The sequence below is a fragment of the Bacillus cereus group sp. RP37 genome, assembly GCF_040459695.1.
Classification (GTDB): Bacteria; Bacillota; Bacilli; order Bacillales; family Bacillaceae_G; genus Bacillus_A.
This window is the reverse complement of sequence record NZ_JARVHP010000001.1, coordinates 4815515-4865000: the sequence shown is the minus strand read 5'-3', so window position 1 is coordinate 4865000 and position 49486 is coordinate 4815515. Positions and strand designations below refer to the sequence as shown.

The window sequence follows — 49486 nt, the reverse complement described above, 5'->3', positions numbered from 1 at the left end:
GCAATGGAGGGACGCAGAAGGATAGAAGAAGCGTGCGATTGGTTGTGCACGTCCAAGCAGTTAGGCTGATAAGTAGGCAAATCCGCTTATCGTGAAGGCTGAGCTGTGATGGGGAAGCTCCTTATGGAGCGAAGTCTTTGATTCCCCGCTGCCAAGAAAAGCTTCTAGCGAGATAAAAGGTGCCTGTACCGCAAACCGACACAGGTAGGCGAGGAGAGAATCCTAAGGTGTGCGAGAGAACTCTGGTTAAGGAACTCGGCAAAATGACCCCGTAACTTCGGGAGAAGGGGTGCTTTCTTAACGGAAAGCCGCAGTGAATAGGCCCAAGCGACTGTTTAGCAAAAACACAGGTCTCTGCGAAGCCGTAAGGCGAAGTATAGGGGCTGACACCTGCCCGGTGCTGGAAGGTTAAGGAGAGGGGTTAGCGTAAGCGAAGCTCTGAACTGAAGCCCCAGTAAACGGCGGCCGTAACTATAACGGTCCTAAGGTAGCGAAATTCCTTGTCGGGTAAGTTCCGACCCGCACGAAAGGTGTAACGATTTGGGCACTGTCTCAACCAGAGACTCGGTGAAATTATAGTACCTGTGAAGATGCAGGTTACCCGCGACAGGACGGAAAGACCCCGTGGAGCTTTACTGTAGCCTGATATTGAATTTTGGTACAGTTTGTACAGGATAGGCGGGAGCCATTGAAACCGGAGCGCTAGCTTCGGTGGAGGCGCTGGTGGGATACCGCCCTGACTGTATTGAAATTCTAACCTACGGGTCTTATCGACCCGGGAGACAGTGTCAGGTGGGCAGTTTGACTGGGGCGGTCGCCTCCTAAAGTGTAACGGAGGCGCCCAAAGGTTCCCTCAGAATGGTTGGAAATCATTCGTAGAGTGCAAAGGCATAAGGGAGCTTGACTGCGAGACCTACAAGTCGAGCAGGGACGAAAGTCGGGCTTAGTGATCCGGTGGTTCCGCATGGAAGGGCCATCGCTCAACGGATAAAAGCTACCCCGGGGATAACAGGCTTATCTCCCCCAAGAGTCCACATCGACGGGGAGGTTTGGCACCTCGATGTCGGCTCATCGCATCCTGGGGCTGTAGTCGGTCCCAAGGGTTGGGCTGTTCGCCCATTAAAGCGGTACGCGAGCTGGGTTCAGAACGTCGTGAGACAGTTCGGTCCCTATCCGTCGTGGGCGTAGGAAATTTGAGAGGAGCTGTCCTTAGTACGAGAGGACCGGGATGGACGCACCGCTGGTGTACCAGTTGTTCTGCCAAGGGCATAGCTGGGTAGCTATGTGCGGAAGGGATAAGTGCTGAAAGCATCTAAGCATGAAGCCCCCCTCAAGATGAGATTTCCCATAGCGTAAGCTAGTAAGATCCCTGAAAGATGATCAGGTTGATAGGTTCGAGGTGGAAGCATGGTGACATGTGGAGCTGACGAATACTAATAGATCGAGGACTTAACCATATAATATGAAGCAAATGTTATCTAGTTTTGAGAGAACATAAAAAACTTATTGACTTTTAAAGTGAATAAGTTATAATAATGATTGTCTCAAAAGAATAATGTCTGGTAATGATGGCAGAGAGGTCACACCCGTTCCCATACCGAACACGGAAGTTAAGCTCTCTAGCGCCGATGGTAGTTGGGACCTTGTCCCTGTGAGAGTAGGACGTTGCCAGGCAATATTATTCCGCAGTAGCTCAGCGGTAGAGCTATCGGCTGTTAACCGATCGGTCGTAGGTTCGATTCCTACCTGCGGAGCCATTGGAGAGCTGTCCGAGTTGGCCGAAGGAGCACGATTGGAAATCGTGTATACGTCACAAGCGTATCAAGGGTTCGAATCCCTTGCTCTCCGCCATAGGATTTATAATATTTGGCCCGTTGGTCAAGTGGTTAAGACACCGCCCTTTCACGGCGGTAACACGGGTTCGAATCCCGTACGGGTCACCACTTTTGGAGGATTAGCTCAGCTGGGAGAGCACCTGCCTTACAAGCAGGGGGTCGGCGGTTCGATCCCGTCATCCTCCACCATATAAATTATATGAATAATATTGTCGCGGGGTGGAGCAGCACGGTAGCTCGTCGGGCTCATAACCCGAAGGTCGCAGGTTCAAATCCTGTCCCCGCAACCAAATGGTCCCGTGGTGTAGTGGTTAACATGCCTGCCTGTCACGCAGGAGATCGCCGGTTCGACCCCGGTCGGGACCGCCATTTTAATAAGGCTCGGTAGCTCAGTCGGTAGAGCAGAGGACTGAAAATCCTCGTGTCGGCGGTTCGATTCCGTCCCGAGCCACCATTTATTTTAATAAAATACGCCGGCTTAGCTCAATTGGTAGAGCAACTGACTTGTAATCAGTAGGTTGGGGGTTCAAGTCCTCTAGCCGGCACCATGTAAGTTTCGGAGGGGTAGCGAAGTGGCTAAACGCGGCGGACTGTAAATCCGCTCCTTCGGGTTCGGCAGTTCGAATCTGCCCCCCTCCACCATTTACATAGGGGCATAGTTTAAAGGTAGAACTGAGGTCTCCAAAACCTCCAGTGTGGGTTCGATTCCTACTGCCCCTGCCAAATATATTTACACAACATGGCGGTTGTGGCGAAGTGGTTAACGCACCGGATTGTGGCTCCGGCATTCGTGGGTTCGATTCCCATCAGTCGCCCCATTTTTATTTTTAAAATTACAAATAATCTAATGGATACTTACATATAATTAAGTAAGAAATCGATGGGCTATAGCCAAGCGGTAAGGCAACGGACTTTGACTCCGTCATGCGCTGGTTCGAATCCAGCTAGCCCAGCCATTTTTGCGGAAGTAGTTCAGTGGTAGAATACAACCTTGCCAAGGTTGGGGTCGCGGGTTCGAATCCCGTCTTCCGCTCCAATGAAATTTAATATGGCGGCATAGCCAAGTGGTAAGGCAGAGGTCTGCAAAACCTTTATCACCGGTTCAAATCCGGTTGCCGCCTTTTCTTTTGTGCCGATGTGGCGGAATTGGCAGACGCGCACGACTCAAAATCGTGTTCCTTCGGGAGTGTCGGTTCGACCCCGACCATCGGTATCGGTTAAAAGACGAGTGATCGTCTTTTTTTATTTGTTTTTATCTTCAATTAATCGTGAGTATACAGTAATATCAAGCGTTCCTACTTTGTGGGGACGCTTTTTTTGTGTGTTCAAATTAATGTTAATGTATCGCCTATTACGTTAATTCTTATAGGTTAACGTAATGCTGATGAACGTTATAATGGTAATTTAGTTGATGGAAATTTATCAGATGATAATATCGAAAAAGGTGCGAATCTAACAAAATTATCAGAAGGTATCTCGTCCGTTTCAAATCAATTACCATTGAAAGAACGATTTGCATTTGCAGGTACTAGTGGCTTTGGTAACAATCATATAAAGGCTTTTGAAGCTTTACAAGAAGCTCGTGATACATTTATGTTTTCCGAAACTGGTGGAAGAAGTAGAATTAAGGGTGTACAAGAAGTAATAAAAGATTATGTGGATAAAGTTCTTGATAGAGTAAATGTAAAAAAATGAGTATCCCGATTCGTATATAGCATCTAAAGTATTACGTGAAGAACTTAAGGCTGCAGGAATTGAAGCAATCCCATATTCTAATGCAGCACATCACATTGTAGCTTGAAATGATAGCAGGACAGTGGAAGTACAGGAATTATTAAAAGAGATTGAGATACATCATGCTTCTGCTGCTAATGGGGTATTTTTACCGTATAAAGTGAATGAATATGTGACTACTGAAGCATTACATATAGGTGATCATGGTCCAGAGTATATAAGAGAAGTATACAGAGTATTAGGCGAAGTTAAACGCTTTGGGGGTAATCGAGCAGTTGCAGCTTTGCAGAATATAAGAGAAAGATTATTGGACGGTAGTTTAAAATTAAATCAACCTGAATAATCTTAATTGTTTTACTAATTAAATTATAAAGGAGTAAAAGGTATGAAAATTTGGCAATTAAAAAGCTTATTTGATAACTATAAATCTTTTCAACTATTAAATTTGAAAGAAGACCGTAAAAAATATTTTGATGAAAAAATTGATTTGGCAATAAAGTTATCTGATTCATGGGGAGAAATTCTTGTTGAATGTGTAGAAGGAGATAACCATAGTGATTGTCCTATGTTCTGGGGGGAACTTGGCACGCCAATGGTTAGTAGAAAAGCAAAAGAGGTATTAGAGCCTTTAATTTGCAATAATGTTGAGTTTCTTCCGCTAACTCATAATGTTACAGGTGAATTTTATTACCTAATAAACGTTTTAAATACAATTGATGCAATTGACTACAATAAAGCAGTTTTTGAAAAACTAAGTACAGGATTAATAATAGGTTTCGAAAAATACGCATTTTTGCCTAATATAGTTGAAGGGCAGATAATATTTAAAACCTATTTAAATCAAAGATTACACTTCTCTACTGTTTTAGTGTCTGACGAATTAAGAAATGCAATTTTAGAAAGTGATTTAAAAGGTTTTGAATTTATAGAGATATGGGATTCAGAAGCAAACATGTAAAAGAAAGTCCTAAAATAACTGATAGAAGTTCAAACAATGGTTTACATTAACTAGACACTTACAAGATGGAGATAGTGCAGATATAACTTGATCTATACCCAAATATAATAGTTATCCTAAAGGAGAATAAATACTCTTAGAAAGAAGTTTTTTTTATGTGGAAAAATCTGATTTTAGAAATTGGAGATATACTGAAAAGTGTTAACTTTAATTTGAACACACCAGCAACAGATACTGAAGTTCATAGATTAAGAAAACACGTAAAAGAGAAATTTAATGTTGACTTACCGAGTGAATACGAAGAGTTTCTTAAAACTGTAAATGGTTTAGACTTTGATGGATTGGTCCTTTACGGAGTCGATTCTCCTTTACTAGAAACAGAAAAAGATGAACATATTTGCGGCTTTATAGATACGAATGAGATTTGGTATGAAAATGAATTTCAAAAAGAGTATCTTTTCTTTGGGGATTCAAATATTGCGTGGTTTTGCAAAAACTTATCAGACGGTACTTATCTAGAACTTGATAAACCATCTGGCACAGTGATGAAAATATATAATGATTTCGATACAATGCTTGAGGAAGCGTTAAAAATAACCCTTCTGTAATAGGGGGATTAAGAAGAACAAAAAATCCATTTGAAAGAACAGTTTATTTATCTAATACGACTAAAGATCGAAGAGTATTTCTTTTTAACGAGTAAAACTTTGGAAGAAGGAACAGCTCTGTTATATAAACAACAATTAAAAGCTATTAAGGAATTAGAGCAAACTGCGAAACAATAAAGGGATAAAAACGAACATTCATTTTTATCCCTTTATATAATTCCATTACTATATAAAATGTCAGTAGATTCTTGTATATACAAGAATCGTTTCCAGCACTCTAGAGAGAATCTCCCCATCCTGGTGACATGAAGTTAAATCCGACACCACCAGTAGATATTAGCACATGATCAGCTGTTAATTTCGTAATTTCTAAAAACTTCTTTTCAAATTCTTCTCTGTTGTACTTGTACATAGTTGAGTGGCACGATCACATTTGCGTTGAAGTACTCAACCAGTCCCCTAATTCCTTTAATTCAGGAAACGACTCAAATTGAATTGGTTCATCTAATTTCATGAATCTCACTTGATAGATAGTTGGGTTTAGTTTTTCTCCTATCCCTTTAAGACCATATGCTTTTTTCTCATTTGAATGTGTCATAATAACTCTCCCCCATCCTTCTTTTAAATTTTTAGATTTCAAAAAATTTCCTATTTTAATTATATAGCGATAGAAAGTAATTAGGGGAATGTTGTGGTAATTTTTTACTTTTCCTTATTGTTTAGCGAGAGATAATAAAATAAATCATCACAGTAATAAATGAAATAGGATAAACTTAATTAAGGGAGAAAAATGAAAGTAAAAGGTGTCAGTTATTTTATTGTGATTCCATTTTGGCTCCGTCCCATTTTAATTTATCATGTTGAAAGAAGCTCAAAATTTTTGAAATGCTTTAAAATAAAGGATTTTAAGGGTAACACTCTATATAAATGTCACCTAAAAGACTCAAAATCGTGTTCCTTCGGGAGTGTCAGTATCGGTATCGGCGATGTAAAAAGACTCTAACAGAAATGTTAGAGTCTCTTTTGTTAAATTATGTTATGTAATTCTAAAATTCGTGATAAATGTAGGAATTCATGTATAATATAACTTGTCGAAAGAACAAAATGATAGTAATTTATATTATGTCTGTAATATGAATCAAAAATGAACTTTTTATATTTCTTTTAAAAATGTGTTGAATACACATTATATTTCATATTAATATTTTTATGTAGATTTAAAACGGGAAAGAGAGTGGAAAGTATGGGTCGTAAATGGAATAATATTAAAGATAAAAAAGCATCAAAAGATGCAAATACAAGCCGTATATACGCGAAATTTGGACGTGAAATTTATGTGGCAGCAAAACAAGGCGAGCCAGATCCAGAATCAAACCAGGCGTTAAGAGTCGTATTAGAGCGTGCGAAAACATATAATGTACCAAGAACAATTATTGATCGTGCAGTGGAAAAAGCAAAAGGCGGTTCAGAGGAAAATTATGATGAGCTTCGTTATGAAGGATTTGGGCCAAATGGAGCTATGGTTATTGTAGATACACTTACAAATAACGTAAACCGTACTGCAGCAGATGTACGAGCTGCATTTAGCAAAAACAGTGGTAACATGGGTGTAAACGGCTCTGTAGCTTACATGTTTGATGCGACAGCTGTTATCGGCCTTGAAGGGAAAACATCAGATGAAGTACTTGAAATTTTAATGGAAGCAGATGTAGATGCACGTGACATTCTAGAAGAAGAAGATGCTGTTATCGTATATGCTGAACCAGATCAATTCCATTCAGTACAATCTGCACTTAAAGATGCGGGTGTTGAAGAATTTACAGTTGCTGAATTAACAATGCTTGCACAAAGTGATGTAACACTTCCTGAAGATGCTCAAGTACAATTTGAGAAAATGGTTGATGCATTAGAAGATTTAGAAGATGTGCAACAAGTTTACCACAACGTAGACTTAGGAGAATAATATGATAGAAGCCCCTGTTCGTTTATCGAATAGGGGCTTTTTTATAAAGGTAATTAAGGTGCTGAATTAGTAAAGGTATTTTGTTGTAGACAGGGAATATGCTTATAGGGATATATGAAACATTCATTACTGCTAGGAGGCGTAATATGGAACATAAAACACCAAAGCATATCGTTGCTGTAGCAGGTTATTTAACAAATGAAAAAGACGAAGTGTTATTAGCTAAAGTACATTGGCGATCGGATACGTGGGAGTTTCCAGGAGGACAGGTAGAAGAAGGAGAAGCGCTGGATCAAGCTGTTTGTAGGGAAATAAAAGAGGAAACAGGATTAACGGTGAAGCCTATCGGTATTACAGGAGTTTATTATAATGCTTCCATGCACATTCTAGCTGTTGTTTTTAAAGTGGCATACGTGAGCGGTGAAATACAAATTCAGCCTGAAGAAATACAAGAGGCTAAATTTGTTGCTTTAAATGAAGAGAACATAGATGAGTATATAACGCGTCCTCATATGAAATCTAGAACGCTTGATGCGATGAGAGCAACACATTTTATTCCGTATGAAACGTGGGAAGTGCAGCCGTATAATTTAATAGGAAGATTGTAAAGAAAGGAGTAGCCGATTTGAGGTACAATCAAATCACTACTCTTTTTTGTATACTGTTTAAGAAAAAGGTCAAAATAATAATGGTGCTAGTATTGATTTCAAGAACGTTTGTTCTGTATAATGTATGGTATGTTATGTTATGTACATTTAGATTAATATATACTTAAAAGTATATATATTTGTAGATGATATAATGAAAATAGGGTGCTTTAATAGAGAAAGTATAATAGCCTTAAGGTTTAATCTGTTATTAGTTTAGCATAATCTATATTCAATATTTCAGATGAATAGTAGATAAAAAAGGACTGTGATACAATACTTTTTTATCCCGCTATTTGCCGGGCAGCCAGATTGGTGCGGGCTGATTAAAGTTTCACTTTATACCTTACAATGATGTAAGGTACGTGTAAGAGAAATCGATGGGATATTTTTTTACAACAAGGTATTCTTAAAGTAAGAGTTATACGCTGTGTGGAAAAGAGGTGTTTAAGATGAAAGAACGAGTATTATCTAGGGTGAACTATCATCAAAAAGTTGCATTAAATCCAATGACTAAATTTTTTTATAAAGCCATTATTTTATTATTATTGTTAAGTTTTACGTTATTATTCATTGGAAATGTAATGATCGAGCAAAGTGATATTAGTAAATTACATGTACCGGCTAAGTTAGAGGTGCCAGAATCATTAACACATGCATTCATTGCAACAGAAGATAAAAGGTTTTATCATCATAACGGTTTAGATTATATAGCGATTATCCGGGCGTCTGTTGAGAATATAAAAGCTGGTGGTGTTGTGCAGGGAGGAAGCACAATTACACAGCAATTATCCAAAAATGCTTTTTTAACGAATGAGCGTACATTTTCTCGTAAGTGGAAAGAAATTTTTTACACGAAAAAAATTGAACGCACATTTACGAAGGATGAAATTTTAAAATTATATGTAAGTAATATTTATTACGGAGAAGGAGCATGGGGAATTGAAAAGGCAGCAAACCTTTACTTCGGTAAAAAGGTGAGCCAATTAACGTTGGCTGAAAGTGCAATGATGGCTGCTGTAGTAAAGGCACCCGCTTATTACTCACCAGCACAAAATTACGATAAAGCAGTTGAGAGACGGAATGTAGTTTTGAGATTAATGGAGAAAGAAGGCTATATCAATCATGATGAGTATGTGCAAGCTGTTAGTGAGAAATTAGTAATTCGTCATGATATAAAAACAGAGCAATCGATGTTAAATAATGCGCGTGAAAAAGCAGTAAGCTAAGGGAAGTTCCTACATAGGAGCTTCTTTTTTTTGAATAAATTGTGACAAATTGTGACACAATATCGTCACAATTGTTGTATTTTTGTAATTTATGTGAGCGTGTTCATTGCGTGGTATATGTAAGTATTGATATTATGTGTATTGTGTACAATGCTGTATACAGAATATGAATTTAAAGAGGAATGTATATGAAATCATCGAACAAACTCATGGCTCTTGGTATAGTTTTTTCCATTGCAGTATTGATTGTAATCGGAACGATTGCGTATAGCATCATAAATGACAAAAAAGATAAAGGGAATGAGATGTTTGCTTATTCCACACAACAATCTTTAGGGAAAGATGATGCTCCAGTTAAGGTAGTTGAATTTGGAGACTTCAAATGTCCTGCTTGTCGTACTTGGGATGTAACAGTATTACCACGCTTAAAAGAAGAGTATATCGATAAAGGTAAAGTGCAGTTATATTTTATTAACTTCCCATTTATCGGAAAAGACTCTGATTTAGGTGCAGCAGCTGGTGAAGCAATTTATAAACAAGATAAAGATTCATTCTGGATTTTCTATGATGAGATTTATCAAAGTCAAAAGAAAGACACAGAAGAATGGATTACAGAAGAATTACTTCTTAACATTGTGAAAGAAAAGCTTCCGAAAGTTAATGTAGAACAATTTAAGAAGGATTTACACAGTAAAGAAATGAAAGAAAAAGTACGTAAAGATTCAGATCGTGCTCAAAAATTAAAAGTTCAAGGTGCTCCTTCAGTATATGTAAATGGAAATCTTGCAAACCCTGATTTCGATAGTATGAAGAAGGCAATTGATAAAGAATTGAAAAAGTGATGAGATACTCATCACTTTTTCGACTTTTTTCGATAAAATTCTTGCTTCCGATTTTTTTACATGCTATACTACTTTACATAAGTTATTCTAATATCTTTTATGTATTTCATATTTGCGGGTGTAGTTTAGTGGTAAAACAAGAGCCTTCCAAGCTCTGGTCGAGAGTTCGATTCTCTTCACCCGCTCCAAATTTTATTAAAAGTTTTTCTATAAATTGTGATCAACGCAGTGTTTCGTTTCCGAGATAAACGAGGCATTGCGTTTTTTAATGTTTGAAAAGCATGATTGTATGCGAAAATAGAAGTAAAGAATAGTATTCCAAAAGTGAATTGCTAACCAATATAGTCGTTACATAAGGGATGGATTCATCTGAGGAGGCGATTAGGAATGAATTTTGAACAATTAAAGCAAGATGTCATTGCGTATAGTAAAACAATTGGTATAGATAAAATAGGCTTTGCTAGTGCTTCACCATTTGAAGAATTAAAGCAGCGTTTAATCCAGCAGCAACAATTAAATTATCAATCTGGATTTGAAGAGCCTGATATAGAAAAGAGAACGAACCCACAGCTTCTATTACCTGGTGCGAAATCAATTATTGCGATTGCATTAGCGTATCCTTCAAAATTAAAAAATGCACCATTAAGTAAGCGTGGAGAACGCCGCGGGATTTTTTGTCGTGCCTCTTGGGGACAAGATTATCATCTTGTTTTACGAGATCGTTTGCAAAAATTAGAAGCATATTTAATCGAGAAACTTCCCGATATAGAAGTTAAGTCAATGGTTGATACGGGTGAATTAAGTGATCGAGCTGTTTCGGAGCGTGCCGGTATTGGATGGAGCGGTAAGAATTGCGCTATTATTACACCTGAATTTGGTTCGTATGTATATTTAGGAGAAATGATTACAAACGTTCCATTCCCACCAGACCAACCGATAGAAGATCAATGTGGAAGCTGTACAAAATGTATTGATATTTGTCCTACAGGTGCTTTAATACAAGGAGGACAGTTAGATTCGAAGAAATGTATAGCATTTTTAACACAGACGAAAGGGTTCCTACCGGAAGAATATCGCGACAAAATAGGAAATCGTATTTATGGATGTGATACATGTCAGACTGTTTGTCCGAAAAATAAAGGAATGGATTTTCATAATCACCCTGAGATGGAACCAGATCCTGAGTTAGTTAAGCCGTTATTAACACCACTTTTAACAATTAGTAATCGTGATTTTAAAGAGAAATATGGGATTATGTCTGGTTCATGGAGAGGTAAAAAGCCGTTGCAACGAAATGCGATTTTGGCACTTGCGCATTTTAAAGAAGCATCAGCAATTCCTGATTTAATAGGTGTTATGAAAGATGATCCAAGACCGGTACTTCGCGGAACGGCAGCATGGGCACTTGGGAAAATTGGTGGAGATGGCGTGGGCGAAGCCATTGAAAAAGCGATGCAACGTGAGAAAGACGAAGAGGTTCTTCATGAAATGAATCGCGGACTTGAATTGTTAGCGCAGAAAAAACAGTAGATAATATCTCCCTTTTTCATATTGTAATATGGGAGGGAGACGAAATGGTTGTAAAAGTAAATATTGAAAAGCAAGTACAACAATTTTTAGCGTATATAACAGAGAAACGAACAAATGTGGATGGTATTGCTGAAGATTTATTACAAATAGCACAGAGAAAGAAACAATTGTTTCAAAAACGTAGTGCACATATAGTGAAAGCAACTGCGGACGTTTCTTTTATGAGGCAATTAAATAATAGCAATCATCAAGAAATTGATTATCAAATACATTTTAAATATTTAATTAAGCATAAAGAATTATTTTATATCGAAGAGGAACAATTAAAAAGAAGAGTTTGTTTAAATAATAGCCGGATAATAGGTGATTATACTATTGAAGTGCCAGAAGCAGTTGGAATGAGTGAGACATTAGAAAGGGAAGTTACAAAGGAGAAGTATGGTTCTTATCAGTATAACCGTTTAGAGGCAGTTAAATATGCGGAGCGTTGGTGGGATGATCGAAACCCTATATATCGTAATTTCCCTGATAATTGTACGAATTTTATTTCTCAATGTCTTCATACTGGAGAAGTACCAATGAATGGATATCCTAATATTCGTAAAGGATGGTGGCAAAGGGAGAATCAGTGGAGTTGGAGCTGGGCTGTCGCACACTCTTTTTATTGGTATTTGTCAGGTGCTACAACAGGGCTTCGAGCAGAAGCAGTAGAAAGACCAGAGGACCTTATTCTTGGTGATGTTATCGCTTATGATTTTGAGGATGATGGTAGGTGGAATCATACGACAATTGTAGTAGCGAAAGACGCAGATGGTATGCCACTTGTAAATGCACATTCAGCGAATAGCCGCCGGCGTTATTGGAACTATGAAGATTCTAGTAAATATACACCACAAATGAAATATAAATTCTTTCATATTATTAATGGGTAGAGATTTTTCGCTCAAATGGTATAATACGTAGTAGACAAAAAACAGAGGTGAATATCGCGTGGGAGTACATGTTGTTTTATATCAACCAGAAATTCCAGCAAATACAGGGAATATTGCTCGTACTTGTGCAGCAACTGGAACAGAACTACATTTGATTAGACCGCTTGGATTTTCAACGGATGATAAAATGTTAAAGCGTGCAGGATTAGATTATTGGCAGCACGTAAAAATTACGTATTATGATTCAATTGAAGAGTTTTATGAGAAAAATAAAGACGGTGAATTCTTCTATTTAACAAAGTATGGCGAGAAAGCTCATACAGCGTTTGATTATAGTAAACGTGAGAAGGATTACTATTTTGTATTCGGAAGAGAAACAAACGGCTTACCAGCTAATGTAATCGAAGAAAACTTCGATCATTGTTTACGTATTCCAATGACTGATAAAGTGCGCTCATTAAATTTATCTAATACAGCAGCTATTTTAATTTATGAAGCGTTCCGTCAACAAAATTATCCAGGACTAGATTTAGAAATTGTTTATTAAAAGTCGCCATATGGCGACTTTTTTTCTAAAGATAAAAATAATATGTAATCATACATTTAAAAAAGGGTACATATTCATATAGAATGGGATATATGAATAAAAATAGATTAGACGGGTTGAGATAAATATGAAGGAACAATATAGTAATCAAAATACCTTTTTAAGTATGATAGATATGGATTTAATAAGAAGAGGGTTATTACATGCTATTCAAGATTTAGTATTTATTGTGAAAGTTATGGATGAAGAAACCTTTAAATATATTTATGTAAATAAGATAGGTATGGATTATGCGAAGCTAAGCGAAGAATGTTATGGAAAAACTTTTGCAGAAGTATTACCGGAAGATACGGCGGAAATATTGCAAGTGCAATATGCAAAAGTAGCGAGCGAAGCGAAAGCAAATACCTTTTGTGATGTAGTTAGTTTACCAAAAGGTGAGATACATTATGAATCTTCACTTAACCCTGTATTTGACGAAGAAGGAGTATGTCAGTTTATTATTTGTATTACGAGGAATATCACACCTCAAATTGAGGAGAAGATTGAGATAGAGGAAAAACAAATGTTATTTAAGTCATTACTAGAATATAATAATGACTCTATTATATCTATAGATTCTATAGGGAAAATTACATATGCAAATCCAGCAACGTATGAAATATTTGGATACCGATATGAAGAATTAAATAATAAATTTATTTTTGAATTTATTAATAAAGAATATGAAAAAGATTTTCATATTCTATTTAAAGAAGCCATGCAAGGAAGTGCAAAGCAAATTGTTTCAAAGAAATATGTTCATAAAGAAGGGTACGAGCTCTATATTTCTTTGAGAACTATTCCAATTATTGTGAATGGTGAAATTGTTGGGGTTTATATTGTTACGAGGGATGTTACAAGGCAAGTATTAAATGAGATGAGAACGGAATATTTAGCCTATTATGATCAGTTAACAGGATTAATGAATAGAATTTCATGTACAAATAAGTTAAATGATTTTTTAAATGAGAAGATAGATTTTGCGTTTATCTTTATAGATTTAGATGAATTTCACCTTATTAATGATACGTTTGGTCATAAAGAAGGAGATAAAGTATTACAAAAAGTTACAGAATGTTTAAGCAGTCTCCAAATAGACGATATGCATTTATTTAGAGAACACGATGATCAATTTGTTATGTTAATAGAAAATATAAAGAAAGAACGTGTAGAGTTAGTTGCAAAAAGCATACAAAAAAAGATTAGTGAACATTTTGTAATTGAAGAAGAGGACGTGTATTTAAGTGCGTCAATCGGAATTGTAATGGCTCCAACAGATGGAGAAGATGAAAAAATATTATTCCAAAGAGTTGATGCTGCTTTGGAAAAAGCAAAAGAAAAAGGAAAAGGACATTATCATTTTTATTGCAATGGATTAGATTGTGAGCGTGAACAAAGGTTTATAATAGAAAACCAATTACATCGTGCTATAGAAAAAAATGAATTCTTCTTATATTATCAGCCACAAATGAATATTGAAACGAAAAAAATAGCTAGTATGGAAGCCTTAATAAGGTGGGAGAATAAAGAATTAGGATTTGTCTTTCCCAATCAATTTATTCCGCTAGCAGAAAGAACAGGATTTATTATTAAGCTTGATGAATGGGTAGTAAATGAAGTGTGTCAGCAAATACGTGAATGGTTAAATAAAGGATATGAGGTTGTCCCGATTGCAGTTAATATTTCAGCCAGGCACTTTCGCTCTATTACATTAATAGAAATGATTACACGTGCTTTACATAAGTACAATGTACCAGCCCATCTATTAGCGATAGAGGTTACCGAAGGAGCCCTTATACATAAAGACATATCGAAAAGAGTATTGCTACAATTAAAAGAACAAAATTTAAAGATTCATTTAGATGATTTTGGGACGGGATATTCATCTTTAAGTTATTTAAAAACGTATCCAATTGATACTTTGAAAATCGATCGTTCTTTTATGGAAGGTATACATGTAGATGAACGTGATACGAATATTACGGCTGCAATTATTCATTTAGCTCATACTTTGGAATTGAATGTAATTGCAGAAGGAGTAGAAAAAGCGGAACAAATACAATTTTTGAAGGAAAAGAATGTGAAGTTTGTACAAGGTTATTATTATAGCCGACCTTTATCAAAATATGATGTGGAAAATGTGTATTATAAATAATTGATAAAAAAAGTGATGTGCTAAGAAGCACATCACTTTTTTAACCGCATTAACGGGCAGTTAAATTCCCACCTCAAAACTCGGCTAGGACAAGGAGGTTAGGTGGGAGATTAACTGCCCGTAAAAGCCCGACTGGTTCAACTAATAAAACCCCCACTCATTAAAGTTTCACTTTATGTGTACCAGGTTTATCGTTGTAACCAGATGTAAAAATAGCTGTAAGAAATGTGAGTGATACACCTAAAATTAATAATAATTTCATACTAATATCCCTCCTGTTTTTTCAGTTTACGAATCTTAAATATGAATCGAAATGTATGTAAGGTTCTCAGAAGAAAAGAATTTATTTAAAATGAATAGCGGTGTAAAAACTTTAATACCTATATTATACAGAATTTTCTTTGAATTTTGGAGAGAATTTTATAGCACTACTGTATATTTCATTTTGATTTAAAGAATGTTTAAGGACATCCTAGCATACCTTTTATAATAATCCGATTGAACAAGGAGATGGGGGAGGAGCTATAATGGATATTCTAAAAAAAATTGAACAGCATCGAGAAGCAGAAGAACGCTTACAATGGGAAGGTACGTTTGCGGAGTATTTGGAGCTTGTGAAGGAAAGACCATGGGTGGCTCAAACAGCACACTCTCGCATTTACAATATGATCAAAGATGCTGGAATCGAAGAAGTAGATGGTAGAAGAAAGTATAACTTCTTTAGTAATCAGCTATTTGGATTAGAGGAGGCTTTAGAACGTCTTGTAGAGGAATATTTTCATCCATCTGCAAAACGATTAGATGTTAGAAAACGTATTTTATTATTAATGGGTCCTGTTAGTGGAGGGAAATCAACATTAGTTACGATGTTGAAACGAGGATTAGAAACATATTCACGAACAGATCGAGGAGCAATTTTTGCAATTAAAGGCTGCCCAATGCATGAAGATCCACTTCATTTAATTCCGCATCATTTACGGGATGATTTCTTTGATGAGTATGGAGTTAGAATTGAAGGGAATTTATCGCCACTAAACGTAATGCGTCTAGAGCAAGAATATGGTTCAAGAATTGAGGATGTAGTTGTAGAGCGTATTTTCTTCTCGGAAGATCGCCGTACAGGGATTGGTACATTTAGCCCGTCTGATCCTAAATCACAAGATATCGCCGATTTAACAGGTAGTCTGGATTTTTCAACAATCGCAGAATATGGTTCAGAATCAGATCCACGAGCGTATCGCTTTGATGGAGAATTGAATAAGGCAAACCGTGGGATGATGGAATTCCAAGAGATGTTAAAGTGTGACGAGAAGTTTTTATGGCACTTATTATCGCTTACGCAAGAAGGGAATTTCAAAGCGGGCAGATTTGCGCTTATTTCAGCAGATGAATTAATTGTAGCGCATACGAATGAAACTGAGTATCGTTCCTTCATAGCAAACAAGAAAAATGAAGCATTGCACTCAAGAATCATTGTAATGCCAGTTCCCTACAATTTACGAGTGAGTGAAGAAGAACATATTTATGAAAAAATGATTCGTGAAAGTGATGTGTCCAATGTGCATATTGCACCGCACACGCTTCGAGTGGCAGCAATGTTTACGATTTTAACTCGTTTAAAAGATCCGAAGCGTCCGGATATTGATTTAATTAAAAAGATGCGTTTATATGATGGAGAAACGGTAGAAGGTTATAATGCGATTGATGTAGAGGAGCTGCAACGTGAATATCAAGATGAAGGTATGAAAGGTATTGATCCTCGTTATGTTATTAACCGAATTTCTTCTACAATTATTCGAAAAGAGGTACCATCTATTAACGCATTAGATGTACTTAGATCGCTAAAAGACGGGTTGGATCAGCATCCGTCAATTAGTAATGAAGATCGAGAGCGTTATATGAATTTCATCTCATTAGCGAGAAAAGAATATGATGAAATTGCGAAGAAAGAAGTACAAAAAGCATTCGTGTATTCATATGAAGAATCAGCGAAGACACTTATGGATAATTACTTAGATAACGTTGAAGCATATTGCAATAAATCGAAATTACGTGATCCATTAACAGGTGAAGAAATGAGTCCAGATGAAAAGCTAATGCGCTCAATTGAGGAGCAAATTGGAATTTCAGAAAATGCGAAGAAAGCATTCCGTGAAGAAATTTTAATTCGCATTTCTGCTTATGCGCGTAAAGGAAAACGCTTTGATTATAATTCACATGAGCGTCTTCGCGAAGCGATTCAGAAAAAACTATTTGCTGATTTAAAAGACATAGTGAAAATTACGACATCAACGAAAACACCAGACGAAAATCAGCTTAAGAAAATCAATGATGTTGTTGCACGCTTAATTGATGAGCATGGCTATAATTCTTCTTCAGCAAATGAATTATTACGTTATGTAGGTAGTCTGTTAAACCGATAGTTTGATAACAAAACGCTGTCTCTTGTATTTTGCGGGACAGCGTTTTATTATCCGTTCATATGTGTAAACTGTCATACCTTGTCCAAATGTAATAAATTAAGATGCAATTTCATGAATTTATTGTCAATTATTTTTACAATATGCATATGATAGAGTAACCAACCATTCATACGAAAAAAGCCAACACAATACAATATGTTGCAAAGTGAAAATGTGTGCAACTATGCATTGTGTTTCTTTCTTATCAACGGCTGAATGTTTTTCTAGTATGTGAGTGGCAAAATTTTGTTTAGGATGCTCGGAGTATTGTATGAAAACGTTATATATGTTTATGGGATGATTTTCGATGAGCAGTTACCTTTCATTCTAGCTTGCACAGTATAAAACAAAATTTCTAGCTTGCTGTTCATATAGGAAGACAATTACAGTAAGGAGGGAAAGAAATGGGTGAAGAAAACCAACCAAATTATACGATTTCACAGGAAAACTGGTCCCTCCATCGCAAAGGATATGACGACCAACAACGCCATCAAGAAAAAGTACAAGAGGCAATTAAAAATAATTTACCAGACCTTGTAACAGAGGAAAGTATAGTTATGTCTAATGGCAAGGATGTTGTAAAAATACCGATTCGTTCTTTAGATGAGTATAAGATTAGATACAATTATGATAAAAATAAACATGTTGGGCAAGGAAATGGTGATAGCAAAGTTGGTGATGTCGTTGCGAGAGATGGATCAGGTGGTCAAAAGCAAAAAGGACCAGGAAAAGGGCAAGGAGCAGGGGATGCGGCTGGAGAAGATTATTATGAAGCTGAAGTCTCTATTCTAGAATTAGAGCAAGCGTTTTTTAAAGAGTTAGAGCTGCCTAATTTAAAGAGAAAAGAGATGGATGAAAACAGGATTGAACATATTGAATTTAATGATATTAGAAAAACCGGATTATGGGGAAACATTGATAAGAAACGAACGATGATTTCCGCATATAAACGAAATGCGATGCGTGGTAAAGCATCTTTTCATCCGATTCACCAAGAAGACTTAAAGTTCCGCACTTGGAATGAAGTGTTAAAGCCAGATTCAAAAGCTGTTGTATTAGCGATGATGGATACGAGTGGATCGATGGGAATATGGGAGAAATATATGGCACGTAGCTTCTTTTTCTGGATGACGAGATTTCTACGAACGAAGTATGAAACAGTAGATATTGAGTTTATTGCCCATCATACGGAGGCAAAAGTAGTTACAGAGGAAGAGTTTTTCTCAAAAGGAGAAAGTGGCGGAACGATATGTTCTTCTGTATACAAAAAAGCACTCGAGCTAATTGATAATAAATACTCACCAGACCGCTATAATATTTATCCATTCCATTTTTCAGACGGTGATAATTTAACATCAGATAATGCTAGATGTGTAAAACTTGTTGAAGAGTTAATGAAGAAGTGTAACATGTTTGGGTATGGGGAAGTGAACCAGTACAACCGCCACAGTACACTTATGTCAGCCTATAAAAATATTAAAGATGAGAATTTCAGATATTATATTTTAAAGCAAAAAGCAGATGTATTCCATGCAATGAAAAGCTTTTTTAAAGAAGAATCAGGAGAGAAAATGGCATAACCCCTTTAAAAGGGGGTTATTTTTTTGTAAACTTTTTATTTTTCTAGTTGACATTGAAAATGAAAATCATTATCATTTATTCGAGATATGATTACATTTTGATTTATATATTTTGGAGGAGATGTAAGGTTGAGAAAAAATAAAAGAAAACATATAAATGCCATGATTATAGCGGCGACGCTATCGTTACCGTTTGCGGTGTATTCGACACCTGCGTTAGCAGCTGTCGCAATTGAGGCGAATAAAACTGGACAGGCTTTAGAAGATGGTACATATGATGCTGTTATTAAAGCATATAAAGATAAAACCAATGAAGAGTCTATGGCAGCTGTTTATATAAAAGATCCTAAATTAACAATCAAGAATGGGAAGAAAATTGTAACAGCAACGTTAAGTGATAGTGATTTCTTCCAATACTTGAAAACAGAAGATATTCATACTTCTGGTGTGTTTCATGATGTAAAAGTAATAGCAGAGGATAAAAAGAAAAATGGGACGAAGGTTATTCGATTTGAAGTTGGAGAATTAGGAAAAAGATATAATATGCAAATGCATATTTATATTCCGACAATGGGATATAATGAGAAATATCAAGTGCAATTTGAAGTAAATACTACAAACATAGAAAATCATGTTCAGGAAGAACAAAAAGAAAATAAAGAAGAACAAAAAGAAGAGACAAAAAATATAGTAGTGGATAAAAAATTACAACAATACATTAATCAAAATGCTTTAGGTCGAAAAGATATAAATGCACCAATAACGAAAGCCGATGCACTACAAATTAAAGAACTAGAGGTATATGTTGGGAAGGGTATTAATAATTTAGCTGGTTTAGAGCATATGGTAAATTTAGAAACCTTTAGATTGCATGAATCTGAAGTGAGTGATTTATCTCCAATTGCTAATTTGAATAATTTGAAGTCTTTAGATCTTTTCTCAAATCGAATTGGAAATATTGAGCCAATTGCTGGGCTGAATAAAATTCAATCTCTTTCTTTAAGAGATAATAACATTATTGATTTAAATCCATTAAGTAACTTGAAAAAAGTTAGAACATTAGATTTAGTCGGTAATAAGATTGAAGATATTAAACCGTTATTTACAATGGGGTCTCTAGGTAAGTTGTATTTAGCTAATAATAATATTAGTGATTTAACAGGAATTGAACAGTTAAATCATGTAAAGGAATTATGGATTGGAAATAATAACATTACTAATCTTGAATCCATTAGTAAAATGGAGAGCCTTACTCAGCTTGCAGTGAGAGATGCAGAAATTAGGGACATTACACCGTTAGCTAAACTGAAAAACTTACAATCACTTGATTTAGAAGAGAATTATATTTCTGATGTATCACCACTTAGTGAACTAACTCATTTATATGAACTTAATTTAAGTGCAAATGAAATTTCTGATGTAAGACCTATTCAAGAGTTTGGAAAGCGTTTTGTAGTTCAAGTTCATAGACAAAAAGTCTTTTTAAATGAAGGAGTAATAAATGAAGATATCAAGATTCCTGTATACGATTTAAGTGGCGAATCTCTTCAAAATATTAGATGGATAAGTGAGGGTGGAACACATAATAATGGTTTTGTAAAATGGAACAGTCTTGGAGAGAAAGTATACGAGTTCAATTTAGAAACAGGTTCTTCAAAGAATAAAGTACATTTCAATGGAACAGTCATTCAAAAAATAGTTGCTAAGCAAGCAGATTTAAGTGTTATTCCAGATAAAAAACTAAGAGAGTATATTAATAAACATAGTTTAGATAGAACAGACTTGAGTACTCCTATCACGAAAGAAGATTTATTAAAGGTTAAAACATTAAAAATAATTGATGGACAGAATAATGGAATAACAGATTTATCTGGATTAGAGTATATGGCAAATTTAGAAGATCTGACATTAGAAAAGTTTGAGTTGAAAAGTATAGATTTTATCTCGAATTTGAAAAACTTGAAGTCAGTGAATTTAGCGAATAATAAAATAGAAAATTTAGAGCCGTTAGCTAAGTTAGAAAAGCTTGCAGTATTAAATATAAGCAACAATAACAACCAAAATATAAAACCATTATTTACATTAAATTCATTGAAGAAGTTAAATGTTTCAGCCAATAAAATTAATAATGAATCTCTTCAAGGAATACAGGAATTCAAAAATTTAGGGATACTAATAATAAACAATAATGACATTAGTAGCTTGGAAGAAATTAGTGGAATAACTAAAATGGATGAATTAGAAATTAAAGGTAATAAAATAGTGGATGTAACGCCATTAACTAAAGCTAAAGAATTAAGATTTTTAGACTTATCAGATAATAAAATTAAAGATATAACAGTTTTTAGTTCTATGTTAGATCTTTTTAAATTAAAACTGGCTGGAAATGAAATTCGTGATATAAAACCAATTATTCAATTATCTCAGTGGGTTACAATTGATCTTAGCAGACAAAAAATTATGCTAGAAGATGCTCAAGTGAATCAAGAAGTGAAAATTCCTGTTCATGATGTGGAAGATAATCCTCTTGAGGATATTACACTGAAAAGTGAAGGCGGAACATTCAATGAAGAAGAGGGGACAATTGTGTGGAGTACTCCAGGAGAGAAAAAATATGAGTTTGCTTTTGATGGAACGAGTTATTATGGGCTTGGCATACGGTTCAGCGGTGAAGTAACTCAAAATATTGTAGAAAAAATTGAGTCGCCGGAAAAAGAAGAAGGAAGTAAACCAGAAACAGAAGTAGAAAAGCCGAAGGAAGAAACAAGTAAACCAGAGGCAGAAGTAGAAAAGCCAAAAGAAGAAGGAAGTAAACCAGAAACAGAAGTAGAAAAGCCGAAGGAAGAAGGAAGTAAACCAGAAACAGAAGTAGAAAAGCCGAAAGAAGAGACGAGTAAGCCAGAGGTGGAAGTAGAAAAGTCAAAAGAAGAGACAAGTAAACCAGAGGCAGAAGTAGAAAAGCCAAAAGAAGAGACAAGTAAACCAGAGGCAGAAGTAGAAAAGCCAAAAGAAGAGACGAGTAAGCCAGAGGCGGAAATAGAAAAGTCGAAAGAAGAGACAGGTAAGCCAGAGGCGGAAGTAGAAGCAAGTGAACCTGTAACAAAAGGTGAAAATGTAAACGAGTCAGGAGCAAACGTTGAGAAACAAACAGAAGGCTCAAATGAACTAGGAACAGCTACTGTTCAGAAAAATGAAGCGGTACAAGTACCTGTACAAGCAAAGGAAGTAGCGGATCAAGCAGCGAAAGAAAATGTATCAGGTAAACAAGTTAGCAAGAAGAAAGAAGAAAGTAAAAAATCTTTAGCAGCAACAGGCGGACAAGAAAATAATATATCTTTATTTGGTGGCCTAGCATTAGTTTTATCTGCACTTAGTATGTTTGTATTTAGAAGAAATATATTTAAAAAATAAACAACGTTTTATCTTATTATAAGATTATTCAAAAGACGTTATCATAGCAATTTCATTTTGAAATGTGCTTATGATAACGTCTTTTTTATATTAGAAAGGATATGGGTAGAAAAAGTGTAAATATATTAGAGAAGGAGGAGAGGGTATGTATATTAGTTCTACTTTAAAGATTGAAGAGGTTGCATCATTTATGGCAAGTATGAATAAAGATGCTACTCATCATGTTGGTTATTGTGGAGATGAGAAAGAGGAGGTGTTACATACAATTCTTCATGATTTTTCTGATATAGGTTGGGAGAAATCTTTTGTTGTTACTTATGAGGACAATAAAATAATTGGTGTATTAGGATTTGATGTGGATGAAGTAAAGAAATGTGCAGAAATATGGGGACCGTTTATTATTACGGAGAATTGGGGAGAAGTTGCTTTACATATGTGGAAGGAGCTTATAGAAAATGTGCCCTTTCATATTGAGAAATTTTATGGATTTTATCATGTAGAAAATAATAATTGCGCCCATTTGATGAAGGTTTTACATGCTAAAGAACAAGATCGACATAGTATTTTCAGGTTAAGTAATAGTGGTGTGAAACAACATACTATATGTAATGTGGAAGAAGCTTTACCACAAGTATTTGAGCAGTTTATCGCTTTACACAATAACGTTTTTCCTAATACATATTACGAAGGAAATGAAATTATCGAACGTGTAAATAATACGAATAAATTATTTGTAAGTGTGGAGAATGATAGGCTAGAAGGTTACGTATACGTTGAAGTAAATCCGGAGTTTCAAGAAGCGGATATCGAATTTATTGCAACAGCTGAAGAGAGTAGAGGAAAAGGTATTGGTGAGTGTTTATTACGAGCTGCAATTCAGCATGTTTTTTCTTTCCAAGGGATGAGAGAGATAGAACTATGTTTGAATACGAATAATGATGGTGCTATGAAGTTGTACAAGAAAGTAGGTTTTGAGGAGAAAGCATGTTTACAACACTATATAATAGAGTAAAAAACCCATTCGTATGAAAAGTATATTTCATACGAATGGGTTTTATTTAGTTTACTTTGCCGCCTTCCGTAATAACGGATTCAGGACTAATTTGAGGACCGAATTCTTCTTTAGGAGAGGTGCTAATCGTTACATAACCTTCTTTATTTTTTGCGGAACTTCTTTTGCTTGTAAATTAACATCTTCTTTTTGAAGCTCCTTAAAGAGCGAAATGACCATAAGAACGACTACGATAGAAAATGGTAGCGCAGCAATTATAGCTGCTATTTGTAGTGCATTTAGTCCTCCAGCTTGTAATAAAATGGCTGCAATTATCGCGATTGTTAATCCCCATATAAGTTTTAAACTATTTTTCGGTGATAAACTTCCGTTACTCGTTTGCATTGAAACAACAAATGTTGCCGAGTCGGCAGAAGTAACAAAAAATGTGGCTACTAAAATTAACCCGATAATTGTTAAAAATGTAGAGAATGGTAGGTGTGAAATAACAGCAAATAATCCAATCTCTGTACCATTTTTTGCAATTTCATCAGCTATTCCAAGCGATTGGAACATTTCCATATGGATAGCGGTGCCGCCAAATACTGCAAACCAAAATGTACAGATAAGAGTTGGGACTAATACAACTCCAAAAATAAATTCTTTTATTGTACGCCCTTTAGAAATACGGGCGATGAATGTACCGACGAATGGAGACCAAGAGATCCACCATCCCCAATAGAAAATAGTCCAGTTTTCAATCCAAGAAGAAGATTTTTCATTAAATGCTCCTAAATTTAATCCCATACTAGGTAAAGCTCCAATATAAGAACCGAGTGTAGATGTGAAATATTTCATAATAAATACAGTTGGTCCTAAAAGTAAAAAGGAGACGAGTAAAATACCTGCAAGAGAGAAATTCAAGTTACTCAAATATTTAATCCCACGATCTAAGCCAGTTTGTGCACTCGTTAAATATAAAACAGCGAAGATGGCGATAAGTACGAGCTGTGTAAGTAAAGTGTTATGAATAGAAGGGAATAAATAGCTTAATCCTCCGGCGATTTGTTGAGCACCAATCCCAACAGATGGCACAATACCGAATACTGTGGCTAAAACAGCTAAAATATCGACTGTTTTTCCGATAGGAGAATTTTTCGATCGATTAAATAATGGAGTAACTGTAGCACCAATTGTGCTACCTTTTTGTTTGCGGAATGTGAAATATGCAATTGTTAAAGCAACCATTGCGTATAGTGCCCATGGAAAGAGGCCCCAGTGGAAAAATGAATATTGCATAGCGAGCTTGGCGCTTTCTTCTGTACCTGCTTTTCCTGTTAATGGATCTGTAAAATGTGAAATCGGTTCAGTGATTCCATAAAAGAGGAGTCCAATTCCCATTCCTGCTCCAAACAACATGGATAGCCAAGATGGATAACTATACTGTGGTTTTTCTCCATCTTTACCAAGACGAATAGAACCGTACTTAGAAAATGCTAAATAAGTGGCTAAAATAATCATTGCGGTCATAAGTAGAGAGTAAAACCATCCAAATTTATTGAGGATAAATGAGTTTAAGGAAGATGTAACACTTTGTAAATCATAGCCTTGTATCCAACTTGCCGGGGTAATTCCCCATATGATGAATAATGTTGTTAGCAAGATGGAGATATAAAATACACTGTTTTCTTTTTTTATCATAGAATCCCACCCTTGTTTAATAAAGTTAACAATTATATTAACCATAACAATTAAAAGATTAATTGTCAAAAAATTCGATTTTTATTGTGTGTAAAAGGACAGTTTAATCGCTATAGATTCATAATTATTGGAGGTTAGATAAAGGTAAGGCTGTTCACGATATGTACAAAATATGGGGAGAAATAATATGAAATATTGCATTTTATATTGTTGTATCCAGATTTTATGTTAAATTCTTGAATGGAATATTTAAATAGGGGGCAAGGATATGAACAAGAAATCAAAGATCAATAAAGTTATGCTTAGTATTAGTACAATGGCTCTATCGTTAGGGGCGCTTCAAGCTTCTGTATCAGCAGAAGAAAAAGTACCATATAATGTGTTGAAAACGAAACCGGTTGGAATTGAAAAACCAGTAGATGAGATTGGACACGTTTCTAAAGCCGAGGAAACATTATCGTTTCAAGAACGTTTAAAAGTAGGAGACTTTTCACAGCGACCAGCATCTATTATGAAGAGCTCAGAAGTTAAGCAAATTAAAGAAAGCTATTCAATGGCTGATTTAAACAAAATGAATGATCAAGAATTAGTTGAAACGTTAGGAAGTATTAAGTGGAACCAAATTACAGACTTATTCCAGTTCAATGAAGATGCAAAGGCTTTTTATAAAGACAAAGGGAAAATGCAAGCAGTTATAGATGAATTAGCTCATCGAGGTAGTACATTTACGAAAGATGATTCAAAAGGAATTCAAACGTTTACGGAAGTGTTACGTTCAGCTTTTTATCTTGCATTTTACAATAGTGAATTAAGCGATTTAAATGAGAGAAGCTTCCAGGATAAATGTTTACCTGCTCTAAAGGCAATCGCAGCAAATCCAAACTTTAAGCTCGGTACAGATGAGCAAGATGCAGTCGTATCTGCATATGGTAAATTAATTAGTAATGCTTCAAGTGATGTGGAAACGGTTCAATATGCATCGAATATTTTAAAACAATATAATGATAATTTTCATACATACGTAGACGATCGTATGAAAGGACAAGCTGTATACGATATGATGCAAGGTATTGATTATGATATGCAGTCGTATTTATTTGAAACTCGTAAAGAAGCAAAAGATACAATGTGGTACGGAAAAGTAGATGGGTTTATTAATGAAATAAATCGTATTGCTCTTCTAAATGAAGTAACACCAGAAAATAAGTGGCTCGTTAATAATGGAATTTATTTTGCTAGTCGTTTAGGGAAGTTTCATAGTAATCCAAATAAAGGTTTAGAGGTTGTTACACAAGCAATGCATATGTACCCGCGTTTAAGTGAGCCGTATTTTGTTGCAGTAGAACAAATTACAACAAATTATAATGGGAAAGATTATAGCGGGAATACAATAGATTTAGAGAAAATACGTAAAGAAGGACAAGAACAGTACTTACCAAAAACGTACACATTCGACGATGGATCTATTGTGTTTAAAGCAGGAGATAAAGTATCAGAAGAAAAAATTAAGAGACTATATTGGGCTGCAAAGGAAGTAAAAGCGCAGTATCATCGTGTAATTGGGAATGACAAAGCGTTAGAGCCAGGCAATGCAGACGACGTATTAACGATAGTAATCTATAATACTCCAGACGAATATCAGTTAAACAGACAATTGTATGGGTATGAAACAAATAACGGTGGAATTTATATTGAAGAAACAGGAACATTCTTTACATATGAGCGTACGCCAGAGCAAAGTATTTATAGTTTAGAAGAGTTATTCCGTCATGAATTTACTCATTATCTTCAAGGGAGATATGAAGTGCCAGGTTTATTTGGAAGAGGAGATATGTATCAAAATGAAAGGTTAACTTGGTTCCAAGAAGGGAATGCAGAATTTTTCGCAGGATCTACTCGTACGAATAATGTAGTACCGAGAAAGAGCATCATTAGTGGATTATCATCTGATCCTGCAAGCCGTTATACAGCAGAGCGCACATTATTTGCTAAATATGGTTCTTGGGATTTCTATAACTACTCATTTGCGCTGCAGTCCTATTTATATACACATCAATTTGAAACGTTTGATAAAATTCAAGATTTAATTCGTGCGAATGACGTGAAAAATTATGATGCCTATCGTGAAACTTTAAGTAAAGATCCTAAACTAAATAAAGAGTATCAAGAGTATATGCAGCAGCTAATTGATAATCAAGATAAGTATAATGTACCGGAAGTAACAGATGATTATTTAGCTGAACATGCACCGAAATCATTAACAGAAGTGAAAAAAGAAATTAGTGATATGTTGCTTATGAAAGATGCAAAAATGACAAAACATGAGTCTCAATTCTTTAATACATTTACATTAGAAGGCACGTTTACAGGTAGTGTAACAAAAGGTGAATCAGAAGACTGGAACGCAATGGGTAAAAGAGTCAATGAAGCTTTAGAAAAATTGGCACAAAAAGAATGGAGTGGCTACAAAACAGTTACAGCATATTTCGTCAATTACCGTGTGAATAGTTCCAATCAATTTGAATATGATGTAGTTTTCCATGGTATCGCAAAAGATGACGGAGAAAATAAAGCTCCGACAGTTAATATAAACGGTCCTTATAATGGGCTTGTAGAAGAAGGAATTCAATTTAAAAGTGATGGTTCAAAAGATGAAGACGGAAAAATCGTTTCATATTTATGGGACTTTGGAGATGGAAGAACAAGTGCAGAGGTTAATCCAGTACATGCATATGAAAGAGAAGGTTTTTATAAAGTAGCGTTAATAGTAAAAGATGATAAAGGAAAAGAGAGCAGAAGCGAAACAACTGTTACGGTTAAAGATGGAAATTTAACAGAATCAGAACCAAATAATCGTCCAGAGGAAGCAAATCGTATTGGGCTAAATTCTACTATAAAAGGTAGCCTTATCGGCAGGGATCACACTGATGTTTATACATTTAATGTAGCATCAGCCAAAGATATCGATATTTCCGTTTTAAATGAGTATGGAATCGGGATGACATGGGTACTTCACCATGAATCAGATATGCAAAATTATGCTGCTTACGGTCAAGCAAATGGAAATCATATAGAGGCAAACTTTAATGCAAAACCAGGTAAGTATTACTTGTATGTATATAAATATGATAATGGCGATGGAACATACGAATTATCAGTAAAATAAGCGCTTTTCCAATGTATGTTTAACTTTACTTTTTGTGGAAAATAGTATATTATATAGATATATAATATATCGGTTATTTTCTAGGAGGAGCCTGTCACAATAGGTTCCTCCTGTTCTTTTTTAGGTACCTGTCTTACAGGTTTTTCTTTAAAGGTTAAATAACTGAAAATTTAGAATGATAATCTTTGAAAGAGGTGAGGCATACACATAACAAAAAAAGGATTGTTTAAGAAAGGGGGATAAGAAATGGTCTTGTTTGGTTATCCACTTGAAACAATTTATTTATACGGATTTATTATTGCTACTATACTCACTGTTATTTATATCTTTTTTGGAGATATATTTGAATCCATATTTAGTTTTGGAGGCGGATCGGTATCCGTTGTTACGTTATTACTTAGTTTTTTCGCCATGTTATGTGGACTTAGTTATATAGGAGAATATTTATTTTCCTTTAATAGCATTCTTATTTTTGGGGCTGCATTTGCTATATCCTTTATTGGTGTATTCATAATGAAAATATTAATTTTAAAGCCGATTGCAGAAGCTGAACAAAACACTGTGCAACGTATGGATGAATTCATTGGTTGCAAGGGAGAAGTCATTACAACAATTCCTACAGAAGGATTTGGTGAAGTATTAATCTCCTCTCAATTTGGAAGTAATGCAATCCTAGCTAAAACAATTGGAAAAAAAGATATTTCACAAGGAACTGAAGTTATTATTGAGGGAGTCCAAGATGGTGTTTTGCTTGTACAGAACATCGCTTATTCTTTAAAGAAACCAAAATTATAAGGGGGAATTTACATGACGATTCCATTAATTATCGGTGGAGTTTTACTCGCAATTTTACTTCTACTCATTTTAGTATTCATTACGAAGTATCGTACAGTTGGTCCGGATGAAGCGTTAATTGTTACAGGGAACTGGCTTGGTGGCGGGAAAAATGTTGTTACCACAGATGATGGGAAAAAGATTAAGATTATTCGTGGTGGCGGTACTTTCGTGGTTCCGATTATGCAAAGAGCAGAGCTTTTAAGCCTATTAAATTACAAATTAGAAGTTGGTACACGTGATACGTATACGAAGCAAGGTGTACCGATTACAGTAAACGGTGTTTCTATTATTAAAGTAGGATCAACAATTGAAGAAGTATCTACAGCAGCTGAACAATATTTAGGAAAAGAAACAGAAGAGTTAAAAATAGAAGCAAAAGAGGTTTTAGAAGGTCATTTACGTGCGATTTTATCTTCTATGACAGTAGAAGATGCGTATAGTAATAGAGAGCAATTTGCTCAAAAGGTGCATGAAGTGGCTTCTACAGATTTAAAGAAGATGGGTCTTCGCATCGTTTCCTTTACAATTAAAGAAATAATGGATAAGAATGGCTATTTAGATGCACTTGGTCAGCCACAAATTGCAATGGTTAAACGTGATGCAACAGTTGCGAATGCAGAGCGTGAAAAAGAAGCACGTATTGAAAAAGCACGTGCAGAGAAAGAAGCGAAAGAAGCTGAGTATCAACGTGATGCACAGATTGCTGAAGCTGAAAAGCATAAAGAATTAAAAGTACAATCTTATAAGAGAGAGCAAGAACAAGCGCGCGCAGATGCGGATCTTTCTTACGAATTACAACAAGCGAAAGCGCAACAAGGTGTTACAGAAGAGCAAATGCGCGTTAAAATCATTGAGCGTGAGAAACAAATTGAATTAGAAGAAAAAGAGATTGCGCGTCGTGAAAAGCAATACGATGCAGAAGTAAAGAAAAAAGCAGATGCAGATCGCTACGCTGTTGAGCAATCAGCAGAAGCAGAAAAAGTAAAACAAATTAAAAAGGCAGATGCGGATCAATATAAGATTGAAGCTGAAGCGAGAGCTCGTGCGGAAGAAGTACGTGTAGAAGGTTTAGCGAAGGCGGAAATTGAGAAAGCGCAAGGTCAAGCGAAAGCGGAAGTACAAAAAGCACAAGGTACAGCAGAAGCCGATGTTATCAGGTTAAAAGGTTTAGCAGAAGCAGAAGCGAAACAAAAAATTGCAGAGGCATTCGAGCTATATGGCCAAGCGGCAATTATGGATATGGTACTTAAAATGCTTCCAAGTTATGCGAAAGAAATTGCAAGCCCACTTAGCAACATTGATAAAATTACAGTTGTTGATACAGGCGGCAGTGGTAAAAATAGCGGCGCTGGAAAAGTTGCAGGTTATGCGACTGATTTAATGGCGACGATGCAAGAAACATTAAAAGCTTCTTCTGGCATTGACTTAAAAGAGTTATTAGAAGGATTTGCAGGAAAAGGAGCGGTACAACAATTATCAAATGATAAGCCTGTTGTATCTGTAGTAGAAGATGAGAAAAAAGAAGTAGAAAAAGAATAGTAAAGTGGGAAGAACCTCTAGTAGGTGAAATACTAGAGGTTCTTCTGTGAATTATAATATTTCGAATAATATACATTTTTATACATTGTTTTAATTATTTAATTTATATAGAATGAAAAAGGTATATATCAATCCTTTAAATGTAGAAAGAGATGAAAAAAAGAGATAGAGAGTCTCATTGATACATTTGAATCGTATGATTTATATAAAGGAATTAAGTGTAAAACGGTATGGAGGGGTAGAAATATGTTTCAAGGGAAATTAAGGCGTAGTAGTTTAAAAACAAAGTTACTTGTATCATTTATCATCATTTTAATTCTTCCAAGTATTGTAATTGGTTTGACGTCTTATCAGCAGGCAAAAACGAATTTTAATGAAACGATTGTAAACTCAGCGAAAGATAATATAAAAATTTTGGATAATGTAATTAATAAGGAATTGGATAGTAAAAAAGTAGATGCAACTTATTTTACGAAATTATTCACACAATCAAGTTACCAAGCAGACCAAATTCAAAACATCCAAAATAAGCTAGAAGAATACAACAAATTACATCCAGAAATGGAAGCAATCTATACAGGATCTAGTAATGGACAATTTATTCAATCGCCAGCTATTCAGATGCCAGACGGATATAATCCTACAGAAAGAGAGTGGTATAAAGAGGCAGTGAAGAAAAGCGGAGAGGTAATTGTAACTGCTCCATATAAGTCACAAACGACAGGAAATATTGTTATTACATTAGCGAAACAAAATGAGGATAAAAGTGGCGTCCTTGGGATTGACTTAATAATTAATGATATTGTTACTACTTCCAAGATGGTTAATATCGGTAAGAAAGGGTATGTAGCAATATTTGATCAAGATAAAAATGTAGTAGCACATCCGAAAATGAAGCCAGGAGAGAAATTAGAAGAGAAACTTAGTAAGGAATTTTATAAACAGGAAGCTGGTGATTTTCATTATTCATTAGATGGTGAAGATCGTAATGTTACTTTTAAAACGAATAAGAAAACTGGATGGAAAATAGCAGGAATTATGCCTTCAAAAGAAATTATTGAAGCAGCTGAACCTATTTTTTATAAGACGCTAACTGTTATTGTTATTTCATTAATAATCGGTGGTATTTTAATTTACTTCATAATTGCTTCTATTATTAAACCATTAAAACAACTTGTTATATCATCTAAAAAAATTAGTGAAGGTGATTTAACAGAATCAATTACAGTTCATTCTAAAGATGAAATTGGGCAGCTAGGAGAAAGCTTTAACGAGATGGCGGCATCATTACAGAATGTCATTTCTAATATAAATACTTCGGCAAGTCATGTAGCAGCATCTTCAGAAGAATTAACAGCTAGCATGAAGCAGACAAGTGAAGCGACGGAACAAATTACACAAGCAATAGAGCAAGTGTCGAGCGGGGCTGAAATACAAACGAAAGAAGTTGAAGAAGGCGCAACGTTATTAGAAGAAGTTACAGAAGGAATTCAGCGTGTTGCAGATAGTTCTTCATTAGTATCCACAGCATCTATGTATACGAAGAAAAAGGCTGAAGATGGTGGAAAGTTAGTTGAACAAACTGTGAATCAAATGCAATTAATCCATGAGTCTGTTTCACAATCAGATAAAGTTATTGTTTTGTTAGATGATAAGTCGAAACAAATTGGAGCAATCCTTGAGGTAATTCAACATATTGCAGAGCAGACAAATTTATTAGCATTAAATGCTGCGATTGAGGCTGCGAGAGCTGGAGAGCAAGGTAGAGGATTTGCAATTGTAGCAGATGAAGTGCGAAAGTTAGCAGAACAATCAGGACAGTCTTCTACGGAAATTGGAAAACTAGTGAAAGAGATACAATTTGATATAAAAGAAACAGTAAGCTCTATGAAGCAGGTTGGGACAGAAGTACAATCAGGGCTTGTAGTTGCAAATGAAACGAAGCAAAGCTTTGCTGAAATATTGAAGTCTACAGATGATACTGTTGTACAAATTGATAGCATGGTAGAAGTAGCGAAACAAATGACAGTAGATGCAAAACAAGTTAGTGCATCTATCAATGAAATTGCAGCTACGATTGAAGAAAATGCAGCAAGCGTTCAAAATATTGCTGGTTCTTCAGAAGAACAATTAGCTTCAGTAGATGAAATCAATGCAGCAGCAGTTCATTTATCGCAAATGGCAGAAGAATTGCAGGAGATGATTGGGAAATTTAAAGTGTAATAAGAAATGTTAAGAAACGAGGTAGTAATTGTACTTCGTTTCTTTTTTTATGAAGATAAAAATAAAGAAATATAGAGTAACCGTGTTATGATTAAGTGTAACTATAAAAGACTGTATTTTCTTTTAATTCCATCTTTAATCATGTTAGGGGAATGGTTTTGAAATTTAAAAAATTAAAACTACAACCGAGAATTACATTAACGATTAGTACACTTATTCTAGTTGTACTTCTGTTAACGAGTTATTTATTTTATTACATATTATCTGAAACGGTAGAAGAGCAAATTGGTAAAAGGGCTTTGCATGTTGCAAAAACAGTTGCTGTGATACCAGAAATTCAGGAAGCTTTTCAAAGAGAAAACCCAGCTTCTATTATTCAGCCAATTGCAGAAAAAATTCGAATTGATACGGATGCTGATTTTATTGTAGTTGGAAATAAGGAAGGGATTCGTTATGCACATCCTGAGCGAGATAAAATAGGAGAAGCAATGGTTGGTGGAGATAACAAAGGAGTTCTATTAGAAGGAAAATCTTATATTTCGAAAGCGACTGGATCATTAGGCCCTTCATTACGCGGCAAAGTTCCAATCCGTAATCAGGAAAATGAAATTATTGGCGTGGTGTCTGTTGGATTTTCAATGGATGATATTCATGGAGCGGTAGAAGTGTATGGAAAGCGTGTATTTTGGATTACGATAATAGGTCTTTTAATCGGGATAATTGGTTCTATATATTTAGCAGGAAGTATAAAAAGAATGATGTTTGGGATGGAGCCAGAAGAAATTTCCTCTTTATATGAAGAGCATAGTACAGTGATTCAATCTGTACGTGAAGGGATTATTGTCATTGATCAAAAGGGCATGATTAGCTTAGTCAATCAAGCAGCTTATGATATTCTTTCGCTAGATGAACAACGAAATATTATTGGAGAATTTATTTTAAATGTAATTCCTAATTCAACGATACTAGATGTACTTCAAACTGGTGAAGAACAGTTTGATCGTCAATTAAATATAAAAGGGCAGGCTGTGATTGCGAACCGTCTACCTATTAAAGTAAAGAATAAAGTAACTGGCGTTGTATCGAGCTTACGGTTGAAATCTGAAATGGATCAGTTAACAGCAGAATTGTCTCAGACGAAGCAATATACAGAGGCATTGCGAGCGCAAACGCATGAATATAACAATTTATTGTATACGCTTTCAGGACTTATCCAGTTAGAATCATATGAAGATGCTTTAGAGCTTATTCATAAGGAAACAGCGGTATATCAAGATTTTGTTCAATTTATTATGAAGCGAATTCAAAATCCATGGTTAGGTGGGATTTTAATTGGATTTTATAATAGAGCAAGAGAGTTGAAGATTGATTTTATGCTAGATCGAGAAAGTAGTTTAGACAAATTAAGCCCGCACATTGAGAGCAATTATGTCGTTTCTATTTTAGGAAATTTAATTACGAATGCATTTGAAGCGATTGAAAGAAATGAAGAGAATGATAAGAAGGTCAGAATGTTTGTAACTGATATCGGAGAAGAAATTGTAATTGAAGTGGAAGATTCAGGACAAGGGATTCATGATGAAGTCATTACTAGCATATTCTATAAAGGCTTCTCGACGAAAGAAGGCGGGAAGCGAGGATATGGATTAGCAAAAGTAAAAGAGTTAGTAGAAGATTTAAATGGAAGTATTGCAATCGAAAAAGGGGATTTAGGTGGTGCATTGTTTATTATTGCATTACCAAAAGAGAGAGGCGAATTGTAATGGGTGAGGAGATTGAAGTATTGATTGTAGAAGATGATATTCGAATTGCGGACATTCATCGTCGTTTTACTGAAAAGATTGAGGGATTTAAAGTAATTGGAACAGCAACGACTGGAGAACAAGCGAAAGAATGGCTAGATCTTGTGAAGCCACAGCTCGTTTTATTAGACGTGTACTTACCTGATATGCAAGGAACGGAACTTGTCACATATATTAGGAATAATTTACATGATACAGATATTATTATGATTACAGCTGCATCGGAAACAGATGTAGTGCGACATGCTCTACGAGGCGGAGTAACAGACTATATCGTAAAGCCACTTATGTTTGACCGATTTAAAGCGAGTTTGGAAAGTTACCAAAAAAAGATTGTGCAGTTAAAGAAAACTAATCAATTATCTATAGAACAAATAGAACATTTATGGTCTCAAAGAGGCGTAAAGGGAAATGAAATGGAATATGCTCCGAAAGGGATAGATCCTTTAACTTTAGCAAAAATAAAAAAGCATATGTTAACAGTGAATGAAGAAGGAATTACAGCAGAAGTGTTAAGCTCGATGGTTGGGGTAAGCCGATCAACAGCGAGGCGCTATCTAGAGTATTTAATATCTGGAAAGAAAGTACATGCGGAGCTTACATATGGGAGTGTAGGGAGACCGGAAAGAAGGTATTTTCTTGTTTCTTCATAATAAAAAACAGTAGAGGATATTATGTCCTCTACTGTTTTTATCTTATATTGGAATAATCCCAATTACAATTCCAGTAATCAACATCACCATTGTCGTTCCAATTGCCCAAAGTAACGTAAAGCGTTGATGTTCACCAAAATCAACTTTGGCCATTCCGACTAATAAATAAGTGGAAGCGACAAGAGGGCTTAATAAGTGAACAGGTTGCCCAAGTAAGGAAGCACGTCCCATTTCAGCTGCACTAATTCCGTAAGCAGCAGCAGCTTTCGTTAAAATAGGTAATACTCCGAAGTAAAATGCATCATTGGACATGAAAAATGTGAACGGCATACTAAGAAGAGCTGTAATAATTGGTAGTTGTGGCCCAAGCGCGTCTGGTATAAGAGTGACTACACTTTGAGCCATTGCATCTACCATTTTTGTTCCTGATAGAATACCAGTGAAAATTCCAGCGGCAAATACGAGAGAAACAACCGCTAATACGTTTCCAGCGTGAGAAGCAATACGTTCTTTCTGTTGTTCTAAGTTCGGATAGTTAAGCATAACAGCAATAGCGAAAGCAATTGTAAATAAAACAGGTAACGGCATAATTTCTAGTATGAGACAGACAAGTAAGGTAACAGTTAATAAAAAGTTAATCCATAGAAGCTTAGGACGTTTATGAACGGCAGCTTCCACTGTTGCAGCTTGCTCATCCATCGTTTGCATTTGTTTTAAATATTGTACATCCATAATTCCTAATCGTTTTCTTTCTTTTTTTCCAAGATAGTAAGCAACGAAAACTACCCAAATTGCACCAGCGATCATTCCTGGTATAAGTGGTGTAAAGAGCTCTGATGCGTCTAGTCCAAGAGCACTCATAACCCGAGCTGTCGGTCCGCCCCATGGTGTAAGATTTGTCACTCCTGCCCCTAACATAACAACCCCAGCTAATATAAGTGGATTCATTCCAAGGCGTTTATATAGAGGGTACATTGCGGAAACAGTAATCATATACGTTGTTGTTCCGTCACCATCTAATGAAACGATAATAGTAAGAATTGCTGTACCAACAACAATTTTTAAAGGATCTCCTTTTACAAATTTTAAAATCCTACTAATGACAGGATCGAATAAACCGCTATCAATCATAATTCCAAAATACAAAATAGCAAACATAAGCATAATACCAGTAGGTGCTAGTTTTTGAATGCCTTCTAACATCATAGGTCCCATATTTGCATAAAAACCACCAATTAATGCGAAAGTAATTGGAATTAATATTAATGCTACTAGTGCAGACATACGTTTCGTCATAATTAAAAACATAAAGACAAATACCATCGCAAATCCAAGTAGTGCTAACATGTAATCTCCCCCTCAAAATGATTACGCTTTCAAAATGTAATGAAAATTCAGAAAAAATGTTTTTTGTTTATCATAAAAGCATTTATTCAAATGGTAAATAATTTGAAAAATAACATCATTAGAAGCATAATTTTTATTTTGGTCATTTTGTTCACGGTAGTTAATTTGAATTTTTAAAAAGGTAAGCAGCTCTCCGTAAGAATGGTAGAATAAGATGAAAATATTGAAGTGTGAAATAGGGAGTAGATTTTATATGAAAACGAGAATGGAAGAAATTTATAGTTCTTATGAGGGAAAAGTAGAAGAGATTTTTGTTAATGAATCTTCTTACGTATATGAGTGGGAAAAATTAATGATGATTCGAAAAAATAATGGTGAGCTTGAAAAAGTTGCAGTCGGTATCAGTGGAAATATAAGATTAGTAAATGTAGTTGCTGGGCAGCAAATTAATACAAATACATTATTAGTTACGTTAGAAGACGATTTATTAATTACAGGTTGTGAATGATGAGAGATGTGTAGAAATGGCTACACATCTTTTTTGTTCCTTATATTACAAAAAGCACATTATTTTTTCACAAATCTCACACAACTTTTTGATATGCTCCTTGTGGAAGATACGGTTAGGGAGGAAATAAAATGAGAACAAAGTATGTCATGCTTGCTATATGCTTATTCTTTGTCTTTACAATAGTAGGATGTGGTAAAAAACAAGCAGAGGCTGTGGCAATCGATGAGAAACATGATAAATGTGATATTTGCCAAATTGGGGTAATAGATAATCAATTTGCAACAGAAATCATTTTAGAAAATGGAAAAGCATTAAAATTTGATGATATTGGTTGTATGTATAAATGGATGGAGATTAATCCAGGTGAAAAGACGAAAGAGAAATTTGTTCGTGATTATGATTCGAAAGAGTGGATCTCATTAGAAGATGCGACTTACGTATATGATAAAACAATAACAACACCGATGGCTTATAATGTTATTTCATTTGAAAATAAAAAGGATGCAGAGAGCTTTGTGTCTAACTACAAAGGGAAAGTTCTTTCATATAAAGAGCTAGCAGAGCATAAATGGGAAATGAATAAAGAAATGATGGGGAACCCGAAAAAGGGAAATCACGGTGGACATCATTAATAATAGAAAAGGATAACTATATAGTTGTCCTTTTTTTATTATTACTCAGGTGCAAATATAGAAAAGGTGTAAAATTTTTAGAAGAACGGTTACAATGGAATATAGTAACCTAAAGCAATCATTTATGCACTTTTTAGAAATGTATACAAATGCGGTAAAATCGTGCTAAACTAATTGCTTCGCTAATATAGGTTGAGAAACATAGGTATAAGTTTAGATAATCCGATTAAAGAAGGAATATAAAGAACTTATGGATAAATGTACTCAAGAAGAGTTATTGTATGTGATGGAGGAATGGTTAAGAAAACATTATCTTTCATAGGAGCTGTAGTTGTGAGAAAACAAAAAATTTTATTATGTATGTTATTAGGACTTTTAATGACGGTAGTGGCTTGCGATAAGCAAGAGGAGCCAGAATCGAAACCGGTTCATGTGAAAAACGAAAAGAAAAAAGAAAAGCATAAAGAACAGGAAGAATCTAAAGAAGAAAAAAGTATAAATTTAATGGACAAACAGTTGCTACTTTCTGCGACTCTTGGAGACACAGAAACAGCTATGAAGCTGATTCAAGATGGAGCCAATATAAACGTAGAAGGTGACAACGGAGAAACGCCTATCCTTGCAGCAACGTATCAAAATCATGTAGAGACAGTTAAGGCATTAATTGGTGCAGGTGCTAATATTGAAAGTAAAGATGAGAAACAAAGTAATCCATTTCTTTATGCAAGTAGAGAAGGATATACAGACATTGTAAAGCTACTAATTAATGCAGGGGTTAATACGAATGAAATTACTAAATCAGGTGGAACAGCACTCATTTCTGCATCTGAACGTGGCCATGTAGAGGTTGTAAAAGAATTATTAGAGCATACAGATATTGATGTGAATTATAGAAATGCTCGTGGTGGAACAGCTTTAGTAGAAGCAATCGTATTAGGAAATGGTAGTGAAAATCATAAGAAAGTAATTCAAATGCTTATTGACCACGGGGCAGATGTAAATATGGCCAATAAGGAAAATATTACGCCACTGCAATATGCTGAAAAAAGAGGTTTTAAAGATATTGCAAATATGTTGAGGGTAGCTGGAGCGAATGAAGTCGTACAGCCGCAACCACAACCGGTGGAATAACAAAACAAAGAAATAAAAAGTACGAAATAATCTCATTTAGATAGACAGAATGAAAAAGTCATTTAGTATGATGGATTCAGTAATGTGTATTTGAATGGGATTTTTGTTTTGGGCATGAAAAATAGATTATGAATGGTATATGGAAGTCACTAAGGAGGATATAAATGAGGCTCTCAGAACTTGATTTAATAGCAATTCAGGTAGAGGTTTTATTTGTTCATAATCAAGTAGGGAAAATGAAATGTGTAAATGAACAAGGAAATCCGAAAGCACCACGTTTTTTTCTTGGCAAAACTCGTGAAGGGAGTATAACAAGATATCATTGTGATCTGGATGATGAAACGGTAGGTAAGATTGAGAAATTAATTCGAGAACCTTCAAATCATATAGAGATAGCAAAAATCATTGATGTATTAAATGAAGAAAGAACAGTGAAAAATATTTGGATGGGCCCTGCTTTCATGTTCTCTCATAATTTACATAAGCCAACTAGAACAATACAAATAACAGAGAAGAATAAAGAGCTTTTGCGAGAAAATTTTCCTAATCTAATAGAACAGATGGAATGGAGGCAACCTTACTTTGCAATTGTAAAAAATGAAAAGGTAGTTTCTATATGTTGCAGTGCTAGGAGTACGTCTGTAGCTGCTGAGGCAAGTGTGGAAACTTTAGCAGAGTTTCAAGGGAATGGATATGGTACTGATGTTGTTACAGCCTGGGCGATATCAATACAAGAAGAAAAACGCATTCCACTTTATAGTACTTCTTGGGATAATTATGCCTCACAAGCAGTTGCGAGAAAACTAAAACTGATTAATTATGGAATGAATTTGCATATCACTTAAATTTTAAAGAGAGTTGTTTGCTGTTGGGGATTATTCGTATATCTAGATTATTGTTAAAAATATATGGTGAATATTAACATTCGATTAACACCTAATTAACAATCTATCAAAACTGACTTAATAAATGCGTAATATAGTAAAGGTAACAAAATAACTAGGGTAGAGAACATTTGAGAACACCCGCTTACATATAACGTGCCACTTTCTTAGGTGTGCTCTATTTCCTAGAGTTCAAATAAGGAGAAAGGTGTTCTATGTAAGTAGGTGTTTTTAGTTTGGATAAAAATAGAAAAGCTAGGTGGAATAAATGTTCAAGGAACCTTATATTGCGATGATAAAGGATTGGAAAGAGTACAAAACATATAAAAAATTACCGAAAACAGTTTTTCTTATGACTGGTTCAATGCTGGAGCTACCAGAGCGTGTATATGAATTACAGAAGCATGGACATGATGTATTTCTTCATTGTGATTTTATACAAGGTTTAAATACAAATACAGAGGAAGCCCTTTTGTATATTCAAGATGTTATTGGGGCGCAAGGCATTATTTCAACAAAAGGCTCGACAATTCGAAATGCTAATAAAATTGGATTAAAAACGATTCAACGCATTTTTATTGTTGATACTTTGTCTCTTACAAAATCAATTGAGAATTGTAAAACGACTAAACCGAATGCGGTAGAGATTATGCCTGGTATTATGCCTTCCATTATTAAGCAGTTAGCAGAGGAAATAGAATTTCCTATTATTGCAGGCGGACTAATTCAAACACGAGAAGATGCGGAAATTGCTATTCGTGCAGGAGCAAGTGCGATTTCAACGAGTCATTATGAAGTATGGATACAAGAAGAAAAAAGGAGTGCAATCTTGTGATTGAATTGAAAAATGTTTCAAAGGTGTATAAAAATGCGGAAGAGACAGCGGTTAAAGGTGTATCGGTTCACATTAAGAAGGGCGAGTTTTTTGTTTTAGTTGGACCTTCAGGATGTGGGAAAAGTACACTATTACGAATGATCGCTGGTTTAGAAGAGATTTCCTCGGGAGATTTAATTATTAATGAACATGTTGCAAATGATTTAGAGCCGAAAGACCGTAATCTATCAATGGTATTTCAAAATTATGCACTATATCCACACTTATCTGTAGAAGAAAACATTTTATTCGGACTTAAGGTAAGAAAAGTACAAAAAGAAGAGCGACAAAAGCGATTAATGGAAGCAATTGAAATGGTAGGACTGAAAGAGTATGTGAAAATGAAGCCAGGACAGTTATCGGGGGGACAAAGACAGCGTGTTGCACTTGCTAGGGCAATCGTGAGTCAAGCACCGATCTGTTTAATGGATGAACCACTTTCAAATTTAGATGCGAAATTACGTGCGCAAATGAGGATTGAAATTAGAGAAATTCAGCAACGTCTAGGAATTACAATGATTTATGTTACTCATGATCAAATAGAAGCGATGACTATGGGAGATCGTATCATGGTCTTAAATAAAGGAAGCATACAGCAAGTTGGAACACCGCTTGATATATATAACGAACCAGCGAATGAATTTGTTGCAAGTTTTATAGGTTCTCCTTCGATGAATATAAATGATGGGGAAGTGGACAAAGAAAAAGGCGTATTACATATAGGACAATTGCAAGTTCCGTTATCTATTGGACAGTTAAAGCAATTACCAGAAGGAGCTATTCGAATAGGTATGCGTCCTGAACATATTGCACTGTCTGAGGAAGGGCAAGAAGTGACGCTACAATCTGTAGAAGTATTAGGGAATGAATCTATATTAAATTTCGCGGTAAATGGAACAACTTGGAGTGCGAAAGTCATTGGACAGCTACTCCTGAACAAAGGTGACAAAGTAAAATTATTATTCTCGCAAGAAAAGTTATGCTTCTTTCACCAAAATACGAATGAACGGTTAAAAGTGGTAGCTGAAGAAGAGTTGAAAGTGGTGGCGAAATAATGATTGAAGTAGGGAAGTTACCAGCTCAAGCAAAAGTGTCAAAAAAGAAGAATTTATGGAGTAGAACGAAAGATTTAAGAGTAGGATTATTGTTTTTGGTACCATCTATTTTACTGTTTTCAATTTTTCTTTTCTATCCACTATTTAGAACGATTTACTATAGCTTTTATTTAACAGATATACACGGAGAAGCTAATCTTTTTGTTGGATTAGAAAATTATCAATACCTATTTTCTGATCCTGCTTTCTACAAAAGCATAAAGTCAACTTTATTATTTGTTGTATATACAGTGCCTACGAGTATTATAATCGCTTTATTTCTTGCATTGATTGCAAATGGAAAAGTAAGGGGTATTGGGTTATTCCGTGTGTTATTTTCTTCCACTATGGGAATATCAGTAGCTGCTAGTGCGGTGATTTGGCTATTTTTGTTTCATCCAAGTGTCGGGTTATTTAATAATATATTAGCCTCTATGAATCTACCTGCAATCGCATGGTTAACGAGTCCAGATTGGGCGTTGTTCTCTGTATCGGTTACAACGGTTTGGGTGAATACAGGATTTGCATTTTTAGTTATATTAGGTGGTTTACAAAATATTGATACGTCTTTATATGAGAGTGCATCTATAGATGGTGCTAGCTATTTATATAAGCTTCGCCGTGTTACATTACCGATGCTATCACCAACTTTATTCTTTATCGTGACAGTAACGTTAATTAGTGCGTTTCAAAGCTTTGGACAAATTGATATTTTAACGCACGGTGGGCCAAATGATGCAACGAATTTAATTGTGTATTCGATTTATAAAGAGGCATTTGTGAATCATCAATTTGGAACAGCAAGTGCACAAGCGATGGTATTATTTATTTTCATTTTCATTGCTACATTACTTCAATTCAAGTTTGCTGAGAGAAAGGTGCATTATAAATGATCGTTAAACAGTGGAAACAAAATTTCCTATTATACATGCTGCTCATTATTAGTGCAGTAATGGTATTTTTTCCTGTACTCTATGCGTTTTTAATAAGCTTTATGACACCAGATGATATTCAAATGAGAAGGTTATTTCCGACCCAATTTACTTTTGATAATTTTATTAATATTTTTCAAAAAGTACCGCTTTTTACATACCTATATAACAGTTTAATCGTATCAACAGTCGTTATGATTGGACAACTTATCATATCAAGTTTAGCGGCTTATGCTTTTGTCTTTCTTCAGTTTAAAGGAAGAAATTTTATTTTCTTCCTGTTTATTTCAACGATGCTTATTCCGTGGGAAGCGACGATGGTACCTAACTTTTTAACGATTCAAAACTTTGGTTGGATCAATAGTTTTGCTGGGATGACAGTACCGTTTTTTGCAACAGCTTTCGGTATTTTCTTACTCCGTCAACATTTTATGACGCTTCCGAATGAACTGAAAGAAGCTGCTTTTATTGAAGGAATTGGAAATGTAAAGTTTTTATTTCGCGTCGTAATTCCGTATTGTAAAACGAGTTTTATTACGCTTGGAGTATATAGCTTTTTAACAACATGGAATATGTACTTATGGCCACTCTTAGTGACCACTGATGAAAAAGTGAGAACAGTCCAAATTGGTATAAAGCAGCTTCAGTCTCAAGAAGTTGCAACTGATTGGGGAAGTGTAATGGCCGGTGTTACGGTTATTGTAATTCCAACATTGATTTTACTATTTGTAGGGCAAAAGCAATTACAACAAGGGTTAACAAAAGGTGCAATTAAATAACGAAGAGAAGGTGAATGTAAAATGAATTTAGTTAAAAAAGGTGCTGTTCTATTAATGGCAGCAACAATGGCATTATCTAGTGCCGCTTGTTCAAATAGTAAAACGGAGGGGAAACCTGAAGCGCAGGCAAAAGTAGCACCAGTCGAAAAAAATGGGGATAAAACTGTAATTCGTTTCTGGCACGCGATGGGTGGAAAAACACAAGGTGTATTAGATGGACTTGTTGCAGACTATAATAAGTCACAAAATAAATACGAGATAAAGCCAGAGTTTCAAGGGACATATGAAGAGTCTTTAACAAAATTTAGAACGATGTCTGCTACGAAAGAAGCGCCAGCTCTTGTTCAGTCGAGTGAAATTACAACAAAATATATGATTGATAGCAAAAAGATTACGCCAATTGATAGTTGGATAAAAAAAGATAAGTATGATACTTCAAAGTTGGAAAAAGCAATTACAAATTATTATTCAGTTGATGGAAAAATGTATTCTATGCCATTTAATTCATCTACACCGGTATTAATTTATAATAAAGATGCTTTTGCCAAGGCTGGATTAGATCCAGAGAAAGCTCCGCAAACATATGCGGAATTAACAGAAGCGGCGAAAAAGTTAACGATTAAAGAAGGCGGAAATGTAAAACAATATGGATTCTCAATGCTAAATTATGGTTGGTTCTTTGAAGAATTGTTAGCGACACAAGGCGCTTTATATGTAGATAATGAAAATGGTCGTAAAGATGCTGCAAAGAAAGCGGTATTTAACGGTAAAGAAGGACAAAAAGTATTTGGAATGTTAGATGAATTAAATAAAGCTGGTGCACTTGGAAAGTATGGAGCAAGTTGGGATGATATTCGTGCCGCTTTCCAGTCTGGGCAAGTTGCTATGTATTTAGATTCTTCAGCTGGTGTTCGCGACTTAATTGATGCATCTAAGTTTAATGTAGGTGTGTCGTATATTCCGTATCCAGAGGATTCGAAACAAAATGGCGTTGTTATTGGTGGAGCATCATTATGGATGACGAATATGGTTTCAGAAGAAACGCAACAAGGTGCTTGGGACTTTATGAAATATTTAACGAAGTCAGATGTACAAGCAAAATGGCATACTGCAACAGGCTATTTCTCTATTAATCCGGATGCATATAATGAACCATTAGTAAAAGAGCAATATGAAAAATATCCACAGTTAAAAGTAACAGTAGAACAATTACAAGCGACGAAGCAATCTCCAGCAACTCAAGGAGCATTAATTAGTGTATTCCCAGAATCAAGGGATGCGGTTGTAAAAGCATTAGAAGCAATGTATGACGGAAAGAATAGTAAAGAAGCGCTAGATGAAGCTGCAAAAGCAACAGATAGAGCAATTAGTATTTCAGCTCGTACGAGTCAAAAATAAGAGAAAGCCGTATCCCAAAAGGATACGGCTTTTTTACAAGGAGATAAGGGATCAAAAAAATGAAGAAGTCTTATCTCTTTTATATGAGTAAAGGGTCTAGAATGAATCTTGTCCTTTTCATTATTTGTTTAACTCCATTGCAACTTGTTTGCCATTTACGAAAACCTCTGCCACTGCTACTACAACTTCCATCACTTTTTTCATTTCTCATCTCTCCTTGTTTTTTGTCTCATTTCTTACTTTTAGTATAAGGAAATATAGCAATTGTAACTATCGAATTGGATGACAAGAGACTTACATTGTTGTAAGGATAATCGTTTTATTTGTAAGAAACGTGATTTTGAATATGGATTCAGAAATTTCTGTTGTTTTGAACTATAATTAGAAAGAGAGTGGTTTAGAAAGAAGGGGATAATATGAAAAGGATTCTTGTTATTAGTGATATTCATGGAGAAATAGAAAAGTTCGAACAGTTATTGGAAGAAGCTCAATACGATGCAAGAAAGGATCAATTAATTTTATTAGGGGATTATGTAGATCGTGGTCCCAATGCGCGTGCTGTAATTGAAAAGGTAAAAGAGTTAAAAGAAGAGGGAGCCCTCGTCCTAAAGGGCAATCATGAAGATATGATGATTAAAGCGTTAACGACTGATGAGGAACGTTCATGGAACCATTGGGTAAAAAGGAATGGTGGAGATAAGACTTTATACAGCTATGGATTTGCAGAAAAAGATATTGTGGTTAATGAAGAAGCCTTCCAAAAACCAATTTTACAATCGAATGTTTTAAAGGAACATGTAAAGTTTATTCAAGAATTAGATCATTACGTTGAAATAGAAGAGTATATATTTGTACATGCTGGTGTTGAGCCATTGAAGCGAGTTTCGGAATGTGAACCATATACGTTAATGTGGATTCGTAATGAGTTTCATAATGGATATAGTGGCGAAAAGGTTGTTGTATTCGGCCATACGGAAACAAAAACACTTCATGGTAGTGAGAATTGCGGCGTGTATTTTGGTAGTAATCGTATTATAGGGATTGATGGCGGTGCTGTATATGGTGGCCAGCTAAATTGTTTAGAATTGCCGAGTAAAAAGGTATACGTAGTAAAAAGTTGAAAGAGATAAGGGGAGTCTTATTTCTTTCAATTTTTTATTAAGAAAAATTTAAGAAAGAATTTTTATAATAAATCTTTCAAATTTTATATTGAGAAAAACGTTAAAATATAATTATAAATAGGATTGAACATTATGGTGGAAGGTGAGAATATGCGCTTACTCGTAGTAGAAGATAATGCTTCTTTATTAGAGTCTATTGTCCAAATATTACGCGATGAATTTGAAGTAGATACAGCATTGAATGGAGAAGATGGATTATTTCTAGCATTACAAAATATATATGACGCCATTTTGCTTGATGTGATGATGCCAGAAATGGACGGTTTTGAAGTAATTCAAAAAATACGTGATGAAAAGATTGAAACACCAGTCCTATTTTTGACAGCGAGAGATTCTTTAGAAGATCGCGTGAAAGGCTTGGACTTTGGTGGGGATGACTATATCGTTAAGCCATTTCAGGCTCCAGAGTTAAAAGCGAGAATTCGTGCTTTATTACGACGAAGCGGTAGTTTAACAACAAAGCAGACTATTCGTTATAAAGGGATTGAACTGTTCGGAAAAGATAAAGACGTTCAAGTAGATGGACAAAGTATGAAGTTAACATTAAAACAATATGAGCTTCTAGAGTACCTTGTTCAAAATAGCGGAAAGATTTTAATGCGTGAACAAATTTTTGATCGTGTTTGGGGATTTGATTCAGATACGACAGTAGCAATTGTAGAAGTGTATGTACATCATTTACGTAAAAAATTAGAGCCATTCGGTTATCAGAAAGATATTCAAACTGTTCGAGGTATTGGATATATATTAAAAGAACAATGAAAAAGGGAAGCATGTTTCAGAAGACGCGTATTCGATTGACTATATTGAACTCATTAGTATTTATCATTTTGATAGGCGTATTAGGTAGTATTATTTATTCGTACACGTATAATCGTATTTATAGTGAAGTAGATACATCGATAGACAAAGCCGTTCAGCATAGAGAAAATTCAGATGATAAAAAAATAACTAAAAAAATTAGGGGATATCCTCCAATTGGGGATCCTAGGATAATGAAGTTAACTTGGAGTGGAAAAACTGTGGAGATAGGCACGGGAAATCCAAAATTCCGTCTTATTTTTGAAGAAAACTTAGAAATGTTTGCTCCAAAAAAGTCAGGTTCTTTGCAAGATATAGAAGTGCAAGGGCTATATTTTAGAACGTTTGCATTTCAACAAGATGGAAAAATAGTTCAAATCGTACGCGATATAACAGCTGAAGAAGAGATGCTAAATACTTTATTTTTAATTCTCGTTATTGGCTGTAGCATAGGAAGTCTATGTGCAATAGGAATTGGCTTTTTCTTAGCTGGTAGAGCACTCGTACCCATTCAAAATTCATGGGAAAAACAGCAACAGTTTGTTTCTGATGCATCACATGAATTAAGAACGCCACTTGCAGTCATTCAATCAAAGACGGATGTGTTATTCCAATCCCCATCCGCTACGATAGAAGAAAAAGCAATGGATATCTCTACAATTTCAAAAGAATGTAGGCGGTTATCGAAACTCGTTAGTAATTTATTATTGCTAGCACGTTCTGATTCTAATCAAATTGAGATGGATAAGAAAATATTTGAAATGGATAAATTGTTAGAAGAGATAGTAGATCCATATAAGGAAATTGCTTCCTATCAAGAAAAAGAGATGATATTGAAAGTGGAGCATGACGTATCATTTATGGGTGATAGAGAGAGAATCCATCAAATGATGGTCATATTGTTAGATAATGCGATGAAGTATACGAATGAAGGTGGGCATATACAAATCGATTGTACGCAAACGAATAGCTCGATTCGTATACGAGTGAAAGATGACGGGATAGGAGTGGAAGATGAGGACATCCCAAAATTATTTAATCGTTTTTATCAAGGAGATAAAGCGAGAAGTGCGTCAGAAGGAGCGGGATTAGGCCTTTCAATCGCGAATTGGATTGTAGAAAAGCATTACGGGAAAATATCAGTAGAGAGCAAATGGGGAGAAGGGACTTGTTTTGAAGTGAACCTACCTAAAAATCAAAGAATATGAGTTAGAAGGCGATCTTGTTTTTTACAAGGTCGTCTTTTTTAAGGGAAAGTTAAGAAACTATTTATAACATGTATTATATACAGAAAGTTCGTCGCATAAAGAAGCGATTATAAAAATGTATTTGAGCAGATTATATCGACCAAAATGTTATTTCAATTATGTATAGGGAATGATGAAAAAGAAAGTGTAAGAGGGAGGAATTAATTTTGAAAAAGAAAATGATGACGGTATTCACTATTGGAGTAATGAGCTTAAGCATACTAGGGGGTGCCTCTCCTTCTGAAACATCAAAAGGAAAGACAGATTACACGCAACGCAGTAAAGAGCAATTAAATAATGGAAAGATACATGCGGTGCATACAGAAGAAAAGGCGGAGAATCTAGGTATTGAAACGGAAGGAAAAGAACAAATTACGCTAGAAAAAGAAATCCATGAAACAGAAGTAGGAAGGGAAGCAGAACAGTTAGGCATTTCAATTGAAGGAAAAGATGTTGGAACTCTTACAGAAGAAATCTATGAAACAAAAGTGAAGCAAGAAGCGTTAAAGTTAGGCATATCTATAGAAAATACATCTATTGTAAATTTAATTACTCAAATTAATACGATTAAAATTAATGATGAAGCGGGTAAATTAGGTATTTCGACAAATGGAAAAGAAATAGAGGACATTGCGGAAGAAATCTACGGAACGAAAGTAAGAGAGGAAGCAGGGAAGTTAGGTATTTCACAAAAAGGAAAAGAGATAGAAGCGTTAGCGCAAGAAGTGTACGAAAAAAAAGTGCAGGAAGAAGCAAAAAATTATCATATTGATTTGTATGGTAAAGATATATATCAAGTATTAAGCGAAATTAATGAACAAAAAGTGCTACAAATGGCGGATGAGCTTAATATGGACAAAATGAATATGAACGTTCAAGAATTAGCAGAAAAAATAAAAAAGAATCAGCCTGAAAAAGGAAAAGAACTAAATTTTATACCGGTGATTCGAACGGATGCTGACGCGTTTTATTCTTATTTAACGAACTAAAAAGGGCGTGAGAGTGATACGGAGGTTTAAGTGGTATATATGTATAGTATTACTATCTATAGCAGTATGGAATGTATATACAAATGGAATTACAAAGTATATGGAGAAGTTAACATTCTTCAATATACAAAATGGAAAAGAAGCGGAATTTAGTAATAATGATGAAAAGATTATCTTATCAAATGTTCCTTTAATTCAGCAATTACCAGAGTTAGATAGAGGCTGTGAAGTGACGAGCTTAGCGATGATGTTACAATACGCAGGTATTACAGTGGATAAGATGAAATTAGCAAATGAAA

General features: G+C 35.1%; 37 protein-coding genes, 16 tRNA genes, 2 rRNA genes and 3 pseudogenes (2 of these 58 cut by a window edge). 55 read left to right on the top strand and 3 right to left on the bottom strand.

Annotated elements, in window-relative coordinates; translation table 11 throughout:
• The 21 genes and pseudogenes from QCI44_RS25660 to QCI44_RS25560 all read left to right on the top strand — a co-directional run.
• Positions 1-1457: ribosomal RNA gene (locus tag QCI44_RS25660) — 23S ribosomal RNA — on the top strand; it begins 1465 nt to the left of the window's first position.
• A 101-nt stretch (positions 1458-1558) separates the two neighbouring features.
• Positions 1559-1674: ribosomal RNA gene (gene rrf / locus QCI44_RS25655) — 5S ribosomal RNA — on the top strand.
• 8 nt (positions 1675-1682) lie between these two features.
• Positions 1683-1757, top strand: a tRNA-Asn gene (locus QCI44_RS25650).
• 2 nt (positions 1758-1759) lie between these two features.
• Positions 1760-1851: transfer RNA gene (locus QCI44_RS25645), tRNA-Ser, on the top strand.
• Positions 1852-1868: 17 nt separating this feature from the next.
• A tRNA-Glu gene (locus QCI44_RS25640) sits at positions 1869-1943 on the top strand.
• Between the two features lie 5 nt (positions 1944-1948).
• Positions 1949-2024: transfer RNA gene (locus QCI44_RS25635), tRNA-Val, on the top strand.
• 24 nt (positions 2025-2048) lie between these two features.
• A tRNA-Met gene (locus QCI44_RS25630) sits at positions 2049-2125 on the top strand.
• Between the two features lie 3 nt (positions 2126-2128).
• Positions 2129-2204, top strand: a tRNA-Asp gene (locus tag QCI44_RS25625).
• A 9-nt stretch (positions 2205-2213) separates the two neighbouring features.
• Positions 2214-2289 (top strand) — tRNA-Phe (locus QCI44_RS25620).
• 18 nt (positions 2290-2307) lie between these two features.
• Positions 2308-2383, top strand: a tRNA-Thr gene (locus QCI44_RS25615).
• Between the two features lie 10 nt (positions 2384-2393).
• A tRNA-Tyr gene (locus tag QCI44_RS25610) sits at positions 2394-2477 on the top strand.
• A 7-nt stretch (positions 2478-2484) separates the two neighbouring features.
• Positions 2485-2558, top strand: a tRNA-Trp gene (locus tag QCI44_RS25605).
• A 19-nt stretch (positions 2559-2577) separates the two neighbouring features.
• Positions 2578-2653: transfer RNA gene (locus tag QCI44_RS25600), tRNA-His, on the top strand.
• Positions 2654-2716: 63 nt separating this feature from the next.
• A tRNA-Gln gene (locus QCI44_RS25595) sits at positions 2717-2791 on the top strand.
• A gap of 5 nt (positions 2792-2796) precedes the next feature.
• Positions 2797-2871 (top strand) — tRNA-Gly (locus QCI44_RS25590).
• Between the two features lie 14 nt (positions 2872-2885).
• Positions 2886-2956: transfer RNA gene (locus QCI44_RS25585), tRNA-Cys, on the top strand.
• 10 nt (positions 2957-2966) lie between these two features.
• Positions 2967-3048, top strand: a tRNA-Leu gene (locus tag QCI44_RS25580).
• Positions 3049-3275: 227 nt separating this feature from the next.
• Positions 3276-3912, top strand: a pseudogene (locus QCI44_RS25575) (AHH domain-containing protein); the annotation flags it as partial.
• Positions 3913-3954: 42 nt separating this feature from the next.
• Positions 3955-4527: an imm11 family protein gene (locus QCI44_RS25570; RefSeq protein WP_088083196.1), complete on the top strand. Its 573-nt coding sequence runs from the start codon at positions 3955-3957 to the stop codon at positions 4525-4527.
• A 155-nt stretch (positions 4528-4682) separates the two neighbouring features.
• Positions 4683-5135, top strand: a complete 453-nt coding sequence (locus QCI44_RS25565; protein WP_016089404.1) for a YrhA family protein — start codon at positions 4683-4685, stop codon at positions 5133-5135.
• Positions 5136-5165: 30 nt separating this feature from the next.
• Entirely contained in the window at positions 5166-5312 is a 147-nt protein-coding gene (locus tag QCI44_RS25560; RefSeq protein ID WP_179197184.1) for a hypothetical protein, read from the top strand.
• Between the two features lie 100 nt (positions 5313-5412).
• Here the strand turns inward: QCI44_RS25560 and QCI44_RS25555 are convergent.
• Positions 5413-5733 (bottom strand): annotated as a pseudogene (locus QCI44_RS25555) (DUF3884 family protein).
• Between the two features lie 645 nt (positions 5734-6378).
• On the opposite strand from QCI44_RS25555, the gene QCI44_RS25550 reads away from it, so the two are divergent.
• The 13 genes from QCI44_RS25550 (at position 6379) to QCI44_RS25490 (ending at position 23487) form a co-directional block, all read left to right on the top strand.
• Positions 6379-7098 (top strand): YebC/PmpR family DNA-binding transcriptional regulator, encoded by a 720-nt coding sequence (locus QCI44_RS25550; RefSeq protein ID WP_016089402.1) that lies wholly within the window; start codon positions 6379-6381, stop codon positions 7096-7098.
• Between the two features lie 146 nt (positions 7099-7244).
• Positions 7245-7706: an NUDIX hydrolase gene (locus QCI44_RS25545; RefSeq protein ID WP_016089401.1), complete on the top strand. Its 462-nt coding sequence runs from the start codon at positions 7245-7247 to the stop codon at positions 7704-7706.
• Positions 7707-8197: 491 nt separating this feature from the next.
• On the top strand, positions 8198-8974 hold the full coding sequence (locus QCI44_RS25540; RefSeq protein WP_016089400.1) for a transglycosylase domain-containing protein: 777 nt from the start codon (positions 8198-8200) through the stop codon (positions 8972-8974).
• Positions 8975-9162: 188 nt separating this feature from the next.
• Complete coding sequence (locus tag QCI44_RS25535; RefSeq protein ID WP_016089399.1) at positions 9163-9816, top strand: DsbA family protein; 654 nt, start codon at positions 9163-9165, stop codon at positions 9814-9816.
• A 114-nt stretch (positions 9817-9930) separates the two neighbouring features.
• Positions 9931-10004, top strand: a tRNA-Gly gene (locus tag QCI44_RS25530).
• Positions 10005-10203: 199 nt separating this feature from the next.
• Positions 10204-11346, top strand: coding sequence for a tRNA epoxyqueuosine(34) reductase QueG (gene queG / locus QCI44_RS25525; protein WP_016089398.1), 1143 nt, complete (start codon positions 10204-10206; stop codon positions 11344-11346).
• Positions 11347-11390: 44 nt separating this feature from the next.
• Entirely contained in the window at positions 11391-12278 is an 888-nt protein-coding gene (locus QCI44_RS25520) for an amidase domain-containing protein (protein ID WP_016089397.1), read from the top strand.
• A gap of 58 nt (positions 12279-12336) precedes the next feature.
• Positions 12337-12825 (top strand): tRNA (uridine(34)/cytosine(34)/5-carboxymethylaminomethyluridine(34)-2'-O)-methyltransferase TrmL, encoded by a 489-nt coding sequence (trmL, locus tag QCI44_RS25515; protein ID WP_000538147.1) that lies wholly within the window; start codon positions 12337-12339, stop codon positions 12823-12825.
• Positions 12826-12952: 127 nt separating this feature from the next.
• Positions 12953-15022, top strand: a complete 2070-nt coding sequence (locus QCI44_RS25510; protein WP_088083197.1) for a sensor domain-containing protein — start codon at positions 12953-12955, stop codon at positions 15020-15022.
• Positions 15023-15549: 527 nt separating this feature from the next.
• On the top strand, positions 15550-17445 hold the full coding sequence (locus QCI44_RS25505) for a PrkA family serine protein kinase (RefSeq protein WP_016089394.1): 1896 nt from the start codon (positions 15550-15552) through the stop codon (positions 17443-17445).
• 443 nt (positions 17446-17888) lie between these two features.
• Positions 17889-19064, top strand: a complete 1176-nt coding sequence (yhbH, locus tag QCI44_RS25500; protein ID WP_016089393.1) for a sporulation protein YhbH — start codon at positions 17889-17891, stop codon at positions 19062-19064.
• Positions 19065-19193: 129 nt separating this feature from the next.
• Entirely contained in the window at positions 19194-22475 is a 3282-nt protein-coding gene (locus QCI44_RS25495; RefSeq protein WP_353811497.1) for a leucine-rich repeat domain-containing protein, read from the top strand.
• 145 nt (positions 22476-22620) lie between these two features.
• A complete protein-coding gene (locus QCI44_RS25490) occupies positions 22621-23487 on the top strand; it encodes a GNAT family N-acetyltransferase (RefSeq protein ID WP_016089391.1) in 867 nt (288 codons plus the stop codon).
• Positions 23488-23616: 129 nt separating this feature from the next.
• On the opposite strand, the gene opuD is transcribed toward QCI44_RS25490, so the two are convergent.
• A complete protein-coding gene (opuD, locus tag QCI44_RS25485; protein ID WP_016089390.1) occupies positions 23617-25167 on the bottom strand; it encodes a glycine betaine transporter OpuD in 1551 nt (516 codons plus the stop codon).
• Between the two features lie 268 nt (positions 25168-25435).
• Between opuD and colA the strand changes: the two genes are divergently transcribed.
• The 7 genes and pseudogenes from colA (at position 25436) to QCI44_RS25455 (ending at position 35387) form a co-directional block, all read left to right on the top strand.
• Positions 25436-28333 carry a collagenase ColA gene (colA, locus tag QCI44_RS25480; RefSeq protein WP_353811496.1) on the top strand — a complete coding sequence of 966 codons (2898 nt, stop codon included), beginning with the start codon at positions 25436-25438 and terminating at the stop codon, positions 28331-28333.
• Positions 28334-28579: 246 nt separating this feature from the next.
• Positions 28580-29128, top strand: coding sequence for an NfeD family protein (locus QCI44_RS25475; protein ID WP_016089388.1), 549 nt, complete (start codon positions 28580-28582; stop codon positions 29126-29128).
• Positions 29129-29140: 12 nt separating this feature from the next.
• Positions 29141-30709, top strand: a complete 1569-nt coding sequence (locus QCI44_RS25470; protein ID WP_016089387.1) for a flotillin lipid rafts scaffold protein FloT — start codon at positions 29141-29143, stop codon at positions 30707-30709.
• A 246-nt stretch (positions 30710-30955) separates the two neighbouring features.
• A pseudogene (locus QCI44_RS30670) lies at positions 30956-31990 on the top strand (HAMP domain-containing protein); the annotation flags it as partial.
• On the top strand, positions 31985-32932 hold the full coding sequence (locus tag QCI44_RS30665) for a methyl-accepting chemotaxis protein (protein WP_437435397.1): 948 nt from the start codon (positions 31985-31987) through the stop codon (positions 32930-32932). The pseudogene QCI44_RS30670 and the gene QCI44_RS30665, both read left to right, overlap by 6 nt.
• A gap of 152 nt (positions 32933-33084) precedes the next feature.
• The gene (locus tag QCI44_RS25460; protein WP_098485860.1) at positions 33085-34695 is read left to right on the top strand and encodes an ATP-binding protein; all 1611 of its coding nucleotides are present in this window, start codon (positions 33085-33087) and stop codon (positions 34693-34695) included.
• On the top strand, positions 34695-35387 hold the full coding sequence (locus QCI44_RS25455) for a response regulator (protein WP_016089384.1): 693 nt from the start codon (positions 34695-34697) through the stop codon (positions 35385-35387). Before QCI44_RS25460 ends, QCI44_RS25455 begins: the two co-directional genes overlap by 1 nt.
• Before the next feature lie 42 nt (positions 35388-35429).
• On the opposite strand, the gene QCI44_RS25450 is transcribed toward QCI44_RS25455, so the two are convergent.
• Positions 35430-36734, bottom strand: coding sequence for a CitMHS family transporter (locus tag QCI44_RS25450; RefSeq protein WP_088083200.1), 1305 nt, complete (start codon positions 36732-36734; stop codon positions 35430-35432).
• A gap of 253 nt (positions 36735-36987) precedes the next feature.
• Between QCI44_RS25450 and QCI44_RS25445 the strand changes: the two genes are divergently transcribed.
• The 14 genes from QCI44_RS25445 to QCI44_RS25380 all read left to right on the top strand — a co-directional run.
• Positions 36988-37242, top strand: coding sequence for a hypothetical protein (locus QCI44_RS25445; RefSeq protein WP_016089382.1), 255 nt, complete (start codon positions 36988-36990; stop codon positions 37240-37242).
• Between the two features lie 131 nt (positions 37243-37373).
• Positions 37374-37877 (top strand): nitrous oxide reductase accessory protein NosL, encoded by a 504-nt coding sequence (locus QCI44_RS25440; RefSeq protein WP_016133573.1) that lies wholly within the window; start codon positions 37374-37376, stop codon positions 37875-37877.
• A 258-nt stretch (positions 37878-38135) separates the two neighbouring features.
• Positions 38136-39008, top strand: a complete 873-nt coding sequence (locus QCI44_RS25435) for an ankyrin repeat domain-containing protein (RefSeq protein WP_142291954.1) — start codon at positions 38136-38138, stop codon at positions 39006-39008.
• Between the two features lie 164 nt (positions 39009-39172).
• On the top strand, positions 39173-39853 hold the full coding sequence (locus tag QCI44_RS25430) for a GNAT family N-acetyltransferase (RefSeq protein WP_088083201.1): 681 nt from the start codon (positions 39173-39175) through the stop codon (positions 39851-39853).
• Between the two features lie 307 nt (positions 39854-40160).
• Positions 40161-40727: a glycerol-3-phosphate responsive antiterminator gene (locus QCI44_RS25425; RefSeq protein ID WP_088083202.1), complete on the top strand. Its 567-nt coding sequence runs from the start codon at positions 40161-40163 to the stop codon at positions 40725-40727.
• Positions 40724-41821: an ABC transporter ATP-binding protein gene (locus tag QCI44_RS25420; RefSeq protein WP_142291955.1), complete on the top strand. Its 1098-nt coding sequence runs from the start codon at positions 40724-40726 to the stop codon at positions 41819-41821. Before QCI44_RS25425 ends, QCI44_RS25420 begins: the two co-directional genes overlap by 4 nt.
• A complete protein-coding gene (locus QCI44_RS25415) occupies positions 41821-42753 on the top strand; it encodes a carbohydrate ABC transporter permease (RefSeq protein WP_088083204.1) in 933 nt (310 codons plus the stop codon). Before QCI44_RS25420 ends, QCI44_RS25415 begins: the two co-directional genes overlap by 1 nt.
• The gene (locus QCI44_RS25410) at positions 42750-43571 is read left to right on the top strand and encodes a carbohydrate ABC transporter permease (protein WP_088083205.1); all 822 of its coding nucleotides are present in this window, start codon (positions 42750-42752) and stop codon (positions 43569-43571) included. Before QCI44_RS25415 ends, QCI44_RS25410 begins: the two co-directional genes overlap by 4 nt.
• A 21-nt stretch (positions 43572-43592) precedes the next feature.
• Positions 43593-44969: an ABC transporter substrate-binding protein gene (locus tag QCI44_RS25405; RefSeq protein ID WP_088083206.1), complete on the top strand. Its 1377-nt coding sequence runs from the start codon at positions 43593-43595 to the stop codon at positions 44967-44969.
• Between the two features lie 416 nt (positions 44970-45385).
• The gene (locus QCI44_RS25400) at positions 45386-46090 is read left to right on the top strand and encodes a metallophosphoesterase family protein (RefSeq protein WP_016133574.1); all 705 of its coding nucleotides are present in this window, start codon (positions 45386-45388) and stop codon (positions 46088-46090) included.
• A 150-nt stretch (positions 46091-46240) separates the two neighbouring features.
• Positions 46241-46912, top strand: coding sequence for a response regulator transcription factor (locus tag QCI44_RS25395; RefSeq protein ID WP_001238626.1), 672 nt, complete (start codon positions 46241-46243; stop codon positions 46910-46912).
• 11 nt (positions 46913-46923) lie between these two features.
• Positions 46924-48159, top strand: coding sequence for a sensor histidine kinase (locus QCI44_RS25390; protein ID WP_016089377.1), 1236 nt, complete (start codon positions 46924-46926; stop codon positions 48157-48159).
• A 206-nt stretch (positions 48160-48365) separates the two neighbouring features.
• Entirely contained in the window at positions 48366-49187 is an 822-nt protein-coding gene (locus tag QCI44_RS25385) for a hypothetical protein (protein ID WP_016089376.1), read from the top strand.
• A 13-nt stretch (positions 49188-49200) separates the two neighbouring features.
• Positions 49201-49486, top strand: partial view of a C39 family peptidase gene (locus QCI44_RS25380; RefSeq protein WP_016089375.1) — the start only. The gene runs 464 nt beyond the window's last position; 286 of the gene's 750 nt are visible here — the first part of the coding sequence; the start codon lies at positions 49201-49203; the stop codon falls past the right edge of the window.

Bases quoted from the DNA above. Each gene is read 5' to 3' on its own strand.
- QCI44_RS25570 (WP_088083196.1), top strand. From the start codon at position 3,955: ATGAAAATTTGGCAATTAAAAAGCTTATTTGATAACTATAAATCTTTT.
- QCI44_RS25565 (WP_016089404.1), top strand. From the start codon at position 4,683: ATGTGGAAAAATCTGATTTTAGAAATTGGAGATATACTGAAAAGTGTT.
- QCI44_RS25550 (WP_016089402.1), top strand. From the start codon at position 6,379: ATGGGTCGTAAATGGAATAATATTAAAGATAAAAAAGCATCAAAAGAT.
- QCI44_RS25545 (WP_016089401.1), top strand. From the start codon at position 7,245: ATGGAACATAAAACACCAAAGCATATCGTTGCTGTAGCAGGTTATTTA.
- QCI44_RS25540 (WP_016089400.1), top strand. From the start codon at position 8,198: ATGAAAGAACGAGTATTATCTAGGGTGAACTATCATCAAAAAGTTGCA.
- QCI44_RS25535 (WP_016089399.1), top strand. From the start codon at position 9,163: ATGAAATCATCGAACAAACTCATGGCTCTTGGTATAGTTTTTTCCATT.
- queG (WP_016089398.1), top strand. From the start codon at position 10,204: ATGAATTTTGAACAATTAAAGCAAGATGTCATTGCGTATAGTAAAACA.
- QCI44_RS25520 (WP_016089397.1), top strand. From the start codon at position 11,391: ATGGTTGTAAAAGTAAATATTGAAAAGCAAGTACAACAATTTTTAGCG.
- QCI44_RS25510 (WP_088083197.1), top strand. From the start codon at position 12,953: ATGAAGGAACAATATAGTAATCAAAATACCTTTTTAAGTATGATAGAT.
- QCI44_RS25505 (WP_016089394.1), top strand. From the start codon at position 15,550: ATGGATATTCTAAAAAAAATTGAACAGCATCGAGAAGCAGAAGAACGC.
- yhbH (WP_016089393.1), top strand. From the start codon at position 17,889: ATGGGTGAAGAAAACCAACCAAATTATACGATTTCACAGGAAAACTGG.
- QCI44_RS25490 (WP_016089391.1), top strand. From the start codon at position 22,621: ATGTATATTAGTTCTACTTTAAAGATTGAAGAGGTTGCATCATTTATG.
- opuD (WP_016089390.1), bottom strand. From the start codon at position 25,167: ATGATAAAAAAAGAAAACAGTGTATTTTATATCTCCATCTTGCTAACA.
- colA (WP_353811496.1), top strand. From the start codon at position 25,436: ATGAACAAGAAATCAAAGATCAATAAAGTTATGCTTAGTATTAGTACA.
- QCI44_RS25475 (WP_016089388.1), top strand. From the start codon at position 28,580: ATGGTCTTGTTTGGTTATCCACTTGAAACAATTTATTTATACGGATTT.
- QCI44_RS25470 (WP_016089387.1), top strand. From the start codon at position 29,141: ATGACGATTCCATTAATTATCGGTGGAGTTTTACTCGCAATTTTACTT.
- QCI44_RS30665 (WP_437435397.1), top strand. From the start codon at position 31,985: ATGGCGGCATCATTACAGAATGTCATTTCTAATATAAATACTTCGGCA.
- QCI44_RS25460 (WP_098485860.1), top strand. From the start codon at position 33,085: ATGGTTTTGAAATTTAAAAAATTAAAACTACAACCGAGAATTACATTA.
- QCI44_RS25455 (WP_016089384.1), top strand. From the start codon at position 34,695: ATGGGTGAGGAGATTGAAGTATTGATTGTAGAAGATGATATTCGAATT.
- QCI44_RS25450 (WP_088083200.1), bottom strand. From the start codon at position 36,734: ATGTTAGCACTACTTGGATTTGCGATGGTATTTGTCTTTATGTTTTTA.
- QCI44_RS25445 (WP_016089382.1), top strand. From the start codon at position 36,988: ATGAAAACGAGAATGGAAGAAATTTATAGTTCTTATGAGGGAAAAGTA.
- QCI44_RS25440 (WP_016133573.1), top strand. From the start codon at position 37,374: ATGAGAACAAAGTATGTCATGCTTGCTATATGCTTATTCTTTGTCTTT.
- QCI44_RS25435 (WP_142291954.1), top strand. From the start codon at position 38,136: ATGTACTCAAGAAGAGTTATTGTATGTGATGGAGGAATGGTTAAGAAA.
- QCI44_RS25430 (WP_088083201.1), top strand. From the start codon at position 39,173: ATGAGGCTCTCAGAACTTGATTTAATAGCAATTCAGGTAGAGGTTTTA.
- QCI44_RS25425 (WP_088083202.1), top strand. From the start codon at position 40,161: ATGTTCAAGGAACCTTATATTGCGATGATAAAGGATTGGAAAGAGTAC.
- QCI44_RS25415 (WP_088083204.1), top strand. From the start codon at position 41,821: ATGATTGAAGTAGGGAAGTTACCAGCTCAAGCAAAAGTGTCAAAAAAG.
- QCI44_RS25410 (WP_088083205.1), top strand. From the start codon at position 42,750: ATGATCGTTAAACAGTGGAAACAAAATTTCCTATTATACATGCTGCTC.
- QCI44_RS25405 (WP_088083206.1), top strand. From the start codon at position 43,593: ATGAATTTAGTTAAAAAAGGTGCTGTTCTATTAATGGCAGCAACAATG.
- QCI44_RS25400 (WP_016133574.1), top strand. From the start codon at position 45,386: ATGAAAAGGATTCTTGTTATTAGTGATATTCATGGAGAAATAGAAAAG.
- QCI44_RS25395 (WP_001238626.1), top strand. From the start codon at position 46,241: ATGCGCTTACTCGTAGTAGAAGATAATGCTTCTTTATTAGAGTCTATT.
- QCI44_RS25390 (WP_016089377.1), top strand. From the start codon at position 46,924: ATGTTTCAGAAGACGCGTATTCGATTGACTATATTGAACTCATTAGTA.